The organism is Pseudoalteromonas sp. Isolate3, assembly GCF_022398505.1.
GTDB lineage: Bacteria > Pseudomonadota > Gammaproteobacteria > Enterobacterales > Alteromonadaceae > Pseudoalteromonas > Pseudoalteromonas apostichopi.
On the sequence record NZ_JAKEVN010000018.1, the window covers coordinates 1 to 48,310 of the forward strand.

The 48,310-nt window shown below is 39.7% G+C and carries 52 protein-coding genes; 31 read left to right on the top strand and 21 right to left on the bottom strand.

Features of this window, described 5'->3' with window-relative positions:
- Positions 1-81: 81 nt before the first annotated feature.
- From L1D46_RS06005 to L1D46_RS06130, 26 genes are all read left to right on the top strand, one after another.
- Positions 82-402 (top strand): hypothetical protein, encoded by a 321-nt coding sequence (locus tag L1D46_RS06005; RefSeq protein ID WP_199529602.1) that lies wholly within the window; start codon positions 82-84, stop codon positions 400-402.
- Positions 403-437: 35 nt separating this feature from the next.
- Positions 438-902 (top strand): hypothetical protein, encoded by a 465-nt coding sequence (locus tag L1D46_RS06010; protein ID WP_199529603.1) that lies wholly within the window; start codon positions 438-440, stop codon positions 900-902.
- A 13-nt stretch (positions 903-915) separates the two neighbouring features.
- Positions 916-1,836, top strand: a complete 921-nt coding sequence (locus L1D46_RS06015; RefSeq protein ID WP_239977054.1) for a hypothetical protein — start codon at positions 916-918, stop codon at positions 1,834-1,836.
- Positions 1,837-1,845: 9 nt separating this feature from the next.
- Positions 1,846-3,510 carry a Mu transposase C-terminal domain-containing protein gene (locus L1D46_RS06020; RefSeq protein ID WP_239977055.1) on the top strand — a complete coding sequence of 555 codons (1,665 nt, stop codon included), beginning with the start codon at positions 1,846-1,848 and terminating at the stop codon, positions 3,508-3,510.
- On the top strand, positions 3,500-4,756 hold the full coding sequence (locus L1D46_RS06025) for an AAA family ATPase (protein WP_239977056.1): 1,257 nt from the start codon (positions 3,500-3,502) through the stop codon (positions 4,754-4,756). The genes L1D46_RS06020 and L1D46_RS06025 overlap by 11 nt, the downstream gene beginning before the upstream one ends.
- 36 nt (positions 4,757-4,792) lie before the next feature.
- Entirely contained in the window at positions 4,793-5,152 is a 360-nt protein-coding gene (locus L1D46_RS06030; RefSeq protein ID WP_063705220.1) for a hypothetical protein, read from the top strand.
- The gene (locus L1D46_RS06035) at positions 5,149-5,547 is read left to right on the top strand and encodes a phage protein GemA/Gp16 family protein (protein ID WP_063705222.1); all 399 of its coding nucleotides are present in this window, start codon (positions 5,149-5,151) and stop codon (positions 5,545-5,547) included. The genes L1D46_RS06030 and L1D46_RS06035 overlap by 4 nt, the downstream gene beginning before the upstream one ends.
- Entirely contained in the window at positions 5,548-5,745 is a 198-nt protein-coding gene (locus L1D46_RS06040) for a hypothetical protein (RefSeq protein WP_239977057.1), read from the top strand. It begins immediately after the preceding gene.
- The gene (locus L1D46_RS06045) at positions 5,742-6,149 is read left to right on the top strand and encodes a hypothetical protein (RefSeq protein WP_239977058.1); all 408 of its coding nucleotides are present in this window, start codon (positions 5,742-5,744) and stop codon (positions 6,147-6,149) included. Before L1D46_RS06040 ends, L1D46_RS06045 begins: the two co-directional genes overlap by 4 nt.
- A gap of 9 nt (positions 6,150-6,158) precedes the next feature.
- Positions 6,159-6,410 carry a hypothetical protein gene (locus L1D46_RS06050; RefSeq protein WP_239977059.1) on the top strand — a complete coding sequence of 84 codons (252 nt, stop codon included), beginning with the start codon at positions 6,159-6,161 and terminating at the stop codon, positions 6,408-6,410.
- A complete protein-coding gene (locus tag L1D46_RS06055; protein ID WP_180311572.1) occupies positions 6,397-6,591 on the top strand; it encodes a hypothetical protein in 195 nt (64 codons plus the stop codon). The genes L1D46_RS06050 and L1D46_RS06055 overlap by 14 nt, the downstream gene beginning before the upstream one ends.
- Positions 6,588-6,806, top strand: coding sequence for a hypothetical protein (locus tag L1D46_RS06060; protein ID WP_239977061.1), 219 nt, complete (start codon positions 6,588-6,590; stop codon positions 6,804-6,806). The genes L1D46_RS06055 and L1D46_RS06060 overlap by 4 nt, the downstream gene beginning before the upstream one ends.
- A gap of 397 nt (positions 6,807-7,203) precedes the next feature.
- Positions 7,204-7,647, top strand: a complete 444-nt coding sequence (locus tag L1D46_RS06065) for a hypothetical protein (protein WP_239977063.1) — start codon at positions 7,204-7,206, stop codon at positions 7,645-7,647.
- A 9-nt stretch (positions 7,648-7,656) separates the two neighbouring features.
- Complete coding sequence (locus tag L1D46_RS06070) at positions 7,657-7,905, top strand: hypothetical protein (RefSeq protein ID WP_016707171.1); 249 nt, start codon at positions 7,657-7,659, stop codon at positions 7,903-7,905.
- Positions 7,905-8,411: a DUF1804 family protein gene (locus tag L1D46_RS06075; protein ID WP_239977064.1), complete on the top strand. Its 507-nt coding sequence runs from the start codon at positions 7,905-7,907 to the stop codon at positions 8,409-8,411. The genes L1D46_RS06070 and L1D46_RS06075 overlap by 1 nt, the downstream gene beginning before the upstream one ends.
- Positions 8,411-10,150, top strand: a complete 1,740-nt coding sequence (locus L1D46_RS06080; protein ID WP_239977066.1) for a hypothetical protein — start codon at positions 8,411-8,413, stop codon at positions 10,148-10,150. The genes L1D46_RS06075 and L1D46_RS06080 overlap by 1 nt, the downstream gene beginning before the upstream one ends.
- Positions 10,143-11,648, top strand: a complete 1,506-nt coding sequence (locus tag L1D46_RS06085; protein WP_239977068.1) for a DUF935 family protein — start codon at positions 10,143-10,145, stop codon at positions 11,646-11,648. Before L1D46_RS06080 ends, L1D46_RS06085 begins: the two co-directional genes overlap by 8 nt.
- Positions 11,641-12,255, top strand: coding sequence for a DUF3164 family protein (locus L1D46_RS06090; protein WP_239977070.1), 615 nt, complete (start codon positions 11,641-11,643; stop codon positions 12,253-12,255). The genes L1D46_RS06085 and L1D46_RS06090 overlap by 8 nt, the downstream gene beginning before the upstream one ends.
- Before the next feature lie 10 nt (positions 12,256-12,265).
- Entirely contained in the window at positions 12,266-12,706 is a 441-nt protein-coding gene (locus tag L1D46_RS06095) for a hypothetical protein (RefSeq protein ID WP_239977071.1), read from the top strand.
- Positions 12,707-13,249, top strand: coding sequence for a hypothetical protein (locus tag L1D46_RS06100; protein ID WP_239977072.1), 543 nt, complete (start codon positions 12,707-12,709; stop codon positions 13,247-13,249). It begins immediately after the preceding gene.
- A gap of 1 nt (position 13,250) precedes the next feature.
- On the top strand, positions 13,251-14,393 hold the full coding sequence (locus L1D46_RS06105; RefSeq protein WP_239977073.1) for a phage minor head protein: 1,143 nt from the start codon (positions 13,251-13,253) through the stop codon (positions 14,391-14,393).
- Positions 14,394-15,008: 615 nt separating this feature from the next.
- On the top strand, positions 15,009-15,404 hold the full coding sequence (locus tag L1D46_RS06110) for a response regulator (protein WP_130051501.1): 396 nt from the start codon (positions 15,009-15,011) through the stop codon (positions 15,402-15,404).
- A 7-nt stretch (positions 15,405-15,411) separates the two neighbouring features.
- A complete protein-coding gene (locus L1D46_RS06115) occupies positions 15,412-16,305 on the top strand; it encodes a MoxR family ATPase (RefSeq protein WP_239977074.1) in 894 nt (297 codons plus the stop codon).
- A gap of 2 nt (positions 16,306-16,307) precedes the next feature.
- A complete protein-coding gene (locus tag L1D46_RS06120; RefSeq protein WP_239977075.1) occupies positions 16,308-17,267 on the top strand; it encodes a DUF58 domain-containing protein in 960 nt (319 codons plus the stop codon).
- Position 17,268: 1 nt separating this feature from the next.
- The gene (locus L1D46_RS06125; RefSeq protein ID WP_239977076.1) at positions 17,269-19,209 is read left to right on the top strand and encodes a DUF3488 and transglutaminase-like domain-containing protein; all 1,941 of its coding nucleotides are present in this window, start codon (positions 17,269-17,271) and stop codon (positions 19,207-19,209) included.
- Positions 19,210-19,217: 8 nt separating this feature from the next.
- Positions 19,218-20,540 carry a Na+/H+ antiporter family protein gene (locus tag L1D46_RS06130; RefSeq protein WP_239977077.1) on the top strand — a complete coding sequence of 441 codons (1,323 nt, stop codon included), beginning with the start codon at positions 19,218-19,220 and terminating at the stop codon, positions 20,538-20,540.
- A gap of 31 nt (positions 20,541-20,571) precedes the next feature.
- On the opposite strand, the gene L1D46_RS06135 is transcribed toward L1D46_RS06130, so the two are convergent.
- The gene (locus L1D46_RS06135; RefSeq protein ID WP_168990015.1) at positions 20,572-22,542 is read right to left on the bottom strand and encodes a response regulator; all 1,971 of its coding nucleotides are present in this window, start codon (positions 22,540-22,542) and stop codon (positions 20,572-20,574) included.
- A 173-nt stretch (positions 22,543-22,715) separates the two neighbouring features.
- Here L1D46_RS06135 and yvcK point away from each other — a divergent pair, with 173 nt between their 5' ends.
- The gene (gene yvcK / locus L1D46_RS06140) at positions 22,716-23,621 is read left to right on the top strand and encodes a uridine diphosphate-N-acetylglucosamine-binding protein YvcK (protein WP_167657662.1); all 906 of its coding nucleotides are present in this window, start codon (positions 22,716-22,718) and stop codon (positions 23,619-23,621) included.
- Here yvcK and L1D46_RS06145 read toward each other — a convergent pair.
- Positions 23,586-23,918, bottom strand: coding sequence for an Hpt domain-containing protein (locus tag L1D46_RS06145; RefSeq protein WP_054561483.1), 333 nt, complete (start codon positions 23,916-23,918; stop codon positions 23,586-23,588). The genes yvcK and L1D46_RS06145 overlap by 36 nt on opposite strands.
- A 20-nt stretch (positions 23,919-23,938) precedes the next feature.
- Between L1D46_RS06145 and L1D46_RS06150 the strand changes: the two genes are divergently transcribed.
- The gene (locus tag L1D46_RS06150; protein ID WP_239977078.1) at positions 23,939-24,973 is read left to right on the top strand and encodes a glycosyltransferase family 4 protein; all 1,035 of its coding nucleotides are present in this window, start codon (positions 23,939-23,941) and stop codon (positions 24,971-24,973) included.
- Here L1D46_RS06150 and L1D46_RS06155 read toward each other — a convergent pair.
- The 14 genes from L1D46_RS06155 to L1D46_RS06220 form a co-directional block, all read right to left on the bottom strand.
- Positions 24,942-26,396: a sigma-54 dependent transcriptional regulator gene (locus tag L1D46_RS06155; RefSeq protein WP_239977080.1), complete on the bottom strand. Its 1,455-nt coding sequence runs from the start codon at positions 26,394-26,396 to the stop codon at positions 24,942-24,944. The two genes, L1D46_RS06150 and L1D46_RS06155, sit on opposite strands and share 32 nt — an antisense overlap.
- A 103-nt stretch (positions 26,397-26,499) precedes the next feature.
- Positions 26,500-27,957, bottom strand: a complete 1,458-nt coding sequence (locus L1D46_RS06160) for a SpoIIE family protein phosphatase (RefSeq protein WP_239977082.1) — start codon at positions 27,955-27,957, stop codon at positions 26,500-26,502.
- Between the two features lie 8 nt (positions 27,958-27,965).
- On the bottom strand, positions 27,966-28,664 hold the full coding sequence (locus L1D46_RS06165; protein WP_167657658.1) for an AAA family ATPase: 699 nt from the start codon (positions 28,662-28,664) through the stop codon (positions 27,966-27,968).
- On the bottom strand, positions 28,661-30,727 hold the full coding sequence (locus L1D46_RS06170; protein ID WP_239977083.1) for an SLBB domain-containing protein: 2,067 nt from the start codon (positions 30,725-30,727) through the stop codon (positions 28,661-28,663). The genes L1D46_RS06165 and L1D46_RS06170 overlap by 4 nt, the downstream gene beginning before the upstream one ends.
- A 1-nt stretch (position 30,728) precedes the next feature.
- Positions 30,729-31,586 (bottom strand): OmpA family protein, encoded by an 858-nt coding sequence (locus L1D46_RS06175; protein ID WP_239977085.1) that lies wholly within the window; start codon positions 31,584-31,586, stop codon positions 30,729-30,731.
- 8 nt (positions 31,587-31,594) lie between these two features.
- The gene (locus L1D46_RS06180) at positions 31,595-31,915 is read right to left on the bottom strand and encodes an STAS domain-containing protein (RefSeq protein WP_239977086.1); all 321 of its coding nucleotides are present in this window, start codon (positions 31,913-31,915) and stop codon (positions 31,595-31,597) included.
- Between the two features lie 186 nt (positions 31,916-32,101).
- Positions 32,102-33,913 carry a sugar transferase gene (locus L1D46_RS06185; RefSeq protein ID WP_239977087.1) on the bottom strand — a complete coding sequence of 604 codons (1,812 nt, stop codon included), beginning with the start codon at positions 33,911-33,913 and terminating at the stop codon, positions 32,102-32,104.
- Between the two features lie 9 nt (positions 33,914-33,922).
- Positions 33,923-35,002, bottom strand: coding sequence for a glycosyltransferase (locus L1D46_RS06190; protein WP_239977088.1), 1,080 nt, complete (start codon positions 35,000-35,002; stop codon positions 33,923-33,925).
- Positions 34,999-36,474: a GNVR domain-containing protein gene (locus tag L1D46_RS06195; protein ID WP_239977089.1), complete on the bottom strand. Its 1,476-nt coding sequence runs from the start codon at positions 36,472-36,474 to the stop codon at positions 34,999-35,001. Before L1D46_RS06195 ends, L1D46_RS06190 begins: the two co-directional genes overlap by 4 nt.
- 169 nt (positions 36,475-36,643) lie before the next feature.
- Positions 36,644-37,780: a glycosyltransferase gene (locus tag L1D46_RS06200; protein WP_239977090.1), complete on the bottom strand. Its 1,137-nt coding sequence runs from the start codon at positions 37,778-37,780 to the stop codon at positions 36,644-36,646.
- Entirely contained in the window at positions 37,777-38,487 is a 711-nt protein-coding gene (locus L1D46_RS06205) for an acyltransferase (protein ID WP_239977091.1), read from the bottom strand. Before L1D46_RS06205 ends, L1D46_RS06200 begins: the two co-directional genes overlap by 4 nt.
- A complete protein-coding gene (locus tag L1D46_RS06210; protein WP_239977092.1) occupies positions 38,480-39,844 on the bottom strand; it encodes an O-antigen ligase family protein in 1,365 nt (454 codons plus the stop codon). Before L1D46_RS06210 ends, L1D46_RS06205 begins: the two co-directional genes overlap by 8 nt.
- The gene (locus L1D46_RS06215; RefSeq protein WP_239977094.1) at positions 39,828-41,246 is read right to left on the bottom strand and encodes an oligosaccharide flippase family protein; all 1,419 of its coding nucleotides are present in this window, start codon (positions 41,244-41,246) and stop codon (positions 39,828-39,830) included. The genes L1D46_RS06210 and L1D46_RS06215 overlap by 17 nt, the downstream gene beginning before the upstream one ends.
- A gap of 9 nt (positions 41,247-41,255) precedes the next feature.
- Complete coding sequence (locus L1D46_RS06220) at positions 41,256-42,407, bottom strand: glycosyltransferase (RefSeq protein ID WP_239977095.1); 1,152 nt, start codon at positions 42,405-42,407, stop codon at positions 41,256-41,258.
- A 220-nt stretch (positions 42,408-42,627) separates the two neighbouring features.
- On the opposite strand from L1D46_RS06220, the gene L1D46_RS06225 reads away from it, so the two are divergent.
- Together L1D46_RS06225 and L1D46_RS06230 are read left to right on the top strand one after the other, a co-directional pair.
- Complete coding sequence (locus L1D46_RS06225) at positions 42,628-43,545, top strand: glycosyltransferase family A protein (RefSeq protein ID WP_130051481.1); 918 nt, start codon at positions 42,628-42,630, stop codon at positions 43,543-43,545.
- A complete protein-coding gene (locus L1D46_RS06230) occupies positions 43,542-43,946 on the top strand; it encodes a response regulator (protein WP_130051480.1) in 405 nt (134 codons plus the stop codon). Before L1D46_RS06225 ends, L1D46_RS06230 begins: the two co-directional genes overlap by 4 nt.
- Here the strand turns inward: L1D46_RS06230 and L1D46_RS06235 are convergent.
- The 4 genes from L1D46_RS06235 to L1D46_RS06250 all read right to left on the bottom strand — a co-directional run bounded on the left by L1D46_RS06235 (position 43,919) and on the right by L1D46_RS06250 (position 47,087).
- Positions 43,919-44,833 (bottom strand): endonuclease/exonuclease/phosphatase family protein, encoded by a 915-nt coding sequence (locus tag L1D46_RS06235; protein WP_130051479.1) that lies wholly within the window; start codon positions 44,831-44,833, stop codon positions 43,919-43,921. The two genes, L1D46_RS06230 and L1D46_RS06235, sit on opposite strands and share 28 nt — an antisense overlap.
- A 145-nt stretch (positions 44,834-44,978) precedes the next feature.
- Complete coding sequence (locus L1D46_RS06240; RefSeq protein WP_063705312.1) at positions 44,979-45,413, bottom strand: acyl-CoA thioesterase; 435 nt, start codon at positions 45,411-45,413, stop codon at positions 44,979-44,981.
- Between the two features lie 5 nt (positions 45,414-45,418).
- The gene (locus tag L1D46_RS06245; RefSeq protein ID WP_130051478.1) at positions 45,419-46,237 is read right to left on the bottom strand and encodes a M23 family metallopeptidase; all 819 of its coding nucleotides are present in this window, start codon (positions 46,235-46,237) and stop codon (positions 45,419-45,421) included.
- Positions 46,230-47,087: a 6-carboxytetrahydropterin synthase gene (locus L1D46_RS06250; RefSeq protein WP_130051477.1), complete on the bottom strand. Its 858-nt coding sequence runs from the start codon at positions 47,085-47,087 to the stop codon at positions 46,230-46,232. Before L1D46_RS06250 ends, L1D46_RS06245 begins: the two co-directional genes overlap by 8 nt.
- Positions 47,088-47,294: 207 nt before the next feature.
- Here L1D46_RS06250 and fabA point away from each other — a divergent pair, with 207 nt between their 5' ends.
- The gene (gene fabA / locus L1D46_RS06255) at positions 47,295-47,810 is read left to right on the top strand and encodes a bifunctional 3-hydroxydecanoyl-ACP dehydratase/trans-2-decenoyl-ACP isomerase (protein ID WP_130051476.1); all 516 of its coding nucleotides are present in this window, start codon (positions 47,295-47,297) and stop codon (positions 47,808-47,810) included.
- 78 nt (positions 47,811-47,888) lie between these two features.
- Here the strand turns inward: fabA and rmf are convergent, their stop codons facing one another.
- On the bottom strand, positions 47,889-48,059 hold the full coding sequence (gene rmf, locus L1D46_RS06260; RefSeq protein WP_036968408.1) for a ribosome modulation factor: 171 nt from the start codon (positions 48,057-48,059) through the stop codon (positions 47,889-47,891).
- Between the last annotated feature and the right edge of the window lie 251 nt (positions 48,060-48,310).

Sequence of the window (48,310 nt, forward strand, 5' to 3'; positions counted from 1 at the left end):
CTATTAATTAGTCACTAGAGTAAAAAGTGAAAGTATGACTAATAAATTAGACGAAACAATTTTACATAGGATTAATTTAGCATGACTTTAAAACAAATGACATTTGATGAAATTAAGAAAAGCCTAAAATCACGCGATATAAATTTCACTGATATTGCTAACGCTTTAGAGGTCAGCCTCGGTCACGTTACCAATGTAGCCCGTGGTTCAGCTCATTCTAAGAATGTTGCAAACGCTATTTCACTTTCTCTAGGGAAGTCGCTTACTGAAGTATTCGGCAATCAATACGACGGTTCTACTAAGCGAGGTCCTAAAGACCGTACAGAACGTAAGCAGGTTATCTACGAAGCTCTTAGAAACCAACAGCCAGTACCAGCACCACACAGCATGGCGCAGCAATAAGCAACTTTATAGGTTAATTTCAGGGAATTTTTACCATGACTAATCAAACAAACGCTTTTAAAAGTTTATTACACGAAGATGTACCACCTGAATGTGATGTTTATCACAAGTTTTGCCAATCAGTTAACGTATGTATTCGTCGTAGTGGATACTCACGAGCTCAACTAGCTGATCGTATGAATTATGCTTCAACAAATAATTATCAGGTTGATGAAACTAAGCTAAATAAATGGTTTGCACCAAGCCAGGCAGTTCAAATGCCGGTTCACTTGCTTTCGTCATTATGCTGGGCACTTCAATCAATAGAGCCCGCTACAATTTTACTGTCGCCTTTACTGTTTCTCCCTGTAGATAAGAGAGCGCAAATGCTGCAAAAGCATGCAGAGTTGCAAATGGGGATTGAAGCAATGAAAAAAGACCAGCAATCCATCCTTTCTGAATTATCTCAGGCTGCACCTGACTCACCTCAATTTGAAGTTTCAGACTTTATAGAAGAATAACCAAGGCTTAATTATGACTATCAAAGACCAAGATCCGTCTGAAATTCAGGTTTTCAGTGCTGAAGAGCAACAGCAACTCACGGCAAAGATCGAGAAAATGGCAGGGCACATTCAATTGGTAATGCCCGATTCTGTTGATGAAGCGTGGCAACTGGTTGTTCGTATGGAAGAACAAGCGCTAATTGATACAGCTAAACGTGGCTTACTTTATATGTCTATAAAGTTACACCTAGGCTTCGGTGAGTTTGAACGTAAGTTACGTGATAATTCAATTGCACCACGAACAGCCCAAGAAGCTATAACTGTCGCAAAGATGTTTTTAGCACTGCCTGACTCAAAAACGCGGACGTCCGCGCTTTTGAATATGAACAAAAGCAAGCTGATTGAAATGGCGCGCTTACCTGTTGAAACCGTTGAAGCACTAGACGAAGACGACCTAGAAACACTTAACGAGTTATCTGTACGTGAGTTTCGAAAAGAGATTAAAAAACTCAAAGAGAAGCACACTGAACTTGAAGAGCAGACAGCAACGCTTATTAACGCGCTTGAAAATGAGCGATTAACCAAAGCACCTAAACAACGCTACGAGTTACCAATACTTGTTGCACAGGTGCGTCAAAACGCATTTGCACATAGCGCCATTGTTAATGAGTCACTTGAAGAGTTCATAACCATGGTTGAGCAATTATGTACAAGCCGCGACCTAGACCAAAACCACCGCATTGGCGGCGCTCAAACTACATGGCACTTATGGCTAGGTATTCAACAGCGAATTAACCACATGCTTAACCGTTTAACTGAAGAGTTTGGTTCAGAGAACCTAGTAGGCGCAGAGCAAATTCCACACTTCGCCGAAGACGAATGGCAAGACGCACAAGCTAACCGTGAATACATGCTTGCCATGTTTAACGACCGAATTAAGACCCGCGAGTAGGAGAGAGTAATGCATCCTGCAGTTCAAAAATTTAATAACTTACCAAGTACTGGCTTAGAACTAACCTGGCAAAACGCCAGTGAACCAGCGCGTAAAAAAGCCCAAAGCAGAGCTGTACTGGTTCGTCACTTATTAACCCAAGAGGGTGGTTTACCTAAAGCATTTGCAAATTTAGTTTCAGAGTACCGTGGCAACACAGCAATTAGCTCTGTAACAACAGCAATTAACGCATTAGGTAAATTGCCAGGGCGCGCAACTATTTATAACTGGTGTAATGCTTATAAAGAAAATGGCATTAATGGTTTATTGCCAAACCACAAAGGCAAAGCCCAAACACAATACAGCTGGCTTGCACGTTGTTTAGAACTTTACCACAGCCCAAACAGCCCAAGCTTTGCGCAAGTGGCCGATCAACTAAACAAAGAAGGTTATAAAGCAGAGCACCATCAAGTACGCCGTTTTATTAATGGCTTACCACACGAACTAGGCCCACAAAGCCCGTACCGTATGGGTGCTAAGTTGTATCGTGAAAAGCATAAAGATCACTTATTGCGCTCAACAGAAAACATTAAGCCTGGTGTTTTGTATAACGGCGATGGCCATACGCTAGATGTTTATTTAGCACACCCTAAAACTGGTAAGCCTTACCGCGCAGAGCTTACAGCGTTTCAAGATGTGGGTAGCCGCTGCATTGTTGGCTGGGAACTAGGCTATGCAGAAAGCACGTTAGATACGCTTGCAGCAATAAGCCGTGCTATCAAAGTACACAACAATGTACCTGCCATGTTTTATCTAGATAACGGCTCAGGTTACAAAAACAAATTAATGAACGATGAAACAACCGGCTTTTATGCCCAGTTTGAAATCGACGTAATTTTTGCAATACCAGGTAATGCACGTGTTAAGTGGATAGAACGCTTTTTCTTACACATGGAAGACCGCGTTGGTAAACGTTTTAGTACTTACTGTGGGCGTGATCACGATGACCGCCATAAGCAACTTATCTTAAAAGAAGCAAAGCAGGGTAAACGTAAACTTCCGACTGTTGACGAATGGATAGCCGAGTTTAAAGCTTTTTTAAATGATTACCACAATAGCGAGCACCCTGAAATCAAGGGTAAAACACGCCAGCAAGTATGGGACGAAGGCTTAGAACGTGTACCTCCAGTAGAAGACGATTTTGTCATGCTGCCACGTGAAAAAGTAAATGTTCGCCGTGGCCGTTTCCGCCTGCACCAACGTGACTACAGCGCTGATTACTTACATCAGTTTAATGGCCAAGAGCTAATTGCTGCATACGACTTACACGATGACAGCTACACCAAGCTTTATAAGTTAAACGGTGAGTTCTTAATGTTTGCAAACCTTAAAACCAAGTCGCATGCCGTACCTACATCGCGTATCGAACAAGCCGAAAGCAAACGCCGTGAAGGTCGCTTAAAACGCTTAGATACCAAACGCCGTGAGGTTGAAGCACAAGAAGCAAATGATCGCATTATTGATATTAAAGCGGTTGAAGAACTTGCAGCCCCTGCGACACCAGCAATTGCACATAAACAAGAAGTTAACGTGTTTGAGTTCGATGTAACACCGACTAAACCACAACACGAAATTGACTTAGACGAATTACTTGATCAACCAACTACACGCAAGGAACAAAGCTATGAGCTATAAAATCCCATTTACCTATTCAGACGAGCAAACACTTCGTGTTGAGCTGATCAACCAAGAAATGTCGACGTTAGGTTTAACACCTGAAAAATTAACCTGTGGTTATGCACTGCAGTCAATTAAAGAAACACTGGCTTTTACATGCACCATCGATCCGCAAAAGATTATTGATGCGCTGTGGCAAGAGCTTTTTAACGAAGCCAGCATTAACGATATAAAAAAGCGTAATGACTTTAATAAGTCGTACTCAAAAGCAGACCGTGATTTATGCACACGCATTTGTTTACGCCTGCAATCGCCTGAAATCCGCGACCAAAACATTACCAGTGCGAGTATCGCTGCCAGCATGGGTAAAAGCGCTGCAACTATTAGCCAGCTTATTAATGGTAAATACAATGCCAAACCAAGTAAGCACTTGCATGACATTTGGGCCATTTTACAACCTGCAGAACTTGATCAACCTAAGCAAGCTGCAAAACAAGTAGCAGAGCCTGAAGAACGTAAGCAGGTCAGTATTGTTTACGGTAAGGTGCCGTTTATCCCTACTAGCACTTCTAAGCTTATTGCGATGGCTTGCGACCAAGCAAGACAGCGCCGCCGCTTTAGTGTGTTTGCAGGCCAAGCGGGTTTAGGTAAAACAAAAGGCATTAGCGAGTATTGTCGCAATAACAAAGAAGCCATTTTAATTGCCGGCAGTGAACAAACCAGCAGCACACAAGTACTCGATCAATTAATCCTGGCATTAGGCTTGTCACGTTGCCCAAGCGCCTACAAAAACATGCAAAAGATTATCATGGCGCTGCGTGATACAGACCGCCTGATCATCTTAGACGAAGCCGATAAGTGCAAACCTAATGCGCTTGACCCGTTACGCACTATCAGTGACCAAGCCATTGTGGGTGTAACCCTGGTAGGCAATATTCAATTAGTCGACAAACTTCAAACACAAGAACGCTACGAACTCATTGCAAGCCGTGTGTGCTTTTGGCCAAAACCAATCGGGCAAGTAACGGTTGAAGATATTCAAACCCTATTCATTGAGCTAACCGAAGGAACAATAAAGCTTGCAAGCGACGATGCAGCTTGGTGGCAATGGCTTCACAAGCGTGTTGAAGGTAATGCCCGGGAGTTAGTAGAAAACCTATTACCGCATGTTTTAAACCATGCCGCCAAAAAACCAAATGTTGCGATCGATAAGTTACTTATCAATGGCATTTTCAGTTCAGTACTAAACAAACCAGCAGTTTAAACGTTAGTTAAACACCATTTAAAGAAGGATTAAATCATGGCATTTTCAATCAAATTAAACACACCGCGTTATTCAGCTGAGCTTGCGTTTAGCTCTTTAGTGACTAATGCAGTAATGCTTGCTCTTTTAGCTAAGAAAGACCCACAAGGTGAGCTAATCGACAAATGCAACGGCAACATTAAAGCGGCCTTTGCCACACTAGCTGCAGATAAGCTTTTTAGCATTCACCATGTTCATGAAGTGAATGGCCCAGCGCATACCGCGCGTCGCTTTAACACTATTTGTCGCGAGTTCCCGCTTATCTTTACTGAAGGCATGAAGGACTGGGGAATTAAGATTATCTCGTTAGAGGCATCGCCTCACTTTGAAATTCAAATGTTGGAGGAAAGCGCGTGAGTAATTTGATCCAACAAATCAAGATTGCGCAAAAGGCGGCGGGTATCGATCAAGATACCCACCAACTTAATGTTGCGTATATTTCTAACCAACGCACTAACACGTGTACTGGTTTAACAAAGCTCGAACAACAGCAGCTGCTTGCTCGTTACCGCGCAATGAACCCAAACGCAGGCAAAAAGCAATTACCACCACAGCTTAAAATGATTTATAGCCTGTGGGGCCAATTACACAGAGCCGGTGCTGTAAATGTTGACTCTAAAAGCGCGTGTGAGTCGTTTTGTGAAAACCACTTACAAGGTAAAAAGCTGTATCAAAGCGCCCAGCAATGGCCACACATCATTGAAGTACTTAAACAATGGTTAGCACGCCACAAAGCAAAGCAGGGGGCTTAAATGGCTAATTACCAAGACTATCAGAACTTCACTATCAACCCGCGTAAACAGCCTTATAGCGAGATGGATAGTAAGCGCCCAGTTAAAGCTGAAGACAAACGTAAGTGCCGTATTCGCCGTGATGTTGAAGCGTACCATCAACAGCGTGCAATCGATCGAGAATACGGCCTTGAATACTTATGGGATGAACAGTCATGAACAAACCTGAGTTAGAACTACGCGCATTGCCTTATGGCTTGCGCAAGCTTGTTGAAATTCTAGGTGTCGATAAAACAATCGCATTACTTACTGAACACCAGGGCCAAATGTTTTATATACCTCGTAAGCCAACAGCTAACCATGAAGCCGTTAAAATTTTTGGTATTGAGTTAGTACAAGCCCTGGTTGATGAATATGAAAACAAGCATTACCAAATGCCAATGCTGCATAAAGTACTTCAGCAAATTCGCAACCAAGAGATTTGCTACGCGCTTGATAATAAAACCTGCAGCATTCAGCAGCTGGTAAAGCGCTTTAAGATCACGCGCCAGCAAGTAAGCAGTATTTACAGCACGTATCAACAAGAACGTGTAGGCGAAACACAGTTAAATTTAAGCTTATAGGGGATCATCATGGAATCTATTTCTGATTTGAAAAATGAAGCTGAGCAGTATTTTAGCGAGGCATCGGCTCGTGGTGCCCCTGTTATTACTTTTAAATGCCCGTGCTGCAGTAAGGAGCTTAGAACCTTACAACCACCAAAAGGTGTTATATGGGACACATTGTCTACCTGTTGGCATTGTGGTGCTGGTTTTTTCAAGATAGCGACACAGGACGAAGTACGCGCTCAAGTACCGCCTTCGCTTGGTCATGCAAAACAATAACTTTGTGTTGCTCACTGCTTTGCAACTCAGTGGAGGAAAAAAGCCAAAGCAGTGGCAACTTGAATTTGGTTTAAACCTATTAAACCGTTACATAAATCAACGCAAGTTATTTGGCCTAACAACAACAGGGTTAATGGCCGAATATCACGAAGCGTTTAGAGAAATTAAGGGTAAGAAATGAGTGGAGCAAGAGAAATAGCCGAAAAAGCGGTTGATAATATAGAAGAGCTTTTAAGTGATATGTTCGCAGGTGATTATGCAGATAATGAGGTTTCATTGGGGGTATTAGTAAGCGGTAAAGAAGAGATTCAAGTACAACTTAAAGTAACCCGCTCACCTAGTGATTTTATCGATACGGATTACAGTGACTGGGAAGCCAGTATCAAACAACTCTAATTGTATTTAAACCATGTTTAAACCTAATTTAAATTAATTGGCTTGCCCCTATTGTAATGGCAAGCCTTTTCATTTTAACCTAATAAGACACCCGCAATATACAACGCTGAAAACAACTTTACAGCGGAATGCCCCCCTCTAAATTGATTTACTTAACGCATGACAAAAACAGTGCATGCGCCATTTATTGAGTTATTAGCTCAGCTTATTGTGAAGGCCAAGTCTAAAGACGAGCAAATTGCTATATCACGCCGTTGCCCATTAAAAGATTTGCCAGCACTACGCACACGCGTAAAAGAGCTATTAAACCCAGCGAACCAAAAGCCAACGCGGAAAACTCGTTTGCCTGCCTGTTACGTCCTAATTAAACAACGATTAACTAATCTGAGGACTCAACATGGCGGCCAAAATAAGAGTTAAAGTCCCAACTGCACCTAGTTTCTTATTTCAGGAAATAGTGCCTGAAAATGTCTTTGACCTTTTTAAAGACGATCCCCTTTTTCTTTTAAACTTTTTTGATGAAAGAGCCTTACGCATGCTGCAAAAGCTGCGTGATAAGTTCGGCCCTTGCACAGTAAATAACTGGCTATGGGGTGGTGCTAACCACTTACGCGGTTACAGACCGTTAGATTGCCCAATTGGCGCTAAGCGCAGCCAACACAAACTAGGCAAAGCCTTTGATTGTAGTTTTGAAAACTACACCGTTCAGCAGGTACGTGATTACGTATTAGCTCACCCTGAAGAATTTCCTTACATCACAGCCATTGAGGGCGATGTGAGTTGGTTCCATTTCGACGTTCGCACACCTACGTGGACGGGCATTAAAGTTTTTTACCCGTAAGGACACCTCATGACCCCAGAACAAGAGAATCAGCTATTTCAATCAATCGGTCAGATACAGGCGAGTCAAACCGCTATTTTGAATCAAATTAGTTCACTAAAAACCGATATCAATAAGCGTGTAGATAAACTAGAAGACCGCGTTACTAAGGTTGAAACCCATGTAACGAATAATCGGGTAAAAATGGCTGGTATAGGTGGAGCAGCTGGACTAACGGTTGCCCTCATCACTGAGCTGCTTAAAAACGGTGGCTTATAATGGCACACCCTGCAGAAAAGAAAAACGCTTTACGTCACAGCTATGTAAACGAACTGCTTGCTTTAAGTGTTGCAGCAGTAAAGCATAGTGTTGCAGATGGCACAGCACGCCGCTGGAAGATGGAAGCTAAAGACCAGGGCGATGATTGGGATCTTGCTCGTGCTGCAAGCCGTCGTAGTGAAGGTGCTGCAGGTGAGTTTACAACCGACTTTATCGAAGAGTTTACCATTCAAGTAAACGAAACCTTTGAGCTTTTAAAATCTGAAGAAGGTTTAAAACTCCCATTAGAGCAACGCACTAAAGTACTTAGCTCACTCACTGATATGATGAGCAAAGTAATGAAAGTATCTGGCGGCAATAAGCGCCTAGAAAAACGCACTGTTGCAGCAGAAGTCATCAAGATTTTAGCTAAATTTGTTTCAAAACATCACCCTGACTATGCACCGCAATTAGTCGAGATCCTTACTGCATTTGGTCCTCAGCTCGATAAGGAGTTAAGCGACTAATGGCCGATTTAAACACACGTGAGTTTTTAGCAGAGATAGAGCAAGTAACCAGTGCTTTACGCCGCGATATCGAAGCTAAAGAACGTCATATTGATCCAAGTCCTGAAGCCATTAGAGAGCGCCGAAAACGTGTTTTAAGCGGTGATTTTGAGTTTTTTGTATATACCTATTTCCCGCACCATATGTGGTTAGATGATGGCCAGAAACCGTCTGAGTTTCAGGCTTATTTTAATAGTTGGCTACCAGAAGCATTAAAACTTAAAAACGGCTGGAAGAACTGGTTTGTTGCCCCGCGTGGTGAAGGTAAAAGTACACTTAGCGTAAAAATCGCCCCTGTGTATGTGTCAGTATTGGCACTGCTGCAAGATGCAGATATACGCCAAGAACTTGGGTTAGAAAAGCCACCACTCTTTATTGATTTTGTGATCTTGTTTGGTGCTGAAACCAAAATGCCAACCAAGACACTTGAAGTCGTTAAAACAGAGTTGTTGAACAATAACAACTTAGCCTTAGACTTTCCTGAAGTATGCGAAAAGTCGCCAGTATGGAAGTTAGGCGAGTTTGTAACGGCGCAAGGTGTACGTTTTGAGAGCCGTGGTGCTGAGCAGTCTGTACGTGGTACGTTCCACGGTGCAAGCCGTCCTAAGCTGTTACTGTCTGACGATATCATTACCGATGCCGAGGCTAAATCACCCACAGAGCGTGAGAACCGCTGGCGATTCCTTGAAGCTGCTGTGCAGTACTTAGGCCCACCCGATGGTACCGTAAAATTCTTAGGTGTGAACACCGTTCTTAATAATGATGACCCAATTAGCCGTGCTGAAGAAGCACCAGGGCACATAGTTCACCGCTTTAAAGCAATTAAACAAATGCCTGAGCGTATGGATCTATGGGAGCAATGTCGCGACCTGATGGTTCACGATGATAAACGTTTTGAAAAGCGCGAAGCGGCTAAAGGTATTGCAGTTGCCACTGAAGATAAGCCTTCGTTTAAGTTTTGGATCAAGAATAAACGCCAAATGCTTAAGGGCGCTAAAACAAGTTGGCCAAGTGTACGTACTCTTTACGATTTAATGTGTATGTGGGCTGCGAACAAGCGCGAGTTTAACCGCGAAATGCAAGGTATTGCTAAAAGCGATGAAGAAGCGATTTTTTATCAGTTTGATTTTTGGGTTGACCGTTTACACGATTGGGTACCATACGGTGCATGCGACCCAAGTATGGGTAAAACAGAAAAATCTGACCCAAGCGCAATACTTGTTGGCTTTTATTCAAAAGACTTACAAAAGCTGCACGTTGAATACGAAAGCCGAAAAGTGCGCGGTACCAGCCGTTTACTTAACGACATAATACGCGCTCAAAAAGAATATAACTGCTTAGTGTGGGGCTTTGAGAATAACAACGCCTTTGACTTTATGCGCAGCGAGTTTATCACCAAAGGATTAGAGCAGGGCATTGCGCTGCCGTTACGTGGTGTTACTGCCACATTACCAGCTGAAGAACGTATAGGATCACTCGAAACCTATGTGACCAATACACCTGCACAAATAGCCTTTCATTCACGTTGCCGATTATTGCTCGACGAGCTCGAAAACTGGCCAGAAAAACAAACTACACATCACTACGACTTGAGTTGTGCCTTAGCCATTTTATGGATGATATCCAGCACTGGCGCAGGCGGGATGCCTAGAGTCCGAAGCCGTAAAGTAACCAAACAAATAGGGGGCTATCATGTTTAAGTCTAAGCCACGCATTAATTCACGGGCTTATGGTGCCCTTGTTCGTATGTTTGACCAAAACCAATTGGACCCAGGCTTATCGTCATTGATCACAGAGCTCCCAAACCCTGACCCAATTTTACGTAAAGCAGGTAAAAACACGGCTATTTATGAAGAAATAGCCCGTGACGCGCACATTATTGGTGAATTGCGCTCATTACGTAGCGGTTTATATAGCTTTAATACTGAGTTAGTACCTGGCGGAACCGATGCGGCCAGTATGAAAAGCTATGAGTTAGCAAAACAGTTTTTTAAGCGTAAACCTTGCAAGCATACAGAGTGGGCCGATATGGATTGGCACAACTACAGTGCTATTTTACATGGCTTCAGTGTGACGCATTTGGGCAAGTTTATTAAACGTGATGGTACGTGGCAGCCTGAATACGTTGAAACGTGGCGTAATAGCCGCTTTGCTTTTAATAGCGATCACGAGCTGCTCGTTAAAACAAAAGAAAACCCGCAAGGCGAAGAAGTTGATCCTCGTCGTTGGTCGTGCGTTCGTCACATGCCCAGTGCCACTAACCCGTATGGCATTGCACTACTGAGCAGCTGCTTTTGGCCGTGGATGTTTAAGCACGGTGGCTTTAAGTTCTTTGTTCAATTCTGTGAACGCTTTGGTGTGCCGTTCCCAGTAGGTAAATACCCTATTAGCACAAAAGATGAAGATATAGACATCCTTTTAAATGGGCTTGCTAAGTTAGTACAAGACGGTGTAGCCGCAATACCTGACGATACCAGTATTGAAGTACTTGAAAGTAAGTTATCCGGTGAACCAATTCCCGAGCGTTTAATTAATTTCTGTAATGCTGAAATGAGTAAGGCGCTAACCAGCCAAACATTAGCCACCGAGCAAAAGAACGGCGGCGCACGTGCAGCCAGTGAAACGCATGCAAAACGCGCTGGTGATAATCAACGTGCTGATAGGGCGCTTGTTGCGTCTTACCGCAATCAGATCATTAACACGCTTCACACCGTTAATTTTGAGGGTGGAGAGCCACCACAATTCATCTTTAAAGATAAGCGCGAAATTAATACCGATACGGTAAGCCGTGTTCGCGAATCTGCACGCATCGTGCCTGTAAGCACTGAGTGGGCATACAAAGAATTGGGTATTCCAAAACCTAAACCAGGTGAAGACATTCTTGACGTACCAGACGATGGTCAAGGCATCGCCTCAGCTGCTAAAAGCACAGAGTTTGCTAAATCCGATGCTGCTAGTACTGAAATTAGCGATGAGTTTGATGTATTCGATCACGCTTCAAACGACACCATTGAAACCATTTGGCATTTTGCCCAGGCATCAAAAGACCTGGACGAACTTAAGCAAAAAATAACCTCACAATTCCCAACTATCTCTGAGTCTGCTTTAGCACAAGTGGCTGAGCAAGCTATGCAATATGAGTTTATGGCGGGTATGAACGAGGCTAATTCTAAAACTGTGGAGATAGACGATGAATAACATTCCTGAAGGTTACTTAAAAGACGGTAAAGGCAATTTAGTCGCAATTGCCAACGTTAAACAAACGGACTTGATCAAAGATGAGTTTGTACAAAAAGCATGTGCGAAAGCACTTGAAATGCAAGAAAAGTTAGCTGAGTTCAAACGTTCATTGATGGCTGAAGCTGACGACTTTATAGAGCTTTTAGCGCAAGAACATGGTGTTAGTTTAGGTGGTAAGAAAGGAAATACGCAGTTACGTTCATTCGATAACACTTTGCGCGTGAACATTCAAACACAAGAACGTATCGAGCTTGGCCCAGAGCTATCCCTTGCTAAAAAGCTGATTGATGAGTGCCTAGATGAATGGACCGAAGGCGGTAATCAGAACATACGAGCCATTGTCAGTAAAACCTTTAATACCGATAAGCAAGGTTCATTAAACCCGCAGCGAATCTTGGCATTACGCAAGCTTGAAATCACTGATGACAGCGGCAAATGGCAAAAGGCGATGAACATCATTGCAGAATCTGTAGGTGTTATCGATTCATGCCGTTTTATCCGCTTTTACAAGCAGGATGAGAAAGGCATTGAACAAGCTATTTCACTTGATATAGCAAAGCTGTAGCGGGGCGCTTATGGCTATTTCTAAAGAGCAATGGGATAAGGTTGAAAGTGAACTTGCAGGGACTTTTGGTAGTGCTTTATTTAAATTGGGCGATCATGAAGTTTCAATACAACGTGTTAGAAAATCAGAATCTACAACCGTATTAGCTGTTTATATTGATGGCTATATAAAAGGTGAATGGTTTACTAAACAAGAAACCCAACCATCATGTTTAGAGTTAGTTTGGCGTAAACGTTCGCTTTCTATATATAAACCAGCTGAAATCAAAAAAATTATTAAAACCTTTGGTAAACGTGAAGCTAAAAAATGTTTCCCGAAATTATATGAGAAAAAGGAATTTTTTGATTGTCACTTTACGACAGCTAAATCATTAGTTCGCCAATTCAAACGGATCAAAGGTATCGAATTAATGCTTATTGGTGGCGTACCTTACGAGTCAATGGAGGCTTAAATGGAACCGATCACAATTGCGCTTGGCCTTGCAAAACTAACTGGCCTAGATAAAAAAATAGGTAACTGGATAGGGGGCTCAAATGGCGAAGCGGTTGCTTCAAAAGTCGTTGATATAGCCCAAACCTTAACGGGTTCAGCTTCACCAGAAGATGCCTTAAACCGTATAAAAGATTCTGAAAAATACGCGCATGAGTTAAGAACCACATTACTCAATCGAGAGAAAGAGCTTGACGAACTTGCGTTTAAAAACACCCAGAGTGCACGCAATATGCAGATCCAAGCACTTAATCAGGATGATAAGTTTACTAAACGCTTCATCTATTATTATGCGTGGTTTTGGTCATTCTGTACTGCTCTGTATATTGGCTTTATCACGTTTATGCCAATTCCTGAGAGCTCTACACGCTTTGCGGATACTATTTTAGGCTTTGTTTTAGGCACTGTTATAGCGTCAATATTGAATTTCTTCTTTGGTAATAGCCGTGATAACTCGCGTAGAAATGAAATTCAAGACATTCAACAGTCATTAAAAGAGCACTAAAATGGCTCTATCAGCTCCACAATATGGCGACCTTGTTAAATTCAAGGAAGCCATTTCACACTTTCAAGACAAAATTAAGCTGACAAGTGAGTCATATAAAGACTTACAGGGCTTAATTCACGCCAAAGCATTCACCGTTGCAGGTGCAACAGAAATCGAGATCCTGAACGAGCTATATACAGCAGTAGATAAAGCAATTAGTGATGGTGAAACCATATCGGACTTTAGAAAACGCTTTGATAAAATTGTTGATGATCACGGCTGGTCTTATAAAGGTAAGCGTGGCTGGCGAACCCAAGTAATTTACCAGAACAACAAAAACACAGCACGAGCAGCAGGGCGCTGGGAACAACAAAACCGATTAAAAGAACGTAGACCTTATTTACTTTACCTGACCGCTGGTGATAGCCGAGTTAGGCCTGATCACAATCGATGGAACTATATATTACTGCCTGTAGACCATCCGTTTTGGGACACGCATTATCCGCCAAATGGCTATAACTGCCGTTGTAAGGTGGTTTCACTGAATAAACGTGATATTGCACGTATGGGCTTATCAATCACAAAACCAGAATCTGTTAATAAGTTTATGCAGTCATTCAAGGTTGTTGATGCATCAACGGGTGAAGAACTTGATAAGTTACCTGGCATAGATCTAGGTTGGGACTATAATCCTGGTAAAGCATGGTTAGGTGCAGACATAGCAGCTGGTAAGTCAGTGGTGAAGTTATCGAAAGAACTTCAACAACTAGCGGTACCGCAATTTAATGAAGCTGTTTTGAAGTCGCAGCAGTATTATAAAAAGCAGGTAAATTTAAAAGCAGCTCAGATTGCACTTAAAAAGCCGGTAGTTGGTGGCCAAGAATTTACGTTAGGGCACTTGCCTGCATTTTTCTTAAATGAGCTATCACGTAAAAATGCACCTATATATAGTAGCGCTGTTACGATTAGCAGCTCACAAATTGAAAAGCTATTAGCTGGCCAACTAACAGTTGAACAAATCCACCAGCTAATGAACGCTATTCAAAAGCCAAATGCGTACACATATATAGATAACAAAATTAGAATGACGTACCAGGGCTTTATGATCACAATCGAACTGGGACCAAACTTTAATACTGTTGTTTCAGCAGAGGCGCTATAAGAAAAATGAAGCTATTTAAAAGAACTATTTTATTTTCAGCGATATCATCTTGTTTGGAAGTTAATTCAAGAGAGCTGCAACATTACAAACCATATCGTTTAGAGTTTAAAGAGCATTTAAAAGGTGTTTAAAAGCCATTTAAAGTGCGTTTAAAGAAAAGTTAAACGATCAGAAATGATCTAATTCTAAACGTAAAATGAACAGGAATGATCGGGGAATGAGTCAGTTTGAACGGTTATAGTCTAAAAACAAGCGTAATTCAAAAACCATGAATTTTCGGCTTGGGTTTGTCAGAGGTCAGTATTTACGGGCTTTTCCAAAACACGAGGGCGAAAATCTCCATACCTCCATAATTCTAGAAATGAACAACCCCTTACAGCTGGTTATAAAGACAAATATCTTATTTAACATAATATAAATTATAGGAAGTAACGCAATGGTATATCGTGGTACCTATTCTTTATATACGCTAAGTCCAATACTAGACGGTATCGGACATAATGATGGTGTTTTGTCATATTATCTATTTTATTAGTCTGAGTTTCTTGAGCTTACTTATCGCATGACATATATTAAAACTATCAACTTAAGATGTAACGATAAGATGTAAACGATATGGAATTTGTGAAACCGTTAGAACCTATTCTGATAATCGACGATATGCAAGATATTCGCGACTATCTAAATCAAATTTTAACTGGTCTTGGTTTTGACGATATTTTAGAAAGTCGAGATTTTGAATCAGCCAAAACTCTAATTGAAGAAAAGTCACCAAACGTTATCTTTCTTGATATTGAGCTACCTAACACTGACGGTGAGGAAATTCTTGAATATTTGAATGACCGACATCCCCATACTCACGTTGTTATGTGTTCAGGTCATAACAGTCTTGAGAATGTTCAAAACACTTGGGAATTAGGCGCCCGAGGTTTTATTGCTAAACCTTTTAACTCAAAAAAAGTCGACTCTGTTATGAAACGTCTAGAATTGATGGAAACCATAACAAATTAAGTAGTTTATGAATTCGACAATCCAACTCATAATTGATGATCTGTCTACGGTCATTTTTGGTAAACAACAACAAATTAAACTTGCTTTAGCATGCTTGTTCAGTGAAGGTCATTTGCTCATTGAGGATTTGCCTGGTATGGGAAAAACCACTTTATCTCATGCACTTGCAGCAGTTCTTGGATTGTCGTATCAACGTATTCAATTCACAAGTGATTTATTACCTTCTGATATTCTTGGTACAAACATTTTTGATGCTAAAGAACATAGTTTTTCTTTTCATCAAGGTCCTGTATTTAGCCAAGTTGTTTTAGGTGATGAAATTAATCGTGCTGGTCCTAAAACACAAAGTGCGCTTTTAGAGGCAATGGAAGAAAAACAAGTGACGGTGGATTCGGTTAAACACGCCCTACCATCACCATTTTTTGTTATTGCAACTCAAAACCCAGTGCACCAATCTGGAACTTATCCGTTACCAGAGTCACAATTAGACCGATTTTTCATGCGTATCAGTTTAGGTTTTCCTGATAAACAAGCCGAGAAAAACCTTATTTTAGGTCTAAACAACCGTAACTATGATGATTTACCTGTTCGCATTAACTCAGAACAACTCGCTGTTATTCAAAAAGAAATTAATACTGTAACAATAAGTCATACGGTTGTTGACTACATACTCGAACTAGTCGCTTTTACTCGCCAAGATAGTCATTTTGTAAACCCATTATCACCAAGAGCAAGTATTGCACTTGCTCGTGCTGCAAAGTCATGGGCGTATATCGAAGGTCGTGATTTTGTTTTGCCTGAAGATGTACAAGCGGTTTTTCCTAGCGTGACTGATCACCGATTGGGGTTAAATTCTGGCGACAGTGGTTATGCACTTAAACATGTGCCTGTAAGCTTGTAAACATGTTAAAGCGCCCTGCTTTTGTTAAACAATTTCGTCAATTAGTTTTTAATAAGTTATTAAAAAACAAACATAAAAAAAACGAAATTGAACTCCAACATAAAACTATTTATGTGCTTCCTTCTAAACTTGGTGGGCAGTTTCTAATAATTGCCCTACTTAACTTTGTGATGGGTATTAACTATCAAAATAACCTTATATTAGCGATGGCTTATTTAATGGTTGTTGTTATGGTATTTGCGATACTAACTGGCTATAAAAATGTCAGAGGTTTATTGGTTAAATATCTTTCAGTGAAGGAAGATTATGCACCCAAAGCGCCCGTAGCATGCTTTGAACTACAAGCAAAATCACGCTGCGAATTAGTAAAACTAATCAATAATAACATCGAATCTGAAGCCGTTTCACTACAAAGCAACGAGAAAAACTTAGTTGAAATAGCACTTAAATGTAGCGAACGTGGTGCTTATTGCTTTGATAGAATAAAAATCATTAGTCATTTCCCTTTTGGCTTAGTGTCGGTTTGGAGCTACATAGAGCCCATAGATACAGTTTATGTTTATCCAAAGCCAATACCCACAGAAAAGCTTGATACACAACTTCAAGACAATGACGAACATGATGGCGATAATGCACAAATCAAAGCCGGTAATGATGACTTTTATCAACTCACTTCTTTTGTGCAAGGCACTGCACTTAATAAGGTGTCGTGGAAACACTACGCTAAAACTCAGCAGCTATTAACGAAAGAGTTTACCAGTGATGCATCACAGGAATTAGCTCTTAATTACAATACGTTAACAGGAAATAACGAGCATCGATTAAGCCAATTATGTTTTTTAGTAAACCAGTTAACCGATCAACAAATCGCTTTTTCGTTAACTTTACCCAATAAACATATCACAAAAGGTTTAGGGCGAAGTCATCAAGAAACTTGCCTGAAAGCTTTAGCGGAGTTTTAGCATGAATACCCCGCTTATTAATACCGTTTTATCACTTCTGTTTATTGTTATTAGTGGTTTTTTGTTTACTGAAGTAACTACTCCATTTCTAGCCATATTGGCTGGCCTCAGTTTTTTAAACCTGTTTTTAGGTAAATTTTATAAAAAACTAAATGGATTGGTCGCGAATATGTTGGCAGCAATTTGCTTAGTTGCCTTATTTGTTCTGGTTGGCGTGGGCGATACAGTAAAGCTATTTGTATCGATGATGCTACTTGCTAGTAGCTTTAAATTGCTCCAAGCGAAAACCGTCAAACAGTATCAAACCGTTTGTTTACTGGTGTTTTTTAACCTTTCAACGGTGTATTTATTCCATCAAGGATTATTTGAAACCTTGGTGGTCAGTGTGCTTTATATTGTGAACTTTGCGGTGCTTGGCTATTTAACTAGCCCACAAAGCTTTAAGGCCGCTAATAAACAAAGTTTTAAAACCATACTACTAGCTTTACCTATAGCGGCATTTTTGATTTTGTTTTTACCGAAAATACCGGCGTTTTGGCAATTACCGGGGCCAAAGCTTGCGAAAACGGGTTTATCAGAGCAAGTTAACCCCTTTTCTATTGCGAAATTAGCTGAGTCAGATGATTTGGTTTTTCGGGTAGAACAACAGCCTGGGCAAGCCTTACAGGCCCCCTATTACTGGCGCAGCCTTATTCATGATGAGTTTAATGGCAGTGAATGGTTAATATCGGACATTTTGAAATCTCAACAATTTAACCAAATTCGCCGTACAGTTACTCAAAGTAATAGCGTAAATTATCAGATTATTGCAGAGCCTTCATCTTCAAATTGGCTATTTGCACTTAGCTTTGCACAAAGTGCTAATTCAGATGTGCACTCAACCTACAATGGTTTGTTAAAACGCAAAGGTAACTTAAACAAAAACATTAAATACGCGGTAACCAGTAGTGAGGCTATGCTGAGCCTAAATAACTTTGAAAAACGCTTATACACTCGCTTACCTAACACAACCAATCCACAAACAACGGCACTGGCAAAACAGTTGTCTGCTGAGCATGAAAATGCGCAAGGTTACTTTAACGCGCTACTTGATTACTTTAATCAGCAGCAGTTTGCTTACACATTAACGCCTACACCAATGTATGGTGATAATACGCTAGACCAGTTTGTATTTGATACCAAACGTGGCTTTTGTGGGCACTATGCGAGCACCGCTGCATTTATGTTTCGTGTTGCCGGTTACCCTGCCCGTGTTGTGTCAGGTTATTTAGGTGGAGAACAAACTAAAGCCGCTACGCTTAACATTTACCAATATGATGCCCATGCATGGGTTGAAGTGTTCTTTGATGAAAAATGGCATATATTCGATGCAACCGCTGTTGTTGCCCCTGAGCGTTTAAACGGCTCGTTATCTCAGCTAGGTGATTTAAATGAAAGCTTTAACGACAATCTTAACTTTGGTTTAAAACGTTGGAGCCATTTTAAAGCAATTAACTGGTTGCGAATTCACCTTGAAGAGCTCGACTATAAATGGACTAACTGGGTGCTTACGTTTGACCAAGAATCACAGCAAGGTTTGTTTGATTCACTGTTTGGTAATAAGTCTGCATGGCTAACACCATTAATTGTATTAGGTACGTTATTACTGAGCTTTACTGGTTATTTCTTATATAACAAACGCCCTATTCGAAGTAGTGAACCGTTGGTTGATGACATCACTAAGCTTTATCAGTGGGCAAAAAAGCAAGGTATAGAGCCTCTAGACACTAACACGCCACTACAAAATATTGCTTTAATTAAACAGCAAAAGCCTAGATCAGAGGCATACCTAAGCGAGTTAGAGCAAATAATCATCGAAGTACGTTATCAGCAGCAATCATATAGCCAAAACCGCAAAAACCGCGTGCGAGTTCTGTTAAACTCTCTCAAAACAGCCAAATAGAGAACAATATGAATGCAGTAATTGTCGGCGTTATGTTGATGCTGATCCTGACACTTTGTCGAATTAATGTCATTGTAGCGATGACAGTAAGCGCTATTGTTGCGGGTTTGACCGCAGGCCTAGGTTTATCTGAAACCGTTAATGCATTTAATGATGGTTTATCGGGTGGCGCTGAAATAGCGCTTAGCTATGCGATGTTAGGTGCGTTTGCAGTCGCAATCTCGAAGTCGGGTTTAACACGCATTTTAGCGTCTAAGTTACTAAAGCAAGTAAACGAAAACAGCCATAAAGGCGAAACTACACTTAGTTATCTTATATTAAGTATCATTTTACTATGCGCAATTTCATCACAAAATTTGATACCCGTTCATATTGCATTTATCCCCATTCTAATTCCACCCCTGCTGGTTGTTTTTAACAAGTTGCGCCTAGATAGACGTGCTATTGCATGTATTTTAACTTTTGGTTTAGCCACTTCTTATATGGTGTTACCTTATGGTTTTGGTGGCATTTACTTATACTCGATACTCCACAAAAACCTCACTGAAAATGGCTTAGAGATTGTTAATACTCAAGTTCCGATGGCAATGATAATTCCAGCAATTGGAATGTTGTTTGGCTTATTCGTTGCGGTGTTTATCACTTATCGAAAACGCCGTAGTTACGACTCGCATACTTTAACAGAACAACAAAATGAAGTTGTGATAGAACAACCTAAAAAGGTATTAGTTGTGGGCATAACAGCCGTACTTTGCTCTTTAGTCGCACAAAATATCAGTGATTCAATGATCCTTGGTGGTCTTGTTGGTGTGGCCATATTTACCTTGTTTGGTGTTGTAAAACTTGAACAAAATGGTGATGTTTTTAGTAAAGGCATCGCTATGATGGCGATGATTGGCTTTATTATGATTTCTGCACAGGGCTTTGCTTCAGTTATGAAAGCAACGGGTGATGTAGCCTCATTAGTTAGCTCTGCAGCAGGTATCATTGAAGGTAACAAACCTCTTGCGGCTGCATTGATTTTACTCGTTGGATTACTAATAACCATGGGCATAGGTAGCTCGTTTTCGACGGTGCCAATTATCGCGACTCTATTTGTACCATTATGCATGGAACTAAATTTTTCGGTAATGGCTACAGCTGCACTGGTTGGTACTGCTGGAGCACTAGGTGATGCAGGCTCCCCTGCTTCTGACTCAACACTTGGCCCAACATCCGGTCTAAATGCAGATGGTCAACACGACCATATTTGGGATTCAGTGGTGCCCACTTTCATCCATTTTAATATTCCGCTACTTGTTGCTGGCTGGGTTGCGGCAATGGTGTTGTAAAATAAAGAAGCCCCATTATTTTGGGGCTTCTTTATTGGCTAAACAAAATGCGTAGTGCGCGGTTTAGATCATGAAATCGAATTGGTTTGGTCAGCACTTTGTTCATACCAGCCTCAAGGCAAATGGCTTTATCTTGATGTGATGCATTAGCTGTTAAGGCAACAATGGGTAAAGTCATTTTTAATTCTTCACGCATGTATTTAGTTGCGGTAATACCATCCATCACTGGCATCATCATATCCATAAGAACTAAATCAAAGTGTTGCTGTTGTACCTTATCGATCGCTTGTTGGCCATTATCTGCAAGGGTAACGTGGTGATTGAGCTTTTCTAAAAAGGTTTTGATTAGCACTTGGTTGGTTTTGTTATCTTCTGTAACAAGAATAGCCATTGGTTCAAGAGTTTGCTCATGCTCTATTGATTGCTGATCATCGGCAACAACAGAATATGGAATATAAATAGTAAACTTAGTGCCTATATTGATTGCACTAGCTACTCTAATCTCGCCTTTCATTAAATCAACAAGGCTTTTGGTAATGCTAAGCCCAAGGCCAATCCCTTCTACTTGTCGATTAACTCCATAGTCATGCTGTTTAAAGGCATCGTAAATGCTGGCTATTTGAGATTGAGAGATCCCCTGCCCAGTATCTGCTATCTCAAATAACAAATGGGTATCATTGAAGTCAGCGTTAAAATTAACTGTGCCTACTTTGGTAAACTTGAAGGCATTATCTAAAATATTAAACAGAATTTGCCCGACCCGGACCCCATCAATATTAATTTTGTTGGGTAAGCCATCGCTTATCTCTGTGGTAAACAAGACATTAGAGCCTTGAGTGGTTTCTTGAAACTGTGCAGTAATATTTTTAACCAGCGCATTTATATCTGTTGCTTTAACATCAAGCTCCATCGAGCCACTTTCAATTTTTGAAAAATCCAGTACATCACTGATCAAATCAAGCAATAAGTCAGCGCTTGAGTTTGCGTAATCAAGCCAACGAGTTTGTTTGTCATTAAGTTCTGAATCGGCTAACAACTCCAACATGCCGACAATGGCGTTCATAGGAGTTCTGATCTCATGGGACATCACAGTTAAAAACTGTGACTTTGCTTGGTTTGCTTCTTCTGCTTTTTCTTTTGCTAATTGTAGTGCTTGCTCACGCTCTTTGTTAACCGTGATATCTTTTGCGATGCCTAAATAGCCGCGAAATTTCCCGCTTGAATCAAATTGTGGCTTACCACTCAAAGAGACCCAGGCCGGAGGCGACGAATTAACTTCAAATTCAAAATCTAAAAACTCAGCATGATCTGCCAGCAAGTGTTTAAAGTGTGACCATTTTTTTAACTGATTTTGTTCTTGCTCAGTGATAATGGCATCAAAATTTTTATGTAAAAAATGGCGTTTGTATAAGTTACTATGGCTGGCGGTAGTTAAAACATTAATAAAGTGCTCATCTTTATTAGTACGCCAAAACCATTCGCTGGCGAAGTCTCTGAATAGTTCTGATAACTCTCCAAGTCTTGTTAGTAAAGAGGTTGAGTGAAACTTTTGCCGGTTAAGCCTTGTTTGCGCAGCTAATTGAACCGCTACTTGCTGTAATAAGATCTTGATTGCGGTTTGTGATTTATCATTAAAACTAGCCTGCTCTTTTATATCGAAAAAGACCAAGCACTGCGTTGTGTGTTCAGAGATATCAACATGAAAAATTAGGTTATTTACGAACTCATTACTATAAAACAGTGAGTTATCTTCATTAAATAACCACTGTGACTGCGCTTGTTGTAACTTTGACTTTAATATTGTTTCGTCAAATTCAATGTACTTAATAGTACGCATTTCAAGAGATGCTTTTGAATCTTCGAAATTTATTAAGCAAAACTCTTTAAACGAAAAATATGGCAGAAGCACTTTTTCAAGTTGAGCTTTTAATGCACGGCTATCATTTATGCCATGAAATGCCGTTAGCTCAAGTTGTAATTGCTCTAAGTTTAACTCTGCCATTGCCATTCCTAGTTAATATTGCATCGCATATTGCAAATATAGAAAACAGTTCTCAGTTTAGCCATAAAAATATCAAAATAAATTATTTAAATTTCATTGTGTTATATAAATCCGAACACTTGGTACGGGCCATGCAAACTAAATATTAATCAAGTTTAACCAAGTTGACTGTTATGAAAATAGTATGCATAGGCGGCGGACACGGTTTATCCCATATGTTAAGTGCAATTAGACCTCACTGCGCCGAACTGACAGCTATCGTTGCAACCACAGACAATGGCGGCAGCACAGGTAAATTACGTAAAAGCCAAGATGTAGTTGCGCTTGGTGATATTAGACGTTGTTGTTTGCAATTAGCTGATAGTGACTCATTAATCCATCAAGTTTTTCACCACCGTTTTGATGGTGGTGAACTCAATGGCCACAGCCTAGGTAATTTAGCCTTATTAAGCTTAACCCAACAAACTAACTCAGCAACTCAAGCGGTTGCATGGTTCAATGCTATGTTGGGTAATTCAGAAACGATTCTACCCATGTCAGACGAACCGACTGATTTACTAGCGGTTATGTCATCAGGCATCAAAGTATTTGGTGAATGCGATATTGATTCACAAGAAGAGCTCCCAGACTATTTAACGCTCTCACAAGATGTGAATGCTGCTCCTGGTGTGGTTAAAGCTATTGAAAACGCCGATATGCTAATAATTGGCCCTGGAAGTTTAATTACCAGTGTAATGCCTGCCATGTTAGTTGAAGACATAGCTAAAGCGGTGCAACAAACATCAGCATGCCGATTGTTTATCGAAAATATTGCCAAAGAAGCCAGCGTAATTAAATCGCTCGATATGCAACCGGTTGATTGGCTCGAAGGCATGCTTGGTTACCGGTTTTGTGACATGAGTATCTCTTTAGATGCGCTTAGTGAAATTGTGTCTCACTTTGACGATGTTGTTAAATCGCCAAACCAGCAGCACGACATTGAGCAGCTAAGTAATGTATTTGGCGAAATATTAAAAATGCCGTTAAGCCTAGAAGCTGAGGAACTAGTCAGTAGCAATCAAACTTTGCGCGTGAGTTAGCGTTTGTGCAAATTGGTCTTGCAGTAAGGCTATTAAGCTTTGTAGTTCATCGTCAAATTGTGATGCCTTCGCTTTTTGCTCAATTTGTTCTGCAAGGCCGCCTACGGCTAATGCCCCGTAACTACGGCTACTGCTTTTTAAACTGTGGGCATTTATTTCGATTTCAGACTGTTTCGTTGCGTCAGCAAGATCAGCAACGATTTGGCGGGACTCAGTGATATATACCTGCAAAAGTTGTTTTGCTAGGTCGTCACCAACATCCTGTTGTAATTGCGTATAGGTCGCAGTATCTATCATGGTCTCACCTTGGAGTGAATATGAAATACAGTGTTATTTTATTCGTAGATTCAAGCTTAATTGGTGGCATCGAAAGCCATTTGATTGCCATGAGTAAGCTGTTAGAACGATATAATATTATGAGCTCGGTACTATTTTATCAAGATCATAATAACCGTGAATTATATAAGCGCTTAGAAAATGCAAATATCACTTTCGGTTTTGCTGGCGGAAATTTAAAAAGCTTGAACGAAATACTAAAAATGTTTCCTCGCTCAGCGTTAATCCACACCCATGGGTACAAGGCAAGTATCATGGGCAAGTTAGTGTGTCGCTGGCAAAACCGCCCTTGTATTTCAACCTATCATGCCGGTGAAGCAGGCACGGGGAAGGTTTATTTTTACAATAAGCTCGACAAACTGCTAAGTTACTTTTCACTTAACTTTGCTGTTTCTAGCAAACTCACCGAAGAGCTTTACAATGCTGAATTACTTGAAAATTTTATTCCAGTAAATGAGCATACTAAAGTTTTAGGTATAAAAAATAATGATCAATTAAACGTTGGATTTGTTGGTCGTTTATCCCATGAAAAAGGCCCTGACATTTTTATTGAAACAGCCAAACGATTCAACACACCTAACTTAAAATTTCATATGTTTGGTGATGGCCCTATGGTCAATGAGCTTGATATGTCAGCGGTGAGTTATCATGGCCAGTGTGACCAACGAAAAATATGGCAACAACTTGATGTATTGGTGATCTGCTCTCGGGCTGAAGGTCTACCTATGGTGGCATTAGAAGCTATGGCACACGGGGTACTCGTTATTGCATCGCCTGTTGGTCAGTTACCACAGATAATAAAGCACCTATCAAATGGGTTAATGATGACTGAAAGTACAAGCGACGCTTTGCATAAACAGCTGAACAACGTACTTATGTTGAGCGTTGATCAAAGAAGTTACATGCAAGGCAATGCACAAAAACTTGTTCAACAACGTTTTTCTGGAGAGCAGCAATTTAAGCAGCTAGATAGAGTCTATAGCTCTAGCTTACTTGCATCTCTTCCCAGCTTTTAATTTTACGATAAATCGTAGATGGACTCACATCCAAAAGAGCTGCAGCTTTAGGAATATTGTTATCACAAGCATCAATGGCTTGCTCAATATAACGTTTTTCTACTAACCAAAGCGGTTCAATATCAGCTTGAGAAAATGCTGTTACTACTTCGCTCATTACAGGAGCAGATTCTGTTGTCGGTGTTACAAGGCTCTTTGTTGCCATGCTTTCTGAATTAACAGTGGAAATAGCAGCTGTGGCTGTATGTGTTTGGCCTTGTGCATTTGGTAAGGCTGGGATCATACTCGCTTCTATATAGTCTTCATCATGCAAAACGAGAATGTTACGAATAGTATTTTCTAATTGGCGAACATTACCAGGCCAGGCATAGCTTAAAAACAAGTTTTTAACCCCTTCTGACATGCCTTTGTATGCTCGTCCTTCTTCTTTACTGATCTTTTTAAATAACGCATCAGCAATTTCTATTACATCTTTACCACGCTGATTTAATGGGGGTAATGCAATAGGGATAACATGTAAGCGGTAATATAGGTCTTCACGAAAACGGCCTTCTTGCACTTCTAATAATGGGTCTCGATTGGTGGCACAAACAAAGCGGACATCAACTTTAACTTCTTTTTCGCTACCTACTTGCTGATAACAACCGGTTTGAATAAAGCGCAGTAGCTTACTTTGTAAATTTATGTCCATTTCACATAGTTCATCTAAAAACAAAGTACCGCCATCGGCTTGTCCTGCGGCCCCTTCCCGGTTGGCTATCGCACCGGTAAATGCTCCCTTTAAGTGACCGAATATTTCACTCTCAATTAAATCCTTAGGGATAGCTGCACAGTTAAGCGCTACAAAAGGTTTATTAGCACGAGGTGAGGCTAAATGTACCGCACGGGCGCACAGCTCTTTACCTGTACCACTTTCACCGGTAATAAACACGGTTGCTTTACTTGCTGACGCTGATTTTATGATTTGGTAAACAGATTGCATTTCTGATGAGCTACCAATCAAATCATAGTATTTACCGTTCTCGTAAGTTGTTTGATAACTTTTGACTGTTTGTTTTAAATCTTTAAGTTTTAATGCGTTGTTTACTGTAATGCGAAAACGATCGGCTTCGATTGGTTTTTCTAGAAAGTCACTGGCACCGAGTTTAATGGCTTTGATTGCCATTTCTTTAGTAGCATGCCCTGTTAAAACAATCACTTGTGGTGCTGTATCCGAGTCTAAAGATGATAAAATATCTAGCCCGTTCATATCTGGCAGCATAACATCTAAAATCACTAAATCAGGCTCAAACTCCTGCAGAGCAACTACGGCTTGTTCACCATTGTAGGCAATGCGTGTTTCGACCCCGGTTGGGATCAAATATGATTGGTACATCAGCGCTAGCGATTCTGTATCTTCAACAATGAGTATTTTAGGTGGCATTACAGACTTCCTTTATTATCGTTTTATGCTGAGATAAAGTGATTATTTAACAGTTCCTTATTAGTAGCTTAGTGCGTATTTGACCGGTTTGTAAACTCAAACTTTAGTGTTTATTGATCACAATTAACGAGGCATCGTCTATTTCAGCAGTTAACTCAACCTGGCTTGCCTGCCAAAGTGCATAAGCAAACTCTTCACTTTGCACATTTTCGTCAGTTAATTTAGTAATAATTTGGTCTACATCGCTTAATTGCTGATTATCAAGCCAACCATCGGTGAATAATAAAATGTGTTCAACGTCATTTAAGTCATAACTATAATGTTGATAAACATGATCATCACTAAGGCCTAGTAAGGGATCAGTGCCGCTTAGCTGGATCAATTTGCCATTTTTGGTTATCACACAGGGGGCTGGGTGGCCTGCGTTAAACCAGTGAAGTGTGTTATTTTCAATAAAACTTATTAGTAAAGTGACTAGACTATTTTTACATAACCGCTGTTCATACAGGGCTTGGTTTAAGGTTGTTAAAACGTTTTGTATTGGGATTTTTGTTGCTAAACAGCCACTTAAAAAGCCCTTTATGGCAAAACTTTCTTTTAGTGCTGTTATACCGTGCCCCATCATATCGCCAATGATCACGGGCGCTTGCTGCTGGTGGGGGTACATACAAAAATCTCCTCCATTTTGGCTGATAATCGAGCCAAAATTATAGGCATTAAACTCCCCTATTTTTTGCCTTGTTTGCATACGCTCTTCGTTAATTAAATACTTTAATGCAGAAAAACGATGCACAATGCGCTCGATACTTTGTAATAACCGAGTTTTGCTAACGGGTTTTACTAAATAATCATCAACACCTAACAGGTTTATACGTTTTATAAGTTCTTCACTGTCATCACCTGTCAGCATAACCACAGATAAATTAGTTTTTAGGTTAGATTGATTAAGCTTTTTAAGTAAAGGCTCACTTGTGCCATTTTTAAGTTTATGATCAAGCAATAAAATTGTTGCCCCAGAGGTGAGAATTTCTTGCCAACCCGATTCACTGTCTTCACAGCAAATAACCTGAAAATGCTCAGATAAATAAGCATTCAGTAAAGCAAGTTGTGCTTTATCATCGTCTATGTAGATAAGCGTGGGTCGTTTATCGATATTGGTTAAACAAAAAGAGAATGTATTCTGTTGGCCAACAGTTTTATAACAAGCGTTTGGAAAGTAATGCTTGATGAGCGCAACCCCCATCCCCCCTTCAACTAATTCACCACTGTCTAATTGCCACCCTGATGCTTGTTGATTAAATAAATCATAGCTTGGCATGCTGTCTTTAAATTCTATTAGCAGCTGTTTATCGGGCAGTTTATGCATAGCAAACTGCACATGCATTGACGTTTCTTGGCTATGGCGTAACAGATTAGTTAGGTATTCGGTTGCTACTAACCCTGCTGCATCTATATCTTGATTTTTAACACTGATCGCCGTCAAAACATGTTTTAAAATATGGCGAATCTCACTGACTGTAGGCCAGTCTAAACTAAATGATCTTTGATATAAGCAGTCCATACAGGTTCTCAATAAGGTAAAAACAACCAGCGCTGTTTAATAACTTTGTTTAACAAGTACTCTGTGAGTTTAGGCCATTTTGGTTGAAACGCTTTGAGCGTTTTCACGATGCGGCTACCCAATGGAGCAAACTGATGCTGAGCGACAACAACTTTTACGTTATTAACGCCTGCGTGTTCTAGATTTGCCATACCGTGACATAAAGCTTCTTCGTCGTTATAACCAAGAGATACCGTTAAAAATGTGAGATCAGTACACAAACTCAGAGCATGCAGTGGTACATTGCCACGATTGCATTTAAGAGCAGGGCTCATATCTAAAAAAATATAGTCGTACTCTTGCTTTATGCGCTCAATAGCATCATTTAGTACACTTTTATTTTTGACCGATTCGAGCTCTTTAAGGTGCTGCATGGTGAGCAAATCTACTTGCTCAGTATTGATAATATTCAACTGACATGAAATATCACTGAAGCACCAAGACTCCGGTGTTTCTGGCTTTTCGAACTTAAATGGATTTAACGGATTTAAGTCGATAATCAGCACTTTGGCGGCTTGCAAACTTAAGCGTTTTGCGACACTGGCACAAAGTGATGTAGAGCCCTCGTTGCCGGTTAAAGATATAAAGCAAATACAACGCGCTTTGCTGTTATCTATTTCATTACACACGGCTTCAAGTTCTTGATATTGTGCTGGTATTAGTTTCATAAGCCCACCACTAAAGCTACAACAGTAATAAAGTCTAAGAAGTTTGATTTAAACTGGCTCATTAAATCCTGACCTTTGTCTGGTACATACAGGGTATCGCCAGCACGTAACACAGGGATATACGCTGAGTTAGGGTTTTTAACGAACTCTTCTAAATCAAATACACGAGACTGCTCTTTACAGCATGAATGATTTACCACCACGATTTTGTCGATAAGCGCTGAGCTTGATGGGCCGCCCGCTTCTGCAAGTACATCAAGTACGGTCATAGTGTCATCAAAGCTATAACGACCAGGCTTTTCAACTGCGCCCATGATGCGAACTACTTGCTCTTTTGGCGTACGTAACCAGTCTTTATCTTTTTCTGGGATATAGATGGTATCGCCCGGTAAAACGTGTGGAAATAAGGTTTCATCACCGGTTTCAAAATACAATGCAAGGTTTAATTTACTGACTCTTGCAGCATTGCCGTTACGATGAGTAATACGAATATTGCGTAAGTCAGCGTTATCTGTAGGGCCATCAGCAGCGGCTAAAATGTCGATAAAGTGCATATTAGTATTAAATGCATAGCGACCTGGTGAGCCCACCTGCCCCATAATGTAAATAGACTTGCTTGATTCTTGACGGATCCATTGAGACTTATTGTCTGCAGGGTCAACTGGTAACTCTTCAACAATAATGGTATCGCCGGCAATTAAACTTGGTAGTGCATACTTACCCGAATCATTTATGGTGTATTGCTCTAAATCGAAACGTTTAGTCACCTCACCGTTTCTAACAATTTTAATATCATTAATATTGGCACCTTTAGTTGGGCCGCCGGCATGCGCAAGTAAATCAGTAAAATCCATTTCAGGGCTCCACTCATAACGACCGGGAGATAAAATGGCACCAATAATTTTGATTGCACGTTTTGGTGGTACTTTTAACCAGCTTTTTTCGTTTTGATCTGTTTTCTCTGGGACAAAAATGACATCCCCTGGGTTTAGGCTTGGCACTTTTACTGTTACTAAACCTTCGCTGTAACCTTGTAGGTCAAATAAAATACTTTCACCCGCAGGGGTTAAGATTTTAATCTGGCGAGTTTCAGCAAAACGGGTCGGGCCACCTGCATTAGCAAGAATATCTAAAAAACTGGTGCTTTCTCCTGCTTCATAAGCGCCCGGCTTTTGTACTTCGCCCATGATATAAACCGTTCTTGAAGTCGTATTTACATCATCAACCATGATTGGCACATAAATGGTTGAGCCCGCCTTTAGCTCAGGCATAGTGTCGTTGTTTGGTTTATCTAGATATGCTTTTAAATCGAACACAACTGGTGTTTTATCAACGATAACGCGGATTTTGGTTACATCGGCATAACGAGTAACACCTTCAGCACGCATTAGCGCATCGAGTACACTCATGTTTTCTTTAAATGAAAAACTACCCGGATTATGTACTTCGCCAAGTAAGGTAATTGCACTGTTATCACTCGCATCACCTGATGCACTTAAGGTTTGTGCATCAAAATCAATTTGTACGTTACCTAGTAGTGGAGACACTGGTACAAATACCGTGTCAGCACTTTGTAATACAGGTAATAAATCAATGTTGCCAGAGTCTAAGTAGGCTTTATAGTTAAACTCAATCATCTCGGTGCCACGGCGAATTTGTAAACGGTCTAATTGAGCGCCTGGTTTTAAGCCGCCAGCACGGGCGATGACCATTTGAATGTTGCCATCTTTAGGAATACTTACTTGTGATGGGTCGTTCACATAGCCCATAACATTGATAAAAATATCTCGTGAATGAATTTCGACATAAAAGTCATCCATCGCCACATACATTTCACTTAATGCTATGCGTAGTTGGTTTTGCACATCATCTAGCTGTAAGCCTGCTACTTTAAAACGACCTAGCTCTGGTAAGGTAATAGCCCCTTCTTTATCAACTTCAAACGGTTCGCTAAATTCAGCTTCGCCTGGTAGGTATAAGTAAAGTTTATTACCGACTTCAATCTCTTCTGCGAAAGTAGGTAACGCGAATATAAGTAAGCAAAGTAAGATTAACTGTTTCATGTTATTGCTCCTTAGGACCATTTAAGATTTTAGTCCAGCGGGATAATGCATGTTTTTGTTTAGTGGCTTTATCGTCACTCATGTCGATAATAATTGCCTCTACTCGTCTATCTGAATGACGTTTAGAACGTGAGTCAGGTTCGTCGCTGTACGGTGTTAAACTACCTTGCGTTAAGGTTGTTATTGTCGCTGGGGTTACACCATAAATACCTAGCCAGTGTTTTACAGTTTCTGCACGCTTAAGTGCTAACTCATAGTTGTTTTGTTGCTGACCACTAATGTCAGCATGACCAACAAGCAGTAAGTTAACTTCATCAACTTGTTTAATTAAGTCAGCCGCTTGTGCTAAACGTGTGATGTATTTAGGAGTAACCTGAAAATCATTAAGCGAGAACTGGTTATCACTATTTAAAAGCTCAGTGATCTGGTCTTTAAGTGATGCTGTCATGTTTTTTTCAGTATCAGTAACGCCTGCACATTGGCTCATCGCATTAACAGTTTCAAAGTGCTTCGCAAGCTGATTTAAACCGTGATAGTGAATAAGTAAATCATGCTCAGCATCAGACCACATTTGCGCTGCTATTAGGCGTCTTATACGGTTTTCGTATATTTGTGCTTTTAGCAGTTGTGCTGGCATACATTGCTGTATCCCTTGTGCTTTTAATAAATCTAACTTTAAAACATGATGCTCAAATTCACTTAGCACCACGGTTTCTTGTGTGTCATAGATCATCTCGTGTTGTTCATCAGTAAGCGGATAATTTTGATATTTTTCTGCCCAGCCTCCTTGCCCCTCATCAGGCCAAGAAGCACATCCACCAAGCGTTAGCAAAATGATTGTAAATAGTATGTGCTTCATAAATCACCTCACGCGATATCAGCTTGTTCGATAAATGGAATCGTCTTATCAACTCTTAATAGACTCATTAGTTTGTGTGGTTGCCCAGACACATTAAGCAGTGATAATTTTTGCCCTTTTTTCTCAATACGTTTATATAAGAACACCATGGCACCAATGCCAGATGAATCAATAAATGTAGTAGAGCTAAAATCGAGTACCACACTTTGCTGTTTGCCATGTGCAACTTCTTCAAACTGATCTTTAAAGCCATCGACGGCTAGACCAGAAAAGTCACTAGGTAGTGAAATTAGTTTGGTATCTTTAGAAAATGATGTGTTGTTAGCCATGATCTTCACCTTAGTTAAATTGGTTAGTCATAGTAACTAGTACAACTAAAATGCCAGTTTATAAGGTTTTGAAATTTAAAGGCTAAATGATGGGGTGATGCATAATGCAATTAACTTTTTGCTGTTAATTTGCATTATGCAACGTGATTTGCTTAATTTATTTGATAAAAAAGACGTGGATTGGTATCACTGCCCTTTGCCTGTAAAGACAACTTGTAATGTTTTAACCACAATTGAAAACTCAAGCTTCGCCCAAGCACGCGGTGATGACATACTCAGTGAATAGGCGTAATCCCAGCCAATTTTACTGCGTGCATCGTCTATGGTTTCGTCATAACCGTTCATCACTTGAGCAAGACCAGAAATACCTGGTTTAACCCCGTAAGTACGCTGGCAAAAATAAGGGATGTCTTTTTCTAATTTACCATAAAAAACAGGACGCTCTGGTCTTGGGCCAATTAATGACATCTCGCCTTTGAGCACATTAATTAATTGCGGAAGTTCGTCAATTCGTGTTTTACGCATAAAGCGCCCTACTGCCGTTATTCTTGGATCATCTTTACTGGCCCACACAGCACCAGAACGCGACTCAGCATCAACCACCATAGAGCGAAACTTATAAACATAAAATAACTCAACGAAGTCATCTGAGCTTTCACCCACTCTAAGTTGCTTAAAGATGATAGGACCTTTAGATGTAAGCTTTATAGCCAGCGCTGCAATTAAACAAACAGGCCAAACTAGACTAAACGCAAATAAGGCACCTGCAATATCTAAGCTTCGTTTGATGACTCTAATAACAGACTTGGTTTGTGCTTTACTCGCAGATTTTACACGTTGCCAAGGGGTGTCGAAGTAACCTTGTTCATAACGAATGATCCCCCACAGTGCTAAAAAGTAGCTATTTAAGATGTAATTAACTTTATCGACGATAGGAATGCGTTTTTTAAAGGCGAATAGTGTTTTAACAGCTTGTACTGCGTGAAGTGACAAAATGCCTGTAGCAATCAATTGTGACCACACAGATTGCGTGACGATAGCCTCTATAAATACACAAGCATAAATACAGGCTAAAATAATTGGCATAATCCCACGTAATACTTTGTGCGAGAAAAAGTTCATACAAGTCCACCCTAAACGCGGGTTAAGTAATAAAAAAAGCGCTTTTATTTGTTGCCAATTACCGGCACCTAATCTTACTCGGCGTTTATAATCCTCACTTTGCTCATCGCATTCTCGCTCGTAAATGACTACTTCTTCATCAACAACGGCTTTACCACCTTTGCTTAAAGCTTTCATTGATAGCACGAAGTCGTCGTTAATGGTGTTTTTCTCTAATTCATTTGCATACTCAGCTCGCATGGCAAACATCGCGCCTGGTACGCCAATCACAGCGCCAAGGTTTGATTCTGATTTTTTCACTTGGTTTTGGTACTGCCAGTAGGCTTTTTGCGCATCTGGTGCATTTTCATCTAAGGTGTAAACACCTGTCGAAATTGCCACTTGCGGATCACTAAATTGCTTAGCTACTTTGTTTAATGCATCAATGCTCAATAAAGCACTAACATCAGTGAACATTAAAATATCATTGTGATATTTCGCCACCCCCATCAAGGTATTTAACCCTTGTACTTTACCTTGGTTTTCATCACGATGGTGAAAATAACACTGCACGCCTTGCTTATGTAATACCTGCTGTGCTTGAAGAGCTTGTTGATAGCTTTTATCGGTGCAACCATCAAAATAAACATGAATAGAATAATGATGAGTGTCATATACTAGTGATGCTAGGTTATAAAGCTTTTCTGCAATATGCTGTTGTTCATTGTAAGCACACATCAAAACAGCAATATTCGGTGTGTAGTTGTCATCAAAAACGGTTTGCTTGCTTGTTTTTTGCTTTTTGCCTGCAACACACTTTAGTAATAATGGGTAGCCAATATGATGATATGCAGCAATACACATCAAAATGATAAATAATGTAGTAAAAATTGTCATGTTCGGCTCCTATACTGCTAAAGCAGAATATAAGTTGTCGTATTTACTACTCATGGTTCTGGCATCCGCAATAGCAATAGCGTGATGACGAATACATAAACCATGCGGAAGTCTACTTGCTCTTAAAATAGCCGGTGCAAGTTTGTTAAATTCGTGAGGAGACACAAGTTCACCTTCATTCTTAGTAAGAACTTCATGAATGCCTCCAACATCGGAAGCTACAACCGGAATACCACACGCCATAGCTTCAATAATCGATAATGGCAAACCTTCACGCTGTGAATACAAACACATCACGTCGATACTCGAATAAAAGGCTCGCATGTCCTGTACATTACCTAAAAAGTGCACGCGTTCGTTAAGGCCTAAATTACGTACAAGATTCATTAAAGTGACTTTCTGTTCGCCGTCACCTGCAAACACAATATGGTAATCCTGAGGTAAATAATGCAAAGCATGAATAAGATCTTTGTGACCTTTTCCTTCAATTAACCTGGCCGCACAGCCAACCAACTTAGCTGTGTGGGGTAAGTTAAGCTGACTTCGAGCCGTTGTTTTATTTATAGCCACAAAGGTATCGAAATCTATACCATTTAAAATTGTGCGCTCAGGAATGATTGATGTTTTAGCTCTAAATTCGTCAGCAACAATACGTGCATCAGCAACCCAATAAATATTTGTAAATAAATCCAGTAATTTAGTGAAAGTACATTGCTTAACATTATTTAAATACCACGCGTCGTGAATAGTTGATATATGACGCACTGAATCACCGGTCAACGCACAAGCAATACCAGCATAGATAACAGGACCAACATGATGGCTGTGAATAATATCGATATTATGCTCTTTTATTAATGCCTTTATTTTGGCGATTACAGAAATACTGACGCCTGGTTTTTTGTTTAAACAAATGACTCGATGGCTATATTGTTCAAGCTCAGGCCATTGCTGAAACGCAGATTGTCTGTCTCCCTCAAGAGAAACAATAATACTCGAGCTACTAAATTGACTGTTTTTGAGTAAAGTAATTGCCATTTTTTCTAGGCCACCTACTTGTAGGTGTTGAACTAAGTGCATGACATTCATGATTTATCTCCTTCAATATTACCGAAGTTAGATTCGGCATTGACGATAGGAAGTACTGTTACCACCTCTGCGCTGGTAAGTTTTTCGATGGTTTTAATATCTTTTAAGTGACTGTCACAAAGTGCAGCAACAAATACGCTTGCACTACCTGTGAAAATTCCAAGCACAATGCCAACGATAACGGTCATCAGCATTGATGTATTGATAGGTTGTGTTGGGCTATAAGCTCGCTCAATTGTTTTAACTTTGTCAGGTCCTTCGTATTTAACTAATTTGCCCGTAACTTTGGCCATTTCGTAACGGCTCAGCATGTCTTTATAAAGTGATTGTTTAACATCGTAATCACGCTCTAGTTTACGTAATTGTTTTTCTACATCACTGGTTACTAACAGACGTTCACTGACAAGCTGCACTTGCTCTTCGAGCATTGCAAATTCTTGCTCTTGCTGAAGTAAATTATTACGGGCCTCTTCAAGCGCAAGAAGTTGTGATACTAAAACACTGCTCTCTTTACCATCACCAGACGGAAGCGTATTAACCATTTGCCATAACTGATCAAGATTCGTTGTGTCTAGCTCTTCACTAGATGCTAACAGCGCCTGTTGTCGACTTTTTAAGTTTGCCAGTGTGCGTTTTTTCTCGATAATCTTGCTATGTTTATCGGTATAGCGTGTTCTCAAAAGACTTAATTCAGATTCAGTACGAATTATCTTTTCTTCTAAATTGCCTAAAATTGGATTGGCCTGCCCTACTTTACTCACTAAGGCATTCAGTTTTGCTTTAGCCCCTGAAAGAGCAATCAGCTTTTGTTGTTTTTCGCTTAGTAAGCTGTCGAAGGTTTGGCGATTGCTATGTAATACATCGGGTAAGGTATTACTGTTTTTGGTTTTAAAATCAGCCAGGGCTTCTTCAGATAACTCAAGTTCTTCGCGTAAACTATCGAGCTGTTTAAAGAAAAACTGCTCAGAAGTATCAAGTGACGCCTTTGTTGGTGCTAATAAACGTTCAATAAATTTTTCTACCACCTTTTCAAGTACTGGCTTCATTTGTGATTGGTCATGCCAAATAAAGTTAATGCGGACCAGCTCATCGCCAATTAACGAAAGTGATAACGCTTTAGATAGTTTTTGATGGATTTCTTCAACTTGTTTTGGCGTAGCATCTTCAGCTATTAATTGGGTTTCTTTTGCTACTGCAATAAGTACCTTACGACTGATAACTAAGGTACGCAGCGCTGCCATACGATCAGAAAGCTGAAACGAGAAAGACAGATCATCTAAGTAAGGATTAAGTAGTGCAGACTCTTCAATTAAGATGGTGGCGTGATTGGTATATTGTTTTTGCGCAGATAAGCCAAGCGCAATGACGACGATTGGCACAATGCAAAACGGAATAATAAAGAGCTTAATACGCGTGTAAAGCGCATAAAGCCCTAAATAAATTAACCGTTTGATCTGCTCTTTAACTAACATACTTTACCTTTTGCTTTGCATTTTGCAAAATTGCTCGGTTTTAATTTGCAAATTGATAAAAACAACCGAGATTTCTATAGATAGTTAGTTAATTGCAGTTAGTGAGCCAAAATGTAAAAAGCCGCATCTTGTATCGATACAAGATGCGGCTTTGGGTTGAAAGGTTTGTTTAGCAAAACCTAAGTTGTTTACAGACTAGCTTGGCTTTTGCTTGCCAGCTATGATCACTTGCCTGCCGAGATTGGTTTGCTCGCCAATTCAAGTTGTTTGATTTACTTAGGCTTACAGCATAGTCGACACGCTCAATAAAGCCCTGGTGGTTGTCTGCTATTAATATGGTCTCTTGGTACGGATTAACCGCAGCAAAGCGTGTCGTGACAATCGGTGTGCCTGTTGCTATGTATTCTTTTAATTTAAGTGGATCACAGGCCCTGATCTGCTCATTATCAACAAATGGCAAGATAGATACCTGCCAATGCTGAGAAAATGAAGCTAAACGATCATGTTCTACAGCCGGTATATGGTTTACATTGTCTAACTTGATTAGATCAGAGAAGTCTTCGACAAGGTGGCCTATCAATACTAATTGATACTCAGGCCTATCTTTAGCTAGCCTTAACAATAAGGCTTTATCAAGCCAAGCATTCAAGGAACCATAGAAACCAATAATTGGTTTGCTTATTTGCTCAAGTTCAACGGCTTTTGTGGTTTGCGTGGTAAAAAGCTCTAAATCGACCCCATGAGAAAGCATTTTAACTTTAGATTTCGGCATTTTGTTGGCTAGAGGCTCACTCACAACATAGATGGTGTCAGCTTTTTCGATAAGGTCACTTTCAAAAGGCGCGACCATTTTATGATCAACCCCCGCAAGTGCAGAGAAGTCATCACCACAATAATAAATGACCTTATCTTGCGCTCGCGGTGAGATTAGACTAATTGCAGTAGGCACACTAAGCCAATAAACTATTGGCTCATCATCTATGAAACCTTTTCGATTAAAAATCCATTTATTAAATAGCCTTACTATTACGCTATCGTGCCAAGGTAAAACCGCTAATGTGTGTGCTGTTAAATTAATGTTCTGGCCGGTTTTGGTTGTCGTCGTTTTCGGTCTTGAGGACTTTGATAAGAATAGGCTTTTTAATTTGTTTAATACCCGTTTTACATCAATTAAGCGAAGAGTTGGTTTGCGCATACCAATCGAGTTAATCCAAATAACCTGATGTTGTTTTGCTAGTTGTTTAAATAGGTGCTGTGTACTACTTGGGTGACTTTGCCAGTCTTCGCCGAATACAATAAATTTCATAGCGAATCCTCCAGCTCTTTAACAATTTTAGCTGGATTGCCAGCAACAATAGTATTTGCTGGCACATCTTTAGTAACTACCGCGCTTGCAGCAACTATAGCACCCTCGCCTATTGTTACACCTGCAAGCACAGTTGCGCCGGTGCCTATCCAAGCGCCTTGTTTGATAATGATATCGCCAACTTGGCATTCATCATCAGGGTCACCTAGAGCACGTCTTTCAGAGTTTAGAGGGTGACCAGGAAAACCAGCTAAAAATACCCGACCTGCAAGGCGAACATCATCTTCTAAAACAATTTTTCGACCAACAGAAAACGCATTCTGCCAACCAATATCTACATTACTGCCAATTATAAGTTTGGGTGTGTTATTACCATGACTACGCCCACAAAAAGTACTGATGCCACTAATTCGTGTGTTGTCATTACAGCTAATTTCAAGTTTTCCTAAAATTTGCGGCATACCAGAATATAGGTATAAATTTGCTTTTGAGCCCTTGATTTGGCTTTTAAATAGTGGTGTGTAATAAAAAATGCGCCCTAGCTCACTCACTACTGTTTTAACCAATAAATGCAATTTATATATAAATGAATGAATACCTGGGATAACCCACATTTGCGGATTGCGAATCGATTTCGCAAATTGAAAAAGTGATTTTGCAAATGGGCTGTCACTTGATTTAAGCCATTGTTTAATATTTTCACTCATGTGAGCTCTCCCTTTGTCTATCAATTACAAGCTTTTCTAACGCAATGGTTAAAGCAAGAATGATATATATAGGCCATGTAAATGCCTGAGTTAAAAAGGTTCCTGACACCATAAAACCAATTAGGCCGCCCTTTAGCGCTTTCGCATTTACATCAATTTGTTTGTCATTAATCTGTTTATTCATTAAAAAAACACGGTTCAAGGTGCGATAAATACAGGCAATCACAAGCACAAAAATGCATATTCCGACGATACCTGTTTCACCTAATACCTGAAACCACGTACTGTGTACTGCATGATTCTTGCCATCCCAATGTGGGCTATAAAAATAGTAATTAACGACAAAGTTATTAACCCCAACCCCAGTTAATGGATTATGTATCGCCATATTGATTGCGGCTTGCCATGCGTAGATACGGCCCATAGCAGATTCATCAACACCGCCTTCATGAGAACCGCCACTTTGTCTGTCTGCAATACCTGCAAAGGCAACCATGGCTAACATGCCCACAGCTCCAATACAGCCTACAACTACCGGATTTTTAACTTTTTGATAAATAAAGAAACTAAGTACAGCAGCAATGCCAAGTAAGCCACCTCGGCTTTGCGTGGCAATAACACCGCTAATTGCAACAACTAAGCATATAAACGCAATGATGCGTCTAAATTTATGGGCACTTGAATCAAATACTTCAGCAGCTAAAAAAGACACGGGAAACATCATTACAAGTGATAAATCGTTAGGATCACCAAGCTGCGAGCGAAGTTCTCGCGAAATAGTGACGCGGGTACCTTCTACTAGGCCAATGCCATTCATTTTGTTACTCAGGGCAACTAAAGCAATGGCGGCACCTGAGATCATGATGCCAATTCTAACCACATTAAAATGCTTTAATGTGCTCATCCACCACGAGATTGCAAATACCATAATGAGTACTTTTGTCAGTACACCTGACCAGTACTCCATCGCTAAACCGCGATTTGAGGCACTAAAAACGCAAACAGTAAGCCAAATAAACCAAACAAAAAATATCAGATGATTGGTATGCCAATGTGGCTTTAATTTTTGTGAGATAAACAGGTGCCAAGCTATTCCCAATAGTGACGCAAGCGCGAGTAACTTAGGAATTTTAAAAGGCATTAAAAAAGGAAAAGCTTCGTGTAATCTAAAGTAGCTAAATAAAATAAACAAAATTATAAAAGCCACACTTACCTTTACTGCAGTGAAAGCGGCAAAAGGTAATAGCAGCAATGCAAAAACTGCTATCGGGCCCAAAATGGCATAGGTAACAACCACAAGTAAGGTTACTAAAATGCCATTAATGAATAACTGATTTTGTTTATAGTAATTGAGCATATTGATGCTCCTTCATTAAGCTTGTAATTACATGCTTAATCAAAGATTTATATTGGAATGCTAGGCCAACTAAATAAATTAAACACACCACCCATTTAGCATAACTAAGCTCGTTAAACTGTAATGTGATAAACGTTATAGAGGCCAATGCTAACCAGCTTGGAATTAATGCAGCAAAATTTAGATTTAGAGGTTCGAAATATTGACTAACTGAGTAAAGGCAAACTAATTTAAAGCTTTGCATAATAATTAACGACAAAATTGCGCCTTCAACTCCAAAGTTGGGCACTAAAAAATACAGTAGACTTAGGCCTAAAAGCGCTGTGATAAAGTTAATTAAGGATACAAACACACCATTCTTGTGCATGTAGCAACCTATATTAAAAATATCGCTGTGATGACGAATAGCTACAACAATAATTAATAAAATCAGCCAGCTATCTTTGCCATGGTATTCAGCAGGAAGTACAGAGTTTAGAGCGATTGGTGCCAGTAAACTCATCAAAACACACATAGCTAAGCCTGCATTTAATGAGGTTATTGCATAATTTTGATATTGCGTTTTATCTTGCTTAATTAAGCTGAAGCGCTTAGCAAACCACCAAAGTCGGATTGGCTCAAATGTAAATGAAGTTATAATGGCGAATTGTGCTGCGACGTAATAACTTGCTAATACACTCTCGTTGAACTGTGCAACAATGAACCAGTTCTCGGCACCATTACCGGCATAAACAAACAAACCTGATGCGATAATTGAAGTTAAGAATACAGTCTGTGATTTTTTTATTCTCCAGCTAAAGCGAGAATAGCTCACTTTAAGTGCACTTCGCATATCACTTAAGGTTAAACACATAATAATGAACGTGCAGACAACACCTGAAACCATTACACCGGTTACATTAAAACCAAGAACTAACAAAGTGATTGTTAAACAAGTTTGTATGACAGCATGCGCAATACTATAAAAACAATACTTTTGCGCGTAACCAAATAACCGGTAGTAGGTATACGGGATAGCAAGTACCGAGGCAAAAGTTAAATTTAAAATAAGTAACCTAAAATCAATCACCTTTATTTGCGCAGGTAAGTTTGCAATAATTTGCTCGCTAAATATAAAGCTACAGCCTAAAAAAAGCGCACTAAAACAGATTGTTAATACCAGAGAGTCTCTAAATAACGCCATTTTTTCACGAAAAGATGGATACTGTTGTTTTAGCAGTAGCTCAGGTAAACCAAGCGAAACCACTAAAGAGCATAGCGCCGACATGGTCACCAAAAAGTTCAGCTCACCAAACTCGCTCTTTTCTAAAAAGCGAGTTGTAATTGGTAAAAGCAAAAAGCCAAACCCTTTTACTGCAAAAATAGCTAAAGCAAAGTAACCGATTTGTTTTAAGTTACTCATAAAACCTCCCTATAAAGATTCAACCCATTTGGAAAGCTGCTGCGCTTGTTTAACTGCGTTATAATGCTCATTCACATGCTGCTTGGCATTTTGACCAAGTAAATAACGTTTATAAGGTGACAGCTGGTGAAATTTATAAAGCATTTTGCTGAGCCCAGAGATACTACCTGGCATACATTTCATACCAACACTTGGGGTTACAATTTCGTTTGCTCCCATTAAAGTGGTAGTCAGTACAGGAAGGCCACAAGCCATGGCTTCTTTTAAAACTAACGGGCCTGTATCACGGTCGCCATTTTCTGCGACGCAAAAAGGAGCGATAAGCGCAGAATAATAAATTAGGTTTGAGCTAACCCAATCATGAGGTTTTTCACCTAGAAAGCGTATATATTTACGAATACCTAACTCTTCAGCCATGTACATTAAATCGTTCAGCATTGGACCGTCCCCTACTATATCGAGGGTTATCCCAAACTCTTTTGGAATATGCTTAAGTGCAGGTAGTAGAAATTGCAGACCTTTCTTCTCGACAAGACGGCCGATGAAAATCAAACGCACAGATTCATTAAGAGACGATGGTACAAATTTAAATTGTCTAGTATCGATACCGCAATGCAACAATTTAACATTGCTCTTTGAAAAGCGCTTAAATTGCATAGCCATTTCTTCACAAACCGCTATCGAAAAATCACAAAGTGCTAGTTTTGGTTTTAAATCTGCGTTGTTAACGTAAACATCATGACCGTGGCCAATAGAAGACACGGTAATGCCTGATAGTTTTGCAGCAACTATGCCGTATGCAAGTGGGCCATGCATAAAATGACAATGTAAATGGTTTATCTTTGCAGCTTTTATATAGCGTGCAATTTGATAACCATACGCAAGTAATGATTGTGTTGAAATTGATTTAAATTGAGCTGCAGTATGCGTTGCCCTTGCTAACTTATAAATGTTAAACATAGAAGGTAAGATCAATTTAAACGCAGGTTTAGTGATTTTTTTAACTTCAATGGCACTGGTTAAATTAATCATCACAGAGGTTTTTTCAAATGTAAGAACTGTCACCTTATGCCCTGCGTTTAGAAGAGCTTTAATTTCCGTTACAACAAATGTTTCTGATGCAATTGGAAAGCTTGGGACCAAAATAGCAATATGCTTCATAAAAACGCTCCTATAAAAACTGTTATAAGAGCTATGGCAAGTTCCATACCCAGCAAAAAAACCGAAATATTCCCGAATTGAGATAAAAAATTACCGAAGATTTGCAAAATGCAACGCACAAAGAGAAAAGGCTGAGTAATTTCAAAGAAAATACAGATTTAAAGCTGGCGTCTAAATTGCGTATCCTTTACTACGTGAAGAAATGCTATTGGAGCATATTATGAACAGCCAAGTCAGTATTATCATTCCCAACTACAACTGTTTGCAGTATCTAGATACCTGTATTAACAGCATTTACCAGCAAAAAAATGTAAATTTTGAAATCATTATTGTTGATGATGGCTCTACAGATGGCAGCAAAGAATACCTTGAGCAACTAGCTGCTGACAAAAGTGAAGTACGCATCTTTAGCCAACAAAGAAAAGGGGTTGTCGCTGCTCGTAACCTGGCAATTACGCAAGCAAAGTCAGAGTACTTAGCTTTTTTAGATGCCGATGATTATTGGTCAGCAGATAAACTTGCAGCTCAGTTATCATTTCATAAAAAACACCCAGATTGCGTGTTAAGTTTTACTGACTACATGCATTTTAATGAAAACAACGAAGATATAATTGGCTGTTTTGATTACTGGCCTGAGTTTAAATGCAATGAAGAAAACACAGACTTCCAATTTCTTGATAATCCAATAAGCCAAATGATCACCACCAACATTGTTGGCACTTCGTCGGTCATGGTTAAGCGCTCTGCCATTGTTGAGGTGGGTGGTTTTGATAATAAGTTAAGTAGCGCTACCGATTTAGATTGCTGGTTAAAAATAGCTAAAAAAGGTTATGTAGGTTATTCAACGCTATGTGCAATGCACTATCTAATGCGTGCTAACTCTATAACATCAAATAGAGAAAATAGATTAGCAGCGATGGTCGAAATTATTAATCGTAACCAATCTGTTGTATCAAACAATGAACGAAAAAAAATTAAAGCACGATTAAGTGAATGCTATGGCGAGTTCTACCGTGAACTTGGTCAGTATTCAAAAGCACTTATGTATTCAAACAGAGCCTTTTGGCTATTCCCTCATAAACGAAACTTTAAACATATGCTGTATGACTTGAAGCACTTATTTGGAGCGCATTCATGAAAAAAAACATTGTAATCATCGATGATGATGAAGCAATTTTAAGGTCGCTAAAACGGTTATTAGGTACTAACAACCATGTAATTTGTTTCAACGACCCTCTATCGGCAATTGAGTATGCGAAAAAGAACCCTATTAGTTTAGTCATTTGTGATCTGTTGATGCCTGCAATCAGTGGTTTTGCTGTTCTAGAGGATATTAAATTGCTACAGCCGAACTGCTCTCGCCTTTTGATTACTGGCTATGCAGAGCTAGAAGCTTCTAAAAGTGCACTTAACAATAATATAGCTAATATGATTACCGCAAAACCTTGGGATAACTTTGAGCTAACTATGCTAGTTGATATATTAATTGAAAATAGTCACCTTAAATTTAATCAATGCGTAGAAAATGTGAGTTCATAGTGCAGCAGTTTGTGGTCGCTGCCGTTTACTGAGTTAACACCAACATTAGATAAAGAAACATCTTCACTCACTAAACAATGATCTATTGGTAAACCCAAAACTTTTAAATCACTTAGCTGATTATTGAAAGACCAACTTGTATAAAAACCTGTGCGATTAAAGCAACTGCTTTTAGTCTTTATAAAGTACCGTGACCAAGGTACTGTATTAAAATCACCGGCAACTAACCAACTCCCTTTCAAGTTTTTAATTTCATTACTAACTTCACTTAATACCCTATTTCTCTGACTCCATAAAGTATGAGTTCTAGGTGATGGAGGATGAAAAAAAACACTATTTAACATAATGTTATTGTACAAGAAACTAAGTTTTACATAGCCAAGTTTAGGATTATCAAAGCGTTTAATTTGCCTTTGCACAATAGGTAGCTTGGAGATAACAAGAATGCCAAATGGTGCCCCTTCAACTTCAGCATAACCAAACAAATGATATTGCGTGTTGAGTTCATCAAGCACATGGCGCTGCGTATCATTAAACTCAAACAGTACCAAGATATCATTTTGCGTACCTAAAAATTGACTGTCGATGATCTGTGCTAAGTTAGGATTGCTATATTGCAAATTTACTTGTGCGATTTTGATATCGGAATTTTTAACAGCTTCAGATGATGAGTAAGGTTTAAAGTGAAATAGAACTAAGCCAATACTTAAAAAAACTAAACAAAAAGAAAGCTTTTTATTCCATAACAATAAAAGTATTGCAGGTAATAAGCTACATATAATCAGCACGCCACGCAAAGCGCCTGCTAAATCAAACAGGTAACCTTCGAGTTGATTAAAAGCCAACAATATAATTAATATATAAATAACCAGTAATATTAAACGCATCGCACTCCCCCCTTTGATTACTTATAGTTGCATATTTTGTTCCTTGCTGATAGATTCATATAACATAACTAGTATGATGTGTTCTTTAACGGTAAAAAATTAAGCACCCGAAGGTGCTTAATTCACTTTAAACTTGCAGTAAGTCTTATTCGAAACCGTTAATCATTTTATCGCAAACTACCGGAGTTGGTCTGTGGTTATCATCAACAGCAACAAACGTAAAGCTACCTGAAATAGCTAAGTGCTTGTCATCTTTGTGCATTCTTTCTAAAAAGATTTCAACGTCTACTTTAAGGCTGGTATTACCTACATGTACAACTTTAGAGATAAGCTCTGCGAATGTACCAGCCGGAATGGCTTCTTTAAAATCTACACGGTCAGACGAAATCGTTACAAGTGGCTTACGACAAAAACGTGTAGCAGCAATAAACGCTACTTCATCCATCCACGCCAACGCGTCACCGCCAAATAAAGTATTGTGGTGGTTGGTACGGCCAGGAAAAACAGTTTTTGTTACTGATGTTGTTGAGTCAGCAATACGCTTTGCAATAATAGCGTCACGATCGATTTGTTGTGTCATAGTCTCTACTTTTTATTAGCTAATGTGTCTTGCATCATTAGCGCAGGGTCAAGGCGTTCATTCTTCCAATTAAAACGCCAGTCTAAATGAGGGCCGGTAACTCGACCGGTCGCGCCGATCTCAGCAATTTTATCGCCACGCTTAATTTCATCCCCTACTTTTACATCTAATTTGCTTAAATGAATGTAAGTAGAGGTAACGCCATGGCCATGGTCAAGAATTAAAGTACCACCAGAGTAATATAAGTCAGCATCAGCAAAAACCACTGTGCCGCTGACTGGGGCATACACTGGACTACCCGTTTTATTGGCAATGTCTAATCCAAAGTGTGGTCGACGTGGTTCACCATTAAAGTAGCGCTGGCTACCATAAACACCAGAAATTCGCCCAACTGCAGGCTTATAAACGGGATCTAAAAAATAACGTAAATCAGAATTAACTTGTCTAGCTTTACGAACAGCAACAGCTTCACGGCTAATACGTTCAGACACTTCTTTAGGGGGCGAAACATATTTTTTTGCAACACCGGTGATTTTATCAATTTTGTAATCACGTTTTGTGATCACAATTTCTTGTTCGTGACTTACACCTGCCCTATCAACCCAAGAAAGGGTATGATTTGCCTTAGCATCACGACCAAAACCGAACACAAACTCACCATTTGTTGAAAGCTTAAGAGACTCACCATTTAAGCTAACACTTTTAGCACCTTCAATCTGGCCAGTCACTAAACCGCCTTGAGTTAAATGTCCTTTTAATTCAACAGCACTTGCAGTTAAAGAAAACAATCCTGCAAATGCTGCTATTAGTAATCCTTTACGCATAACTTATAGACCCCTTGCCAACCCCTTCATAAGCTGTAATTTTTACTTCTGATTCAGGGTATTGGTTTTTAACTTGTGAACTTAAGTAGTCTGCAATGCACTCAACCGTAGTATCGCAAGGTAAAATGTCGCAGCGTGACTTATCAATCGCCATTTCAAAATAGCCTTGCTGTGATGTATAAGCAAAACATACATCGTTATCTTGTGCTGTTACATGCTTAAGGTCTGATTTATTAATTTCATCTTCAGCTGTTGCTAAATAAATGTCTTCCCATTTATCTGCCCACTCTTTTTGTAAGCGAGGCATAGCCATACCATCAAGGCTAATACCAATTTGTGAGCGATGACCATGAATAATACGCTGACAATTACCATCGTGCTTTTTAAGACCGTGACTATAGTGATAGTAAAAGCTTTGGCTGTGCTCTGGGTATAAATTAATTTCAATCTTTTCAATGTTGCTAGGTAACTCAGGCATAATAGTTTTAATTAAAAACTCAGTTACCGATTTTTCATCAACAATATCAGCATCAATTAAACAAAATGCTTGATTTGGAGCACTCATAGCTAAGTGGTAATTATCACCAAAGTGACAATCTAACACGCTGTGATCAGCATGCTTTATAATTGAACCGTTTAGACTGTTAGGCACAGCAAGTTTATGGTCGATACAGTTATCAATAATGCCCTTAATCTGTTTTTTGACTAAACCAAAATCAAGGACCATCGACTCATCATTTAATTGACCGTGCAGAGTTAAATCCACAATCCAGCTCTCGCCAACTGCGCCGCGTTTATTACACAAGTAAGAAAAATCAATCACTGTTAGTGAGTTTACAAAAAGGATCATAAATTTCCTTTAGACTGGTTAAAGAATCACAGCAATTATAATGATTTTTACTTCACAATGCGCGGTTTTATCTACCTTTATCAGCGACACTTTAATTAAATGGTCATAAAACAAGCGAAAAATAGCAAAAAATTAACTGCTCCGAGTTGTTTAGCGTACAAGTGTACGCTAAAGTACGGGGCAATTTCTAAGCGATGAATAAGAGTTATGGAACCTAAAAACAGCTATACAAAAGAAGAATTGGTCCTTTGTGGTCAAGGTGAAATGTTCGGTGAAGGCAACTGTCGTTTACCAAGTGACAACATGCTAATGATGGACCGCATTATCTCTATCACTGCTGACGGTGGTGAGCACGGTAAAGGTCAGATCGTTGCAGAACTAGATATCAACCCTGATCTTTGGTTCTTCGACTGTCACTTTAAAGGTGACCCAGTAATGCCAGGTTGTCTAGGCCTAGATGCAATGTGGCAATTAGTTGGTTTCTTCCTTGGTTGGTCAGGTGGTCCTGGTCTTGGTCGTGCACTTGGTGTAGGTGAAGTTAAGTTCACAGGTCAAATCCTACCAACTGCTACAAAAGTAACCTATCGATTAGACATGAAACGTGTAATTAAACGTAAATTATTCATGGGTATGGCTGATGGTACTGTTGAAGTCGATGGCCGCGTTATTTATGAAGCAAAAGATCTAAAAGTAGGTCTTTTCCAAGATACATCTGCGTTTTAATCTTTAATTTAAGATACAAAATAGCAGGTACAAAAAAGCCCCTTGATGGGGCTTTTTTGCGTGAATAAGGTGCCTATATTAAGTTTTGAACATATTACGGTTTTCAATGGCCTCTCGCCAGCCACCCAACCATTCAGATTTAGGGTCGATTTGTTGATAAGGGCATTGTTCTTTTGAACGGCCTGCCAAGCCTGCTTTATAACCTTGAGAATGAGCTCTTTCTAAACGATCTCTTTTCTGTCTCTTCATAGGTAATATCCTCACCTTTTATATTTATAGATATGTAGCGAAATTGACATCTACATTTAATGAATAGTTAATAAAACTGTTAAATTCAAATGGCAAAAAACAATTAAATAGTTTGACAATAACTAACATGCTGATGCTCAAATGAATTAACATTTAAAATGACTAAGTGGTCGTACCTCTTCATCTAAAACGACCTATAAATACACTTAAATTCAGCTAAACACGATACAGCTCTTTTTAGCCTCCTAAAT

Bases quoted from the DNA above. Each gene is read 5' to 3' on its own strand.
- L1D46_RS06005 (WP_199529602.1), top strand. From the start codon at position 82: ATGACTTTAAAACAAATGACATTTGATGAAATTAAGAAAAGCCTAAAA.
- L1D46_RS06010 (WP_199529603.1), top strand. From the start codon at position 438: ATGACTAATCAAACAAACGCTTTTAAAAGTTTATTACACGAAGATGTA.
- L1D46_RS06015 (WP_239977054.1), top strand. From the start codon at position 916: ATGACTATCAAAGACCAAGATCCGTCTGAAATTCAGGTTTTCAGTGCT.
- L1D46_RS06020 (WP_239977055.1), top strand. From the start codon at position 1,846: ATGCATCCTGCAGTTCAAAAATTTAATAACTTACCAAGTACTGGCTTA.
- L1D46_RS06025 (WP_239977056.1), top strand. From the start codon at position 3,500: ATGAGCTATAAAATCCCATTTACCTATTCAGACGAGCAAACACTTCGT.
- L1D46_RS06030 (WP_063705220.1), top strand. From the start codon at position 4,793: ATGGCATTTTCAATCAAATTAAACACACCGCGTTATTCAGCTGAGCTT.
- L1D46_RS06040 (WP_239977057.1), top strand. From the start codon at position 5,548: ATGGCTAATTACCAAGACTATCAGAACTTCACTATCAACCCGCGTAAA.
- L1D46_RS06045 (WP_239977058.1), top strand. From the start codon at position 5,742: ATGAACAAACCTGAGTTAGAACTACGCGCATTGCCTTATGGCTTGCGC.
- L1D46_RS06050 (WP_239977059.1), top strand. From the start codon at position 6,159: ATGGAATCTATTTCTGATTTGAAAAATGAAGCTGAGCAGTATTTTAGC.
- L1D46_RS06055 (WP_180311572.1), top strand. From the start codon at position 6,397: ATGCAAAACAATAACTTTGTGTTGCTCACTGCTTTGCAACTCAGTGGA.
- L1D46_RS06060 (WP_239977061.1), top strand. From the start codon at position 6,588: ATGAGTGGAGCAAGAGAAATAGCCGAAAAAGCGGTTGATAATATAGAA.
- L1D46_RS06065 (WP_239977063.1), top strand. From the start codon at position 7,204: ATGGCGGCCAAAATAAGAGTTAAAGTCCCAACTGCACCTAGTTTCTTA.
- L1D46_RS06070 (WP_016707171.1), top strand. From the start codon at position 7,657: ATGACCCCAGAACAAGAGAATCAGCTATTTCAATCAATCGGTCAGATA.
- L1D46_RS06075 (WP_239977064.1), top strand. From the start codon at position 7,905: ATGGCACACCCTGCAGAAAAGAAAAACGCTTTACGTCACAGCTATGTA.
- L1D46_RS06080 (WP_239977066.1), top strand. From the start codon at position 8,411: ATGGCCGATTTAAACACACGTGAGTTTTTAGCAGAGATAGAGCAAGTA.
- L1D46_RS06085 (WP_239977068.1), top strand. From the start codon at position 10,143: ATGTTTAAGTCTAAGCCACGCATTAATTCACGGGCTTATGGTGCCCTT.
- L1D46_RS06090 (WP_239977070.1), top strand. From the start codon at position 11,641: ATGAATAACATTCCTGAAGGTTACTTAAAAGACGGTAAAGGCAATTTA.
- L1D46_RS06095 (WP_239977071.1), top strand. From the start codon at position 12,266: ATGGCTATTTCTAAAGAGCAATGGGATAAGGTTGAAAGTGAACTTGCA.
- L1D46_RS06100 (WP_239977072.1), top strand. From the start codon at position 12,707: ATGGAACCGATCACAATTGCGCTTGGCCTTGCAAAACTAACTGGCCTA.
- L1D46_RS06105 (WP_239977073.1), top strand. From the start codon at position 13,251: ATGGCTCTATCAGCTCCACAATATGGCGACCTTGTTAAATTCAAGGAA.
- L1D46_RS06110 (WP_130051501.1), top strand. From the start codon at position 15,009: ATGGAATTTGTGAAACCGTTAGAACCTATTCTGATAATCGACGATATG.
- L1D46_RS06115 (WP_239977074.1), top strand. From the start codon at position 15,412: ATGAATTCGACAATCCAACTCATAATTGATGATCTGTCTACGGTCATT.
- L1D46_RS06120 (WP_239977075.1), top strand. From the start codon at position 16,308: ATGTTAAAGCGCCCTGCTTTTGTTAAACAATTTCGTCAATTAGTTTTT.
- L1D46_RS06125 (WP_239977076.1), top strand. From the start codon at position 17,269: ATGAATACCCCGCTTATTAATACCGTTTTATCACTTCTGTTTATTGTT.
- L1D46_RS06130 (WP_239977077.1), top strand. From the start codon at position 19,218: ATGAATGCAGTAATTGTCGGCGTTATGTTGATGCTGATCCTGACACTT.
- L1D46_RS06135 (WP_168990015.1), bottom strand. From the start codon at position 22,542: ATGGCAGAGTTAAACTTAGAGCAATTACAACTTGAGCTAACGGCATTT.
- yvcK (WP_167657662.1), top strand. From the start codon at position 22,716: ATGAAAATAGTATGCATAGGCGGCGGACACGGTTTATCCCATATGTTA.
- L1D46_RS06145 (WP_054561483.1), bottom strand. From the start codon at position 23,918: ATGATAGATACTGCGACCTATACGCAATTACAACAGGATGTTGGTGAC.
- L1D46_RS06150 (WP_239977078.1), top strand. From the start codon at position 23,939: ATGAAATACAGTGTTATTTTATTCGTAGATTCAAGCTTAATTGGTGGC.
- L1D46_RS06155 (WP_239977080.1), bottom strand. From the start codon at position 26,396: ATGCCACCTAAAATACTCATTGTTGAAGATACAGAATCGCTAGCGCTG.
- L1D46_RS06160 (WP_239977082.1), bottom strand. From the start codon at position 27,957: ATGGACTGCTTATATCAAAGATCATTTAGTTTAGACTGGCCTACAGTC.
- L1D46_RS06165 (WP_167657658.1), bottom strand. From the start codon at position 28,664: ATGAAACTAATACCAGCACAATATCAAGAACTTGAAGCCGTGTGTAAT.
- L1D46_RS06170 (WP_239977083.1), bottom strand. From the start codon at position 30,727: ATGAAACAGTTAATCTTACTTTGCTTACTTATATTCGCGTTACCTACT.
- L1D46_RS06175 (WP_239977085.1), bottom strand. From the start codon at position 31,586: ATGAAGCACATACTATTTACAATCATTTTGCTAACGCTTGGTGGATGT.
- L1D46_RS06180 (WP_239977086.1), bottom strand. From the start codon at position 31,915: ATGGCTAACAACACATCATTTTCTAAAGATACCAAACTAATTTCACTA.
- L1D46_RS06185 (WP_239977087.1), bottom strand. From the start codon at position 33,913: ATGACAATTTTTACTACATTATTTATCATTTTGATGTGTATTGCTGCA.
- L1D46_RS06190 (WP_239977088.1), bottom strand. From the start codon at position 35,002: ATGAATGTCATGCACTTAGTTCAACACCTACAAGTAGGTGGCCTAGAA.
- L1D46_RS06195 (WP_239977089.1), bottom strand. From the start codon at position 36,474: ATGTTAGTTAAAGAGCAGATCAAACGGTTAATTTATTTAGGGCTTTAT.
- L1D46_RS06200 (WP_239977090.1), bottom strand. From the start codon at position 37,780: ATGAAATTTATTGTATTCGGCGAAGACTGGCAAAGTCACCCAAGTAGT.
- L1D46_RS06205 (WP_239977091.1), bottom strand. From the start codon at position 38,487: ATGAGTGAAAATATTAAACAATGGCTTAAATCAAGTGACAGCCCATTT.
- L1D46_RS06210 (WP_239977092.1), bottom strand. From the start codon at position 39,844: ATGCTCAATTACTATAAACAAAATCAGTTATTCATTAATGGCATTTTA.
- L1D46_RS06215 (WP_239977094.1), bottom strand. From the start codon at position 41,246: ATGAGTAACTTAAAACAAATCGGTTACTTTGCTTTAGCTATTTTTGCA.
- L1D46_RS06220 (WP_239977095.1), bottom strand. From the start codon at position 42,407: ATGAAGCATATTGCTATTTTGGTCCCAAGCTTTCCAATTGCATCAGAA.
- L1D46_RS06225 (WP_130051481.1), top strand. From the start codon at position 42,628: ATGAACAGCCAAGTCAGTATTATCATTCCCAACTACAACTGTTTGCAG.
- L1D46_RS06230 (WP_130051480.1), top strand. From the start codon at position 43,542: ATGAAAAAAAACATTGTAATCATCGATGATGATGAAGCAATTTTAAGG.
- L1D46_RS06235 (WP_130051479.1), bottom strand. From the start codon at position 44,833: ATGCGTTTAATATTACTGGTTATTTATATATTAATTATATTGTTGGCT.
- L1D46_RS06240 (WP_063705312.1), bottom strand. From the start codon at position 45,413: ATGACACAACAAATCGATCGTGACGCTATTATTGCAAAGCGTATTGCT.
- L1D46_RS06245 (WP_130051478.1), bottom strand. From the start codon at position 46,237: ATGCGTAAAGGATTACTAATAGCAGCATTTGCAGGATTGTTTTCTTTA.
- L1D46_RS06250 (WP_130051477.1), bottom strand. From the start codon at position 47,087: ATGATCCTTTTTGTAAACTCACTAACAGTGATTGATTTTTCTTACTTG.
- fabA (WP_130051476.1), top strand. From the start codon at position 47,295: ATGGAACCTAAAAACAGCTATACAAAAGAAGAATTGGTCCTTTGTGGT.
- rmf (WP_036968408.1), bottom strand. From the start codon at position 48,059: ATGAAGAGACAGAAAAGAGATCGTTTAGAAAGAGCTCATTCTCAAGGT.